Raw genomic sequence first — 57,671 nt, 5'->3', positions numbered from 1 at the left:
CTTAGGAGGGCCTGCAGCGTTATTCTGGATGCTCGTTACGGCCGGTATCGGTATGTGTACCAAGTTTGTTGAAGTTACTCTTTCTCATAAGTACAGGGAGAAGGCTTCCGATGGCACCATGGCTGGAGGACCGATGTATTACATGAAAAACGCTGATTTCAAACTCAGCGGTAAGAAGGTTAATATGAAATGGCTAGCCATAATATTTGCGATAGCCACAGTATTATCTGCTTTTGGAACAGGTAGTCTTCCTCAAATCAATAGTATTTCTACATCTATTCAAGCCACTTTCGGTATTGAACTGTGGATTACTGGAGCAGTCTTAGCAGTGCTACTAGGAATCGTAATTATTGGTGGTATTAAGCGAATTGCAGCAATTACGGAGAAGTTAGTGCCTACCATGGCCTTGATTTACTTCATCGGCTGTTTTGCAGTTATATTGGCTAATCTGGACAATCTTTTGCCATCACTAGCAGCCATTGTAGGCGATATATTCACTGGTTCGGCAGCTGCTGGTGGTTTCCTTGGCGGAACCATTTGGTATGCCTTCGATCGTGGTGTGAACAGAGGTCTGTTTTCAAACGAAGCTGGACAGGGTAGTGCACCAATTGCCCATGCATCTGCCAAGGCCCATGAGCCTGTATCAGAAGGTATGGTGGCAATTCTTGAGCCTTTTATCGATACGATTATTATCTGTACCATTACTGGTTTGACACTACTTTCGTCAGGTGTATGGAATGAAAAACATCAAAATATTTTCCAGTCAGCTGACATGGAAATTCTTGCTGGAACAAATTATACTGACGATACCGAAGACGGAGTAAAGCAACTAGCAGAACACATTGGTGGAGTAAATCAATTGGAGTTGTTTGACGGCCCGCTAGATGTATTGGAAGGCAAAATTATTACAGCGGCTACTATCATTCATGCCCGATCATTGGCAGAGAACGTTGTCATAAAAAATGATATCGATGAACCATTCACGGGGATCATTTTGGTAAGGGATGGTAGACCAGTAGATTCTGATGAAACCTTCGAAGGTGAATCGTTGGTACACAGTGCGCCTCTGACTACCATTGCATTTACAAAAGGCTTTTTCGGTGATTATGGACAGTATATTGTATCTATTGGCCTATTGCTATTTGCCTTTAGTACAGCCATTTCTTGGTCTTACTATGGTGATAGAGCCATGACTTTCCTCTGGGGCTCAGGCTCAGTAAAGTATTTTAGGATCGTCTATGTAATTGCTTTCTTCCTAGCGTCCTTCCAAGACACTACTATCATTTGGACCCTCTCAGGTATTACCATTGCATTGATGACCTTGCCAAACTTGGTTGGACTCTTCTGGCTGAGAAAAGAAATGAAATCAACCATTGCCGAATATTGGGCAGGATTCAAGAAAGAGTTTCCGGATGTAAAGACACCAGAATAAAAAAAGCCCCGACCCCCGAAGTTTCGGGGCGGGGCTTTTTTTAGACTGATGTTCTATTTCTGTTTGTAACGAAATACTCTGGTGGTAGCAAAGCTGTCGTAAACAGGGAAGTACTTGTTAAGAATACCCTTATACTTTTCATAGTGCTCGCCTAGAGTTCTTTCTCCTTGCAGTACATCTGAGTACTGGAACATCAATGTGATTTTGGTTTTGCTCTCATTGAGAATACCATCTTTGATAAGCTCACGCTGAACCTCTTCCATCATTTTTTTTGACTTCTCCATTGACTTGTTCTTATCAAAGACCATTGGAATATGCTTCCCGTTCAGCATGATGACCGTCTTTCTTAAGGAGGTAGAGTCCTTGTCTTTGAGATAGCTTTTAACCTCATCCCAAGATTTCACACGAACAGTATCTTGTTTGGTATCCTGATCAAGCACTTCAATTGAGGTTGGTTCCGGGTCGGCTTTTCCGACAAATGCACTGCTAACTAAAACGGTAGCGAGTAATAAGACCATAATGCCCGCCTTGGGGCTAAACTTTGTTTTGTTTGGATAAATCATGCGTTCTATTCTGTTTTTAAATTCTGAGTTATTGCCTTTGGCTGCAAGCGCAACCTGATTTGAAAGTGTAGTTTCTTGCAGTTTCATAAGTGCTCTGCTATAAGCAAATTCACTATGCACCTGAATGACAGCATCATCACATACATACTCCATTTCCCTTCTTAGATCGCGAATCATAATGAGCACGAATGGGTTGAAGAAGAACAGCGTTTCAATCATCACAAGGAGTGTATTGATCAGGTAGTCGTGATGTTTTATATGAGTCAATTCATGTCGGAGAATAGCATCTAATTCTTCATCTGTGAATCCGTTGATAAGACCTACAGGGAAGTAAATAATAGGTTTTAGAATGCCAATGGTCATAGGCGAATCGATTAATGCACTCACCCGGACTTGTACTGCTCTGCCAATGCTCTTTGCTCTAGAGATTTCTCCAATTTTGGAGAGCACATTTTTATCATTGCAAGCAATTGCGGTTGACTTATACCTCGATAGTGTTCTGCGATTATTGAAGAATCGCAATGCTCCGATCGAAGCCCCAACTATCCATAGGATACTTATCAGAAGACTATTTTCCCCGATCCAAAGCTTACATCGATCAGCCCAATCAGGGGGTGAACTGGAATAGACGGGTTGTGCCTCCATAAACCAGATTCCTTCAGGTATTGGTGCTGAAGGAGACTGCACGAACATTGTCGAAATAGTAAACAAGAAGAAGACTGAAATGGCTACTATCTTAACTAGCCTTTTACTATGAGATTTACTGAGTACCAGGGTTAAGAACTTGGTTAAAATGAGTGTTCCTAATCCTATCCATAATGAGTGGATCAATGCCCAGGTCAATATGACTTCGATACCCTTCATTTCTTCTTGTTCTCAAGCTCATCAAGCATGGCGCGGATCTCATCCAACTCATCCTTGTTTGGCTTTTGGTTACCTAGTGCCTGAAGGATTAGGTTCTGTGATGATCCACTGAATACTTTATTGACAAACCCACCAAGCATTTGCTTTTGAATAACTTGTTGTTCTACAGCCGAGTAATAGATATGAGTTTGCCCCTTGGGCTCACGAGTTAGAAAGCCTTTATCGAACATGTTCTGAATTATTTTCAGTGTGGTAGTATAGCCGGTACTCTTGGTCTTAGCTAACTCTTCATGAACTTCACGGGCAGTACCACTGCCCAGTTCCCATAGAACGGTTAATACTTCTAATTCGCTATTAGTAGGTTGAACGTCCATTGTTTATTCTTTTTGGTTACTCTACGATTTCTGTCGTATCAAATGAAAGCGGTTTAAAAATCAGAAGCAAGAAAAACCTACGATTTATATCGTAGGTTATTGTAAGACATGCTTAGAATACTGATAATGCTCGATTTTGTCCCTCTGATTTAGAGACCGAGAATGTTCTTTGATGCAGAGATACCTGCTTTTAGGAAGTCCATTACCATCTTCGATTGCTGTGCAGCAGACTTTGACTTTACTATTTCAGAGACTTTAAGCACAGCACCATTGAAGGGTTCTTGTATCCATTTTCCATGTGGAAGTGCTTCCAAATCTTTATAGTGGTTGTCTCCTGCCTGTGACCAAGTGGTAATGTAATAATAGGGCTCTTCGCTGGCCGGATCGGGAATGCCCATACCAATGCTGAAAGATTTAGTTGCATTGCCTGCATCGTCAAATGTCATAGGTATGTAAACACCATGATCGAAGTGATGGGGCCAGGTTCTTGTAGTAGAGGCAGTTTTATGAGCTTTGGCAAAGTATTCTAGTGCCAAGTTGCTGTTTGCTCTATGCTTGGCCATTTCCTCGAAGAGAGACGGTATTTCAAACTTGTATGGTGCCCCTTTGTCGGTTTTATGAGGAGGTATATCATAATGAATATCCATCTTCATAAGAGAAGCATCTTTTCCATAAGTAGCGAGCTGACTTTTTACCCAGGCGAGTGCATCGTCATTGGTTTTGTCATGTAAAGGAAACTCAGAAGTAGGTTTCATATCGGCATTGTATACAATCAACGTGAGCTCTTTTGATCGCATTGCAAAACGAAAATTGCCCTTGCGTTCCCTTATCCAATTCCCTGCAAGTACTTCTTCCTGTGGAAGCCACCTTAAGTTGGTATGACTGTCGTCAGGAACATTTTTTACATAGTGTTTGCCTGCCATAGCAATAAACTGAACACCTCTATGAATTTGCTCAATAGCCGGAGCAAGAGACTTTGGGTCGTTACCACTTAATAATGACCAATTGGATTTGATTGAAGCAAGGCTCATACTATCTGCTGATCTCTTTTAAGTCTTTGGCATACTCTTTTTGACAAGTAGGGCAGACATAGCCCTGAGCATGTTTTTTTAATTGGATACCATTCACATGGCTTACCACAAAATCTTGAATAAAAGCATGTCGCGTTGTGCTGTTGTTCACATCAATCTGCTTATCCTCCATAAGGTCAATGGCCTTACCGCCATACTCTTGAAGTCCCCAACAGTTTGGACAAACTCCTTCAGGCGTAGGTATTGGATTCTTTTTCCAGTGAAACAGTCCCATTAGTCTTCTATTTTAACACCTTTCCAAAAGGCAACATAGTTCTTTATTCCCTTTGCTAATTCAGAAGTTTCAGGGTAATACCATGCGGCATCTGGGTTCTCAGATCCGTTTACTTCGATAGTGTAATAGCTCGCCATGCCCTTCCATGGGCAGTTGGAATGTGTGCTGCTGTCTTTGTAATATTCTTTTTTGATGGAGTCATGTGGGAAGTAGTGATTTCCCTCTACTACCACTGTTTCGTTGCTTTCAGCAATTACTTCATCGTTCCAAATAGCTTTCATAATTGATATTTTTCCGTCAACACAATATACAGGATATTAAGTTGCTTTCGATCAGATTCCTGACTCAAGAATGTCGGCTAGCTGATACTGACTTTAAGAGGCTGGCCGTAATGAAAAAAGGCCAGATGCTACAAAAGCATCTGGCCTCAAGGTCAAATCAAAACAGAATTACTTTTTTCTTATATCCTTCGATGTGTCCACCACGGCATTTGCGGGCTTTTGCATTCGAGATTCGTCAAATTCAAAATTAAATTTGAAATCGTATGCTGCATGATCGCCATATTGCTGTTTTTGCTCTGTATCGCTAGTGGTCATTAATGCTGGAAATTTCAGGCCGTCAATCTCGGCTGTGTAGGTATTCACCCTTAAAACAGGACCAAAGACTTTTTGGTCTTTTGGGACATTGAGTGTGTCAAGCAATGGGCCGTAACCAACGGTATATTCATACCCAACCAATAAAAATGTACGTGCATCAATGTATAGGGTATAGGTGTCATTTTTTGATTTACCCAGTATGGGAGATTTCTTATAACTCATCTCTACCTTGTAAACCTCGTTTTCAAATGCATCATGACTGATTTTCTCAGCTTTGCCGAGCTTTACATGATCTTCTTGAGTAAGCCAAGGTAAATTCAAATAGTAAAACCATACGTAGTGCTGGTGGTTTGGAGGATTACCATTACGCCAATTAACCGTCCAAGCCTCTTTACCATCGTAAGTCAATTGGGAACCAATCAAAGGCCAATCATGAAATGACCTTCTTGTTGCCATGTCAAAGGATTGTTCGGTAATCCAAAATCTAAGAAAACCGAGTGCATCGCTGTGCATGACAGTTTTGAATGACATGGTTTTCAAACCTTTCCATTTGTCATAGCTCCCATGAGCTTCGATCATTTGCTCTATAACCTCTTTGGTTTTCTTATCTGCATAAGTGGGCCCACTATAGGCTGAGGAAGGGCTTGTAAATAGCCCATTAAGAACCGATATGATTAGAATATTAAGTATTGTTTTCATCTCTTTTTGCAACATCAACGATGCGCGAAAAGAGATGAATTACTTAATGAAGTGAGTGACAAAAAGTGTCATGACCTACAATGTTAGGTTCAGTCAAAACATTGGATTAGATCAGCCCCACGTCAGCTATTACCTCAAGTAAAGCAGGGCCATTATGGGCAAATACTTTTTCCATCTGAGCCTCCAGATCTTCTCTTTTCTCTACCCTGATACCCATTGCTCCACAGCTGTTAGCGTACTCTGAGAAGTTAGGATTATGTAGGTCTGTGGCCCAAACATCAAATTCTCCTGCACGTTGTTCCTTAGAGATCTTTCCAAGCTCAGAGTTGTTGAGCAAAATCAATTTGATTGGCATGTTATACTTAACAGCAGTAGTTAGTTCGGCAAGGTACTGGCAAAATCCACCATCTCCAGCAACTGCTACAACAGGACGTGTATCGCCAACTGCAGCCCATGCTCCCATAGCAGCAGGGAAGGCAAAGCCTATTGACCCTAAATAGCCCGACATAAGGAAGTCATGTGATTTACTTTCGAAGTAGCGTCCAAAGGAGTAGGCATTATTTCCAACGTCTACACACATTACTGCATTTTCTGGGGCAACCTTGTTCATTGCATCAAAAACTGCGATAGAGCTGATGCCATTTCCACGGTCGTCAATGAGTCGCTTGGCTTTCTCAGACTTCCATATTGCCCACCTTTTAGCAACTTCAGGGCGTTGATCAATGGTATCTACCTTTCCTGACAATTCATCACTAAAGATTTTCACAGTAGCTGAGATTTCTCCCCAAACTGGGGCATCAATCTTATGAAACTTGCTCAGTGCCAATGGATCGAAATCAACCTGTATGGTTGGTTTATGATCTGTAATACCTGTGTGATTCGAGAAAGAAGCACCAAATACACAAAGCAAATCGGCCTCATTCATAAACCAAGAGGCAATTGGAGTTCCGCTTCTACCGAGCACCCCACAACCCAGTGGATGACTATCAGAGATAAGCCCTTTTGCTTTGAAAGTAGTGAGAATCGGAGCATTGATGCTTTCGGCAAAAGCGGTAATAGCATTCATGTGGAACCTGGCGCCATGCCCTACAATAATGACTGGTCGCTTGGCTCCTTTGAACATAGACAAAGCCTTATCAATACTTTCCTGTGCAGGAGTAATCTGAGGGGCAGGCATTCTGCCTTCAGCGTTTTGTGCTTCCGCATTACTAGGTGCAGGAAGCTCCTGTACTTCATCTGGGAAGGTTAAATGCGAAACATCTCTTCTAAGAATAGAATGTTTGACAGCTAAAGACATCAACTCAGAATGCTTTGAATTATTCTGTACCCTGTGATTGAATTCAGCCACAGTACTAAATGCTTTTACAAGATCAACTTCTTGAAAATTTCCAGTACCTACCACTTGCGTAGCGACCTGACCTGTAAGTGCTAGGATTGGCGCTCGGTCCACTTTAGCATCCCAAAGACCAGTGAATAGATTTGTAGCTCCCGGTCCTGCAATAGAGAAGCAGGCTGCAGGCTTACCCGTCAGTTTTCCATAAGCCGATGCTGCAAAGGCGGCAGCTCCTTCATGGCGAATACCATAGAAGTTGAGATTTCCTTTTTCTTCCTGTCTGCGCATGGCATCAGCAAAACCTAGGTTGGAGTGTCCAACCATACCGAATACCTTGTTCACTCCCCAGTTGACCATAGTCTCTACCATTACGTCCGATATGGTAGTTTCATGAGGTGCTTCTTCTTCTATCCCTACATAGACGGAATCACCTTCGACTTTGGTGAGGAAAGTTTCTACACCATCATCAAAGCCCGGAGCAATTCCTGTGCAAGGGTGATAATCCCAACCATGCCACGGGCACCTGAGTAGACCATTTTCAATACTTCCTTCTCCCAGTGGACCTCCTTGGTGAGGACATCTATTGTCGAGCGCAGAGAACTTACCTTCAAAATGAGTAAGGCAAATACCTTGATGTTCTGCCGTAACAGACATCACTCGTCCTTCGGGCAATTCTTCGGTATTGTCGAGCACTTTGTGCCATTTCATCTTTGTAGCCATGGGTCTATGGTTTAATGCGGTTTAAAAATTGATCTCGTTTGATCTTTACTTTCCGAGTAGAGAAAACAATCAGAATCAGAGTAGCCAATACAAGGGTCGACACTCCGATAATTAATAATATTGGTCTAATGACACTGTCGTGCATTGACGATTGTAATGTGAAAATGGCCTCAATTAGCCCTGCAATAGAAAATACGGCTACACTGATGTAAAGACAGACTTTTGCCAAGTTCAATAAGTAGAGCTGAGAAATCTTCTTTTTGATGAGCGAGGTATCACACAGGTCATCCCTGAGTAATTGATTGATTTCGTCACTCGTAGCGGTGCTGAGGTGCGAAGTTGACATGATGATCATACCAATGCCGGGAAGAAGTGTTAGCGGTATGACCCAGTTATCCATTATTCTAGTCGTCTAATTTTTTCAGGGTCCATATAGAGGACTTTCCATTCACCGAATTCAGTAACCATACCCTCAATACGCGTTGGGTCGGCTACAAAATCTAAGATCTCATCATTTAAATCTTCGCCTTCAAGGCCTTTAAGAATATAGTACTCTGCCGTCTTTTCAGGTGTTTGCACTACGTAGACAGGAGGTATTCCTCCAGAAATGCAAAGTGAAGCGCATGAGCGATGAGGCTTGCTCTGCGCTGGTTTCATGGAACCGAAGTAACATTTGGGATCTACTATCTCACCTATTAGAGACTTTGTAACCATTGCGGTTGGGAAAAGCTGATACCGAGAGGCTTGTTCAAGTTTTTCGTACCGCTGCAGGGCTTTTTCCTTTTCAGTAAGCTCAAGAAGGGTAAAGCCATCTTGGTAAATGAGTGTTCCTCGTATGGTAACTTCGAACTCACTGATGTTAGAACCAATTTGCTCCTGCATCTTTTCTACAGAGGTTTTGGCTCCAAACTTTCCAAAGTCGATCAGCATGATGTTCTTCCCTATTTTCCCATCAGCATCAGCAACGATTCTAATGTGAGGAACGGGTCCCATTCTAATTACTCCTGTCAGCTCTGTTAGCTCACCGAACTCGTATGTGCCATTTGTAATGTGGTCATGTGAAGTGGAAAGGAAATAAGAAACACCTCCCATAATGACGAAGAGAATTAGCACAAAGGCCAATACAAATCGCACGATTCCTTTAGGAGCCTTGGGCATATAACCAATATAGAAGTCGTTTTTCATCGTCTAACTTTCAAAGGTTACAGGTTCAATTGTGGTGCCTTCCGGCTTTGGTGCTGGGTTTACGAAAACTCTGACGCCCTCTAGCTTAATTTCATAGGTAGATACCTTCTCCGTAAATGGTGGTGGCGAAGTGCCATTATGCGGTTCATATTGATAGCCATGCCACGGGCATGTTACACAACCGTCTATGACTTTGCCTTCACCAAGAGGACCGTTTTGATGCTTGCATACATTATTAATAGCCGAAAGCTTGCCGTCATATTTAAAGATGGCAATGTTCTCACCATTTAGAGTGAGCACTTTAGCGCAATCATCCTGAATATCATCCAGATCACAGGCATAATAATAGCCATCAGACTTGAGATCTAAACCTCGCCCAGATAGCACAGAAGAGGCAAAGTGCAGTCCAATGATCAACATCATACCTAGCATAAGCCCGCCATATAGAAAAGGGGATGATTCTAATTGTACTACACCCAGCATGACATGCATAATGATCATGCCGTATGCCACATATACTAGCATATGGAGTGTTTTCCAGACTTTCGGGCTTAAGTTTTTCAACCAGAAGTCATGACTTGTTGCAGCCATCAGGAAGAAGATGATCAGTGCGAAAAAGCCTAAAACCTGGAAAGGAAATCGTACCAAACTATCATAGCTACCATTTGAAGTCAAGAGCGAAATCAATGGGTTCTTGTTTCCCAAAGAATGGAACTGAAGTATGCTGAAAATTCCATGCACTAGTGCTACCAGAAACATGGTGACACCCAGGTGCCTTCTGTTGTAGAGCAGAGGCAGGAATCGTTTGTTTAATCTAGACAGTGGACCGATACTAAGGATAATATGAAGTAGGAGCAATGCCAGTGTAGCAGTTGCTCGAATAATCATGGTCTCAGCTGTCAGTTCGGGATTATAAATGGATGTAAAACCAATATAAAGCCCTATATAAGCGACCACAAAAACCAAGAGGATGATGTCATAAATCCTCTTCTGCCTATTCCACAGTATGCCCGCGTAGTTTACACTCATTCTGTGGAATTTTCGATTAGTTGATGATAAAGAGTTTTGTTATTCAGTTTGTCAACAAGTAACAGATAGCGTTGACTACTTTCCTGTGATTCAAGACCAAAACTATAATCACCCATGGTGTGAATTGCTCCAAGCAGACTTGCATTCTCATTTAACTCTTGAGTGTCTGACAAGTAAGCGAGTGTGAAGGCGGACTTTAAAGGAGCCTTGATTTTTAGACTCAGAACATTGGCACTTTTACTCTGCTCGATAATAATCGGGTACTCTGCATTGTCAATACCACAAATACCAATATCCAATGAGCATGAATGTCTCGGAATATCTGCGATCGTATTTTCAGGAATGGCCTCGATGGCTTCAAGGCAGAGTAGAGGTAAGGCTACCCCTAAAACCATCCACATGTACCGATGTCTTTTGCGCAGCTTTACATTCATGATAGCTCTCCCTTCTTTACTTTCTTGAGTAAGATTGGCCATAAGGCTACTGTTCCAGGAAAGATTAGCACCTTCATAAACTTTGGTGCGTCTTTTACGCCTTCGTCTATTTTGTGAACTCCCTTCTTGATAAATGGAAAGTAGAAGACAATTCCGATAAGAACGTAGAGTGCCAAGAGGAGTAGCAATATGGTCGCGATGATTTCTAACATAGAGTTACTGCTTAGGTAGTTGCCATTTTCTTTTCCATTTCTCTTTCGTGATAAACCGCTTGTTCTACGGCCTTAGCAACTATTTCTGCCAATGAAGTATCGAGTGCCGAAGGAATTACCATTTCTCGAGTAGGGTTCTCGACTGAGCTGGCAATGGCATATGCTGCAGCAAGCTTCATTTCTGTACTTATTGTTTCAGCTCTTGCCAACAAGGCCCCCTTAAAAATGCCGGGGAAAGCCAGAACATTATTAATCTGGTTAGGATAGTCGCTTCTGCCCGTGCCGACAATCGAAGCGCCTGCTTCGAAGGCATCTTCAGGCAAAATTTCAGGTGTAGGGTTGGCCATGGCAAAAATCACAGGACTTGGAGCCATGTTTTTAATGTCATCCTTGGTCAAAAGATTGCCTTTACTCACACCAACAAATACATCGGCATCTTTAATAACATCATGAATATCTCCTTTTACATCTTGGAAGTTAGAATACTTCAAGAGCTCCGTTTTTGCTTTATTCAGGTCGTGACGGAAACGGTGGATGGCACCTTTGCTATCACAGACAATAAGTTGCTTAACAGGTTTGCAGAGGTCTGAGTCTATGTTAAAGCACCTCAATAACTTGGCTATGGCAATACCGGCCGCTCCAGCGCCATTAACAACCACTTTCATTTCGCTCAATTCTTTGCCTAGTACTTTGCATGCATTTACAAGAGCAGCCAAAGTAACAATAGCAGTACCATGCTGATCGTCATGAAAAACGGGAATGCCCAAGTCCTGAAGTTTCTCTTCAATTTCGAAGCTCTCTGGAGCTTTAATGTCCTCTAGGTTAATACCGCCAAATGCTGGCGCTATCCTAGTAATCGTTTCAATGATGTGCCTAGTATTATTACTGTCAATACAGATGGGCACCGCATTGATGCCCGCAAACTTTTTGAAGAGCATGGCTTTGCCTTCCATCACGGGTAGCGAGGCTAATGGTCCAATATCTCCCAGTCCCAAAACAGCAGTTCCGTTGGTTACTACGGCTATGGTATTCCCTTTCATGGTCATATCATAAGCACGCTCTGGATCCTTTTCAATTTCTAGGCAAGGCTGTGCTACACCTGGTGAATAGACCAATGATAAGGTATCAGTATTATCAACCGCAATCTTGTTCGTCATTTCGATTTTGCCCTGCATTTTTTCATGCAGCTCAATCGACCTCTTATATACTTCTTCCATTGTTTGTTCTTCCTTAAGGATTTATCCCGGCATAGGGGATTCCAGCCAATTTATGGATATCCCAATTGAATGTGCTCAAGTCTGAGTGATTAAATTTGGTGAAATCATCATGCCCACAAGACCGGGCTACTACTTTCATTAAATCAGTCGTAGCGCTAAAGAAGTTATGTAATTGTTTGGCCGAAGACTGTATGATTAGTCTTTGTCTTAAATTCTCTTTTTGAGTGGCGATCCCTACTGGACAATTGTTGGTGTTGCAGGCCCGCATACCCAAGCATCCAATGGCTTGCAGCGCTGAGTTTGATACAGCAACTGCATCTGCACCCATCATCATGGCCTTGGCAAAATCTTCGGCAACTCTCAATCCACCTGTAATAACAAGGGATACGCCCTCGGCCTTTCGATCATCCAAATGCTTTTTTGCCCTAGCCAAGGCTGGAATAGTCGGCACATTGATGTTATCTCTCAATATTGTTGGGGCAGCACCAGTTCCACCACCGCGTCCATCAAGAATGATATAGTCAACACCGACCTCTAAGGCAAAGTCAATGTCTTCTTCTAATCGAGCCGCAGAGATTTTAAAGCCTACGGGAATACCACCAGTCACCTCTCTCACTTTTGCAGTAAAATCCTTAAAGTCTTGAACGCCATGAAAGTTTGGAAAGGTAGCAGGTGAGATAGCCGATTCGCCTTCATTCAAGCCTCTTACCTCGGCAATTTCTTTCGATACTTTATGCCCAGGTAAATGGCCGCCAGTTCCGGTCTTTGCACCTTGACCACCTTTGAAGTGGAAGGCCTGTACATTCTTCAGCTTGTCCCAAGAAAAACCAAACTGCGCGGAAGCTAATTCATAAAAGTATCTCGCATTGCTTTCTTGTTCTTCTGGAAGCATTCCCCCTTCACCTGAGCAGATGCCCGTTCCGGCCATCTCGGCTCCTTTTGACAGAGCAATTTTTGCTTCTCTTGATAGAGCACCAAATGACATGTCAGAAACAAACAGCGGTATATCTAATTCGAGCGGTTTTTTAGCATTCGGACCAATAATGGTTTTCGTTCCAACACTTTCGTGATCCAATAGCGGCCTTCTGGAAAGCTGAGCAGGTAAGAATTGAATGTCTTCCCATTTTGGAAGCGTATTCCTCTCTACACCCATGGCTTCTGTTGGGCCATGATGCCCCCAGTTTTTCAAACCATTTTGAGCAAGCTCTTTAATATAGCGGGTATAAGGTTCCGTGGATTCTGGATGCGTGTCCGCATATTCCCCTAAGTACTCATCACGATTGAAAGGAGCGGGACTTGAGACCTCAAAATCAATAACCTCTTGCTCATCTATGACTACCTCATCATTCTCAATTTTGGAGGCGAACTTATTCAAAAACTCACTGTTGTTGTATTCGCTCACACCAGTGTCTATTCGATAGTCCCAATTGTGCAACCCACAGATCAAATTATGGCCATCTACATGCCCGTCAGAGAGTAAAGCACCTCTGTGAAGGCAACGACCATAAAGTACCGATACTTCGTCACCATATCGGATGACGACAAGGTCTGTTGAAGAGACTAAGGCATGAGTAGGTTCTTTTTCGCCTAAGGATGAAAATTTGGCAACCGCTACAGGTTTTTGCATACTAAAAAGTGTTAGTTGTTTTAACTAAAGCTAAGTAATTCAATTTCAAAAAGAAAAGCTGTTAGCAAACCGACAGTGCGTACCAATCTTAGGAACTAGCTGGTCTTAAGTTTGCCTTTGCTTCCAACTCTCTATTTCGAATGAAATAAAGATAGTCAGCCAATAAGAAGGCACCAATACCAGAGAAGATGTGCCATAGGAAGTGTGTACCAAATGCGACAATTTCTGTGAATTCTTTATCGACTTGTCTAAAATAGATGGCAAGAACAAAGCAAATAGCACCAATTATAATGTTGATACTTTTTTTGAACTGATACTTTCTTAGGATTAAGAAGACTGGTAGTAGAAACGCTATACCACTAATCATATAAGAAGTATTAATGCCTCCTTGTCCGGGAATTAGGTCAATTACCCCAAATCGCATCAAGAATATTGGTGTGATTACTACAAAACTCATCCACCATTTGGGTAATACGCGAGACCAGAAATAAACGGTAATCATCAGCGTGAGTATTAGCGCGGGCATAAAGTCCATTAAGAGGAAAACCCTAGATGTTCTTAAGCCATGAAAAAGGGTGCTGCCTAGCCCGTTTAGGAACAAAAAGGGAATTGCTGCTAGAAGAAAACCGTATTGCTTAGGGTTCTTTCGGATTTTCCAGAGAAAATAGATCGCAGGAGCAGCTATGGCTAAAGAAGAGAAGGCATTCCATGGTTCAACAATTAAGTTGTCCGTGATATGTGTTTCAGCATACCAAGGGCCTCCGTCTGTAATTTGTTCTGGTACTATAAACATTTGAATGTATCAACACGGGATACATACATAAAGTTGTGTGTTTAACAATTTTTTAGTCAAGGAATAGACAGTTCATCAAAAACTGATTAAAGCTGAGATTTAATTCTTCTTCTTAATCTCGCTTTCAAGTTTTTCAATTCGTTTGTTTTGTTGTATCAAATGTAACGTGAGCTCCTCTATTTTTTGAAGTAATAGCTTGTTCATTTCTCCAAGGTTGATGCCTTGGGAAAGCACCTCGCTTGTTTTAGGGACATCAGGTAGGTGGCCATACTTTTCAATGAACACCTGAAGTTCTTTAATAGACATTAAATCGTACTCATTTTTGAAAACAAAGTCAGCCCAGCCGTCTAAAGTAACCTTCACTCCTTGTGCGGCAATTTTGCCCTTTACGCTTAGTAGGTGACCTTCTATTGGGATATCGGTTCCAATAGTTACAGAGTCAAGATGGTAAAGAGTGTTGCCGAGTTTACCCCATTGACCATTGTTTGTGTCATTATCGTTATTGAAGAATGAAGAAGATGTAGACAAACTCATTAATGAAGCACCGTAATCTCTGAAGCTTAAATCTGCCAAAAGCGGTGATGTTGAAGTTTGCGTAGAAGTGTAGATAATACTTCCGTTTTTTTTGTACAAAATGTTGCTCCCAAGGCGTTCAATACGTAGGGTGTCACCGGAACTGTAGGGGGTGTTTTGACTGATGATAGTGTTATTCTCTCTTACTTGCAGGTATCCGTTTGATAGTAGCAATAACATGAAGTCAATGGTGTTTAAGCCGGCATCTAAGTTGAACTCACTCAAGCCAAATGCTCTTTGAGTATAGGTTTCGTTAACAATAGTCTCCAGCCAACCATCTTCAAGATATTCCAATCTCTCTACTGATGCTGCCCCTGTCGTCCAGTCAGTATTGGAAGCCGATTTGATAATTTTATCACCAATAAACGTTACATCAACTGTGTCTGTCCAATTAATTGATTGCTCCACAGGGAGAGGTTGAGTATTGTTGTGATTGATGAATGAGGAGGAGGTAGAAATGCTCATTAGGGATGATCCCCTATCTCTCATGCTTAAATCTACTATAAGTGGAGATGTTGAAATTTGAGTTGATGTGTAGAGTATAATTCCGTTTTTCTTGTACAGTATGTTACCTCCAAGTCGTTCAATCCGCAGCGTATCACCCGTCTGATATAATATGTTTTGGCTTATTACGCTATTATTCTCTCTAATTTGTAGGTTACCAATGGCCAAAGGCAAAAACATAAAGTCAATAGTATTTAAACCGGCATCTATGTTTTGTTCACTAAGACCAATTGCACGTTGGGTATAGTTTTCATGGATAACAGTTTCCACCCAGCCGTCAGTAAGGTAGTCCAATTTCTCTACCGATGCCGCTCCGGCTGTCCACTCCGTGCCTGCAGCAGTTCGGATTATTTTGTTATCCATAAAGGTCACACCCACAGTGTCCTTCCAGCTAATCGACTGTTGGATTGGGGGAGGCTGACTGGTGGGGTCAAGAAAAGAAAGCGATGATGATATTTTGATAAGAGAGGCTCCCTGATCTCTCAAGCTTAGATCTACAATAAGTGGCAATACGGAAGTTTGTGTTGAGGTATAAATTGTTGTGCCATTTTTCTTGTACAATATGTCACCTCCCAAGCGCTCTATGCGTAACGTATCACCAGTTTGATAAGGCGTGTTTTGGCTTATTACGGTATTGTTTTCTCTAATTTGTATGTTGCCATTTGCTAAAAGCAAAAACATGAAATCTATGGTATTCAAACCGGCATCTATATTTTGTTCGCTAAGCCCAATAGCTCTATGCAAGTTGGTTTCATTGACAATTGTTTCTATCCATCCATCAGTAAGGTAGTCTAATCGCTCTTCTGATGCTGCACCAGCAGTCCAATCTGTTCCTGAGCTTGATTTGGTTATGGTGTCCCCTGATATTGAGACTTGTACAAGGTCCATCCAAGTCAATGTCTGTTGAGCTGATGAATGGTGAGCTAAGAAGACTAAAGAAAATGTGAAAAATAGTGTATAAGTCAGTCTTTTGGTCATTTTTGAGATGTTAATTATTTGAATCATTTAAATATACTATTCTAATTAATTGATTATTATGATCAATATAGAATAATAGTAGTGTAGTTAATTTTTTTAGTATTGAGTGATTATTTAAGAAGCAATACCTCCAACCTCTATTCCTTCAAGGGAAGATATTTTGATATACTCTTGTAATAGCTCAATCAGTTTGCCTATTGCATCAGTTTTGACAGGGTTGTGTTAGTACTTACCGTAGTGATTAATAAGGTGCTGGTTTTCTTTCTTCTTATATCAATCCCTTGAAACTGCTCAATCCAACCTGGCTGAGGTTTTGCGCAATGAATGAAATATACGAGGGTGTTTCATTCCTTAAAAAATGTTAAACCTAAGAAATTAGTTATTATTATGTAATCACTTACTTATATTCGAAAAATAACATTCCAATTATGAAATTACTCTCGACTGTTCTCATCGGATTACTCTGCCTTACTTCCACAGATGATATCGTAATGCGCCACGATGTGGACGAAGCTAAATATCTAGCTTTAGCTGATCAGTATGCCGGTTCTGTCATTCGGCTCAATGCAGGCTGCGGTACTTTCATTCGATCCAACTGGATCATTACTGCTGCCCACGTTGCCGTTGTCCCTCAAATAGGCGAAGATGTAACGGTCGATGGAGTGAAGTATAAGATCAAACAAAAAGTGATCCATCCCGAGTTTAGAGAGGGGCAGAGTATCATGCATGATGTCGCCTTATTAGAACTTGAAAAAGATGTTCCTGATGTAGAGTTGGCAAAGATATACACCAAGGATGATGAGCTAGGTAAGGAGATAATTTTTGCCGGTACTGGCTGGGCAGGAACTGGCGACAAGGGAATGGCTGATGGTGCTATTAACAAGGACAGGAAGATGCGAGCAGCTCAGAATAAAATCGATGGTTTTCGACCTAGCGGAGGCTTTATCCGATTTACATTTGATGCACCCGATTCGAAAGATGCATTGCCCTTAGAAGGTATCAGTGGTCCAGGCGATAGTGGAGGTCCGGCTTTATGGTTCGATGGAGATCAGGCCTATATCTTAGGAGTTAGTTCTCATCAGGATGGGAGAGGTATGGGAAGGCCAGAAGGCCGATATGGTGTTTATGAATATTATACGCGTGTCAGCGATTATGCCGACTGGATAGGGCAAACTATAAAATAGAAAAGCCAGCAGGACGCTGGCTTTTCAGTACTTCTACTAAGTCCAATATTCAACTTTAGTTGACTAAAGCAGCATGTACAATTCCGTTGCTACCTGCTAATACATCCGTCTCAAAAATAAGGTATGGATTATCATTGGGTGAGCCATTCTCTAGCACAAACCCAAAACCTGAAGTAGCATTCTCCGAGGCAATCATTCGCCAGCGAATCCCTTTCTCACTTTGCAGCGCTAGATCTGTTTCAAAGTTTGAACGTGCGAAACGCTCCTGACTTTTAAAAATATGCCCTAGCACGAAGTCTCTAGTTTTAGCAGGCTGTCCACTGTGCGTAAATTCGTCAATCACATCGGCCACAGTTGCTTGAAAGTTTGGGGTACTCCATTGCTCAGCAAGCAATTCGAAAACCTCATTGGAAGGGGCAAAGACCGTTATCTCTGTGTTGTCACTTGTTTCATTTAACATTTGAAGGATACCCATTTCTCCCTGAGGGATTTCGCGATCGGCAATTGAAATAAGGCTAGCAAACTCACTGAATGCCTCAGATTGCATGATCAGCGTTCCAATACTTTCTTGAGGGTTATCATCGGGTGAGGAATCTTCGGTTTCACCGCAACTCTGGAGTAGTAAACTGGCTGAAATAATGAACAATAGGCATAACTGCCTGATAGGTTGGTCAATTTTCATAATTCTAATATTAGGTGAAAGGATCAAAATGACCCTATATAAAACTATGAATTCTATTGGTTATCAGGTAATTACGATTTACAAAGCAGATGTTTGGATGGGAATGACAAAAATTAATCTGGATGAATGTATTTACACTAGAGAACTTGGTTTTATCAATGTACCAACAACCCTAAGGGGCAATCAATCTATACTCCATATATTCCGCTGTAGCCCGAACTACTTCCTTACCGTGTAGCTCCCCTACGATATGAAACGATAGGTCAATGCCAGCAGAAATTCCACCTGAGGTATAAACCTTAAAAGCATTGACAAAGCGCTTGTCTTGCTGGGGCAAACCCGTTGGTACCAACTCTTTTAAGTGATCATACACCTGATGGTGTGTACAATAGGGCTTGCCATCAAGAAGGCCCAATTTCGCCAACAACCTTGCGCCAGAACATATGCTTATGGTGATTTCGGAGGACTGATTTATGTTCTCTACCCAGTCAAGTGTGTTTTGATCATCTAGCAGTGACCTAGTGCCTGAGCCGCCTGCAATAATGAGAATGTCAATGGGAGGATGATTTTCAAAAGTATAGTCTGGATTTACTGAAAGACCATTTACGGCTGATATCGGTGCTTTGGACTTGGCAATAGTAAATACATCAAACAGTTCGAAATTATGTACTTCGGAAGCTACGGAGAAGACCTCAAATGGGCCTGCAAAATCCAGTACCTCTGCTTCGTTAAAAATTAGGATGCCTACGTTTCTTTTCATCTTATAAATACCTGTCTATGATAACTTCTTGGTGCCATATTTCATGGCCTGTCGTGTGAAATGCACAAGCCCTTGCCGACAGTGGATGTAGACTCGCTATACCAATTCGGCATAGATCAGCATCTCTTAGACTGTCTAAAAGCGATAGACTGAATAACCTTGTCACCTCGTATTCTTCAATCAGCTGAGGCATTGACTTTTTACTGGCGAGTGAAGGCTCTATATATGCGATATGATCGAATGACGCTAGGGGAGTCATGTCATTTCGAGCTATTCGGAATGCCCTGTGCATAACAATTCTTTCAGTATCAATTAAGTGCTGCAATACCTCTTTGATTGACCATTTTTCTGGAGCATAACGATGGTCTACCTTGTCTTTTGGAATGCTATTGAAGAAAGCGGTAATGTTTTCCTTTCCTTGCTCAAAACTCTCACGAAGTGATACATTCTTGGAAAGCTGGTTGATGTACTTCTCGTAGAGAGGGTCATATTCATTTGGGTTTAAATCTGTGATTTTCATTGCTTGTCTTAGTTATTGTGTTCAATCCAGCTATTGATCTTCTCTTCCAAAGTCTTAAGAGGAAGCCCACCTGATTCTATAATGGTGGTATGGAATCCTTTAATATCGAATCGATTTCCTAGTTCTTTCTCAGCCTTGGCTCTCAGTTCTTGGATTTTCAATTGACCTACTTTATATGAAAGCGCTTGAGCAGGCCATGCCATATATCTTTCTACTTCTGATACAATGGTTGCCTCGGCAACGGCTTCGTTTTCTAAGGAGTACTTGATTGCTCTTTCTCTTGTCCATCCTTTGGTATGAATACCGGTATCAACCACGAGTCGAATCGCTCGGTGCATTTCCATACTCAGCATGCCGAAATATTGGTAGGGGTCAGAAAAGAGTCCAAGCTCTTTTCCCAATGATTCACAATAGAGACCCCAACCTTCTCCATGTGCCCCATACCAAACATACTTTCTAAAGGTGGGTACTCCTGTATTTTCTAATGCCACAGATGCTTGGAAGTGATGCCCTGGAATAGCCTCATGCAAGAATAAAGATTCGTCTGAAAAGGTATTGTACTTGGTAGCATCTGGGATAGGCACATAGAAGATGCCAGGCCTACTCGCATCTGCGGCTCCCGCTACATAATGTACTGATGCACTTGCTTCGCGAAATGCTTCGACACGCTTAATCTCAAAAGGAATGTTAATCTCTAAGTCGAATAGCTCCGCCACCCTTGGCTTAATCTTCTGATAAATCAAGTTGAAGTTATTGAGGACTTCTTCTGGGTTCTTGAATGGCATCAAATCAGAGTTGTTTCTAACATGGTCAAAAAACTCGATGAGACTTCCTTTGAAACCCACTTGGTCTTTCACCTTCATCATTTCTCCTCGAATTCGCGCTACCTCTGATAGACCAATTGTATGAATCTCATCGGCCTTGAGGGTAGTGGTAGTCTGCACCTTGATCAAGTAGTTGTAATAGTCTAGTCCGTTCGGTGTTGCAGATATGCCATGCGATGTTCTGGAATTTGGTAGATATTCGTCTTGCAGAAAGCGATGCAGTCTCTTAAAGGCTGGAATCAAATCATTCTCGATTTTAGCACTATAGGCCTTTTCTATCCTCTTTGCTTCACTTTCATCAATCTCTTCAGGTATGTTTTTAACTGGGCTGTAGTACAAGTGATCAGTGGGTTTGCCCGCTGCTAGTGAAGCATATTGTGGGATGACTTTTTCCGTTAGAGGTTTTGGAAGAGTATGTCCTGATTGAATTCCCTCTTTCATCCTTTCAATGGCTAATTCGATCCATGAGACAAAGCCATCTAGCCTTTTTAGCCAGTTGTCATAATCTTTTGCCGTCTTAAAAGGCACAGCTCCTTGACCAGAGGCCTGTTGACCAACAATGATGGGTAAGCACCACAATTGATTGAGTGGCATCAGATGAGTTGGATACTTACCTCCCTCTATATTAATAGCACATTCCCAGGAAAGTATATCATAACTGACCTGCTGATCAGCAGACAATTCTGATCGTTTAATGCCTTCTAAGGCAGTCTTGTACTTCTGATAGTAATTGATGAAATCACCTCGATACTCGTCTGAAATATCCAGCTCAAACTTATCGTTGTTTCGGCTATCACCTGTGTTGAGCGTAGCCACGAAGGGGCTTAACTGAAGACCCTCTTCATGGAAGTCTTCTAGGAGTTGATCGAACTTATTGGTTTGAGATAGGCCATTGAAACATAGGACTATAAAAAATACTGAATATAGAATGGTCTTGATTTTCATAACACTGAGTTTAGAATACTAAAGAATGGCTTTGTCCTTTCTATTGTGTAATCCGGTTTGGAACCAGCGATTCATCCGGTTGATCTATTGAGTCAACTGGTTTTCAGGACAGTATGAGAAAGCGGCTTTTTTTCTTGGTGCAGGGGCCTAATATGCCCAGAGCCTTAAGCCTATAAATCCATTTTGTATGAAGAAAATGGTCATAAGGAGCATTGCAGAGGAGGTTGCGATATAGTAAAAGCGAAACCCTTTGCCCGTAAATGGTTTAAACCACAGTACAATAGTTGCTATCACACTTGGTATAAAAAGCAGAGAGCTAATGAAAAGTAAAACACTTTGGAATGTGACCATTCCGGCAGTAGAAACATCGCTCATTGCCATTCCAAATGAAACAAACAAGAGTGTATAACAAAGTGAAGCGCCCGTGAGAACCAAATGATGTCTTGAGGGTTTTTTGATCTTGGAAAAGGCCCTGATTACAAACCATATGATACCATAACCAAGAAATATAAATGGCATAATCATGGAAATGGTGATACTAATACTCGAGAGAAGCCTAAGGGAATGAGATTCCATTTCGGTATAACTTTCGTTGATCCAGAATACCGGCTTTCCAGTCGTTGAAGTCAATAGCATTGTAGCAGGCACAGCTTCGTCATTTTTGTAAAACATGTTTGAGCCAGCATAGTATAATGTGTCGCGGTGCTTGCCTAATATGCTCTTCACTATGATGATGTCATCTTCAAAATCTAGGGAAATGCCTGCTAACATCCGCTCTGAGAATTTGAACAGTTCTTGTCTTGGGTTCGCAAAGCCATAAAAGCCTTCGTGACTTTCTTTTAATGTTTCGGGAATAGGAAAAGTTACCCTCTTGGCCTCTTCAGAAGGTTCGCCCAGAAAGAAGTCCAGTATTTTACCAGCAATTTCGGTTGCATTTCCCTCTCTGTTGATTACAACAGAAATTGCAATATCAGCATCTCTAGAGTATAAATAGCGCGAAGAGAAACCATCAATTCCTCCATCATGACCGTGAAATACGAATCCATTTCTCCATACTGTATAATTGCCGTATCCATACCCTCCTGGGAGTCCAGATTCTCCGGCAAGCGTGGAATTCGAATTTTCGATTCTATCGAAGATTTCTTTACTAAAAACCGTAGAGTCGATGTTTTCGGCTGATCTATTCAATAAGAACTGGAGAAAGTGACCCATTTCGATTGCATTTGAAGAGAACCCGCCTGCTGGACCGCCTTGAATAGAAGGAAAGCCAACAGAAACATGATTGCCAGCCTTGTATCGATAACCCTGAGCGAATAACATACCCTCTGGCTTCTTGAAATAGAAGTCTGAGGAATTCATGCCTAGAGGAGATAGAACTCGACTTTTTAAGTATTCATTGTAAGGCTCGTTGGCCAACAATTCCATGACATAGCCAGCCATGATATAACCTGGGTTTGAGTAAGCTTTTCTTACTCCAGGTTCCCATCTTGATGTTAGAGAATTACGGTGTGACATCACCATGTCTCGAACCGGTGGGCGCACAGAATCTGATCTGTTATAGATGGCATGAGTATGAAAGTCATCGAAACCCGTAGTGTGTTCGAGTAGGTGTTCAATCGTAATAGGGGTGTTACTGCTCCATGAATTTGAAAATGCATCATTAGGTACTATATCCCTAATAGGAGTGTCCAATGTGTAGCCTGTTTCTGAAAGCAACTTGATTAAGCCCAGAGAGGTAATTGACTTGGAGATTGACCCGAGTCGAAATAGATGGCCGGCTGAAACTGCTTCCCTTTTTTCCAAGTCAGCAAAACCAAAACCACCAGCAAAGATTACAGTGTCACTCGTTACAATGGAAACCATTGCCCCAGGGATATGCCTCTCTTTAAGGAACGAATTGAGGTCCTTTTTAAGGTCAATGAGGTTTTCTATCCCTTGTTTCTTCCGCAGCGTTGTAGACTGTTCCTTTTGGGCAAAAATGGGCTGACTGAGCAACGTTATAAAAACAATGTAAATGATGTGCTTTTTCATGCTGAGATTAGAAGTGAAAGGTTTTACTATACTTAAGAAAAATGGTGCTGCCATTGCTTACGGGAAGCGTGAGTTCGTTTCGAAACCTATCTTCGTTTATGTCTCCATTGAAGACGAAGTAGAAATCATCTCCTTCTCGTGGGTTATATCTAAGCCTGATGCTACCCAAGTACGTTTTCGAAACGCTATTATGCTGAATGAAAGCATTTACAGTCAGTTTCGTGCTAAATGTATATAGCATCTTCAACTGGGTGAGCACTACATTGACCTTCTTCGATTGGTTACCAAAATTCAGCTGATTGTGAGAGTAGCTGGCTTCCACTATAAAGTCAGGAGTAACATTCAGGAAGGGTGCCACCCATAGTGTGTTCTTCTGTCCATCATAAAAATTGCCGGTTCCTGCTCCTAAGAAATAGGAGAGACGGTTGGCAGAGTTCGTTGTGACAGAGGCAAAAACACTTGTAAATGGATATTTACCTGGTGCAACTTCGATACTTCCTGGTAAGGTCAATGGAGAGAACAACTGCTCTTCATCAGATTGTACTCGAATATCATATGTCCAGCCCAGTTTAGTGAGCACATTATATCCCAAATGTGTATTTCTGGTTTCGAGCTTTCCATGTGAATTACCCCAAGTTAGGCCTCCCATTAAGTATGGCCCATGTTGAGAGATTTTGGACTTCTCCTCTGGGAACATATTGTAGGAAAATACATGATTGAGTTGGCTGAAGTCAGGTCTATGTTCGAAACCGATACCCGGCTCGTAAGCATTACCCGCTCGACCATAATTTATGGTATATGTGAATCCCTCTTGCGATCTTTTTGATAACTCTATAAAGTACTTGGTTTGATCTAATGAGCTAAAGGGATCATTGTTTTCGTCCGTTACGGACTGAGCCAATCTCATAGATAGATAGTTCTGCTTATGTACCCTTAAGGTTGCATCAAAGCCGTAAACTGTATTATACCTTCCTTTAAAATCAGTCCTGTTTGTGAGGATCACCCCAATAGTCGAGTTTTCATTCAGTACTCTTTTCCTAACTCTGAAAACACTGAAGTTTTCCGAATCGATATTGCCTTGTGGTCCGGTCTGCATATTCAAAACACCCGTTTCCCAAGTACCAAAACGACCATAAGCTCTAGCACCTCCATAAATTCGAGTTTGTTGGCCATTGACAATGCCAATTCTTCGGCTATGAAATATCCGATCTGAATTACCAAAGTTGAATTCGAAGAGACTTGCTCGCTCTTGAAAAAAGAGTCGCTTCTCTGGAAAGAAAAGGTTGAGACGAGTCAGGTTTACTTGCTGATCATCCACTTCAACCTGTGCAAAATCTGTGTTTACCGTCAGGTCCAGTGTAGCATTACTTCCGAGTGCGACTTTTGCATCGATCCCAATCTCTTTCTTGAGCTGTTGTTCATTGTGATAACTGGCATCTCCTTGAGTATGGACTTGTGTGTTGGCCATGCCGCCTAAGACATAGGGAGTAATGTGTATCGGCTTACGCTGATCGATGTCCGTGAATGTAAAGCGTTGGGTGAGTGATGGTCTGAACGAACTACCAGTTGACAAGTCTCTAGGAGGAAAGATATCCGTCTCATCATTACGGGCATAATATCTCCAAGTGGTAATGCCCATGGTTACTTTCCCATCGATTACTTCAAATGGCAGTGTGGTGAAGGGGATTCTGATCTCTGCAAACCAACCTCTATCATCGCGAGTTGCTGCTGCATCCCAATAGCTATTCCAACTCAAATTGAAAGCCGTTGGGCCTTGCGCATCATTGGCAATTGCCATATCGAGTCGCGAACCATGGGGTGTGACAAAGAACCCGAGCGAATTCTCTCGATCATTATAGGAATCGATTAAAAAACCCATCCATTCTGTATTTTCAGAAAAGTCATCTCGCTTCTTTGAATTGAGCACCATTTTCTCGGGGTCGGTGTCAAACATGCGTCCGGATAGATAGAGATACTCGTTGTCATAAGCCAACCTAAGTTCTGTGAGCTGAGTTGGTGGTGCACCGGCATTCGGTACTTTCTGTGAGACGCCAAGGAGTGGCACTTTGTTCCAAACGGCCTCATCCACCTTGCCATCAATGACAATAGGTTCTGAGATTTTGGTCATTACCATGCTCTTCTGGGCAGTTAAATTTAAGCTGCTCAATATGAGGAGTGATAGAACTTTTAGGTTTTGTTGGGGTTTCATAATCTTAAAGTTTATTGTTCACTATTGTGTAATTCATGACCAAAACTATATCTTAACCGGTGCATATAATTAATCCAGTTTATAATCAACATGTGATCCGGTTATGTTACCTTATAAAACCATTATTAAGATTGACAGGGATAGTACCGTACCGCTATACCTTCAGGTATGCAATGAATTCATTAAGAAGATTTCTTGTGGAGAAATTGCCTCGAGTCTAAAACTGCCAGGCTCACGAAGTTTATCGGACTTACTAGGAGTGAATAGGAGGACGATTATTTCTGCCTATGAAGAGCTTGAGGCGCAAGGCTGGCTAGAGGTAAAACCAAACCAGGGGTGCTTCGTTAGCTCGAAGCTTCCAATAAGTCATGCGCGTGCCCTGGATTCTGGTATTGAAAGAGACCACAAGGCTCAGAGCATCTTCGAGCTCAATAGCAACCTTGACTTTTTAGAGCATTATAAGTCTCCCAAAATAGCCGGAAACGAACTGGTTATCGATGCAGGTTATCCGGATGTTAGACTGGCGCCTATGCGTTCGTTGACTAAGAACATCAATGGGATAATGAACGGGAATAGAAGTGTGAAGCTTCTGAATTACTCGGATAGTTTCAATGGTGACCTTCTCTTAAGAAAGCAAGTAGTGAAGTACTTGGCCGAAACCAGGAGTATTAATGTGAGCACAGATAACCTGATGATTACACGAGGTAGCCTTATGGCCTTTTCGAATATTTTCCGTGTACTGCTTGGGCCTGGTGACAAGGTAATTGTTGGGGATGTGAGCTTCAAAGTGGCGAATGACATTATTAGAATTGCCGGAGGAGACTTGGTTAAAGTACCACTTGACAATGAGGGGATTGATGTCCATGCCATTGAGAAGGTTTGTCAAAAAGAGAAGATAAGAGCGGTATTTATCATGCCGCATCATCATAACCCTACTACCGTATCGTTGAGTGCAGAGCGAAGAATGAAGCTATTGATGTTAGCTGAGAAATATCAGTTCGCCATAATTGAAGACGACTATGACTATGACTTTCATTATAACAGTAGTCCAATCTTGCCCATGTCTAGTTCAGATCGGGCGGGTTCTGTGATTTATGTCGGTTCCTTGAGTAAAACGGTTGCCCCGGGCTTAAGGACTGGTTTTATTGTGGCTCCGGCCAATTTTATCAGAGAACTATCACGACTGAGTCGATTTATCGACTGTCACGGAAATATGGCCCTAGAGCGAGCTATCGCTGTGCTTTTTGAAGAGGGGGAAATAAGGAGGCATATGAAAAAGGCCCTTAAGGCCTATCATATAAGACGAGATCTTTTTTGTGATTTGCTAAAGCAAAAATTAGGGAATTTGGTAAGCTTTCAGGTACCAGAAGGTGGTTTGGCGGTCTGGGTAACTTTTGACGATACTATTGATTTACCGAAGCTACGAGAGGTAGCAATTAAGAACGGACTTCTGATTTCAAAATCGGTTTTCTCTGATGCGGAGGGAAACAAGCTCAATGCGATTCGCATGGGCTTTGCATCACTCAATGAGCCAGAAATTGAAGAGGCAATGAACCTGCTCGAAGCATCTGTTAAAGCTATTAGAGCTTAGTCAGGTTACTTCTGGAAAAAGGGCGGTGCATTTTCGACAACCTTTCCTTTCACAAACCAAGTCATTACATGGTTCTGAGGTCTTCTTTGAAGTACTTTGTGATTGGCCCTGTCGTACCAAACCGCGTCAAATTCTCCCTTGGTGGTAATCACTACTCTCCATTCTTCCGAAAGCTTGGTTGAATCAGCGTAGTCTGCAGAGAGGGTGTCCCAGTTGACACTAGACAGAACTTGAGGGTCTAAATGGGCAATCACCTCAGTTTCATCTAATATGGCAATCCATATTGGATCGCTTATATGCTCAATGCGGTGAGTTTTTCCTTCTGATCCCCAAGCTATTCGTACAGGATTACCGTTTCTAATGGCATTGATCAATTGTGCTTTACTGCCCGTGATTGTTTCTCCTTCCTTGTCGTTTTTATAAACTGCTACCCAAGTGTCGTTGGATGACTTGCAAGCCACCAAAAAAGCTGTGAGACAAATGAAAAATAGGAACTTGAAGTGTCTCATAGTTTTAAATTTCTGACTGAAAACAGTCTTGAACACGGCTCCGATAACTTCGACCTATCGGGATCTTTGTGCCTGGAATTTCGAGTGAGTCATATCGAATAGCGTTCACACATTTGGTATTTACAATGAAGGACTTATGTGTTCGCAAAAAGCCTTTATCCCCTAACTGATCTTCTAGGTTAGCTAAGGAGTGGAGGGTGATGAGTTTTTTATCCTTAGTATGCCAGCTCACATATTCCTTCATTCCTTGGACAAAGAGGATGTCTTCTATGGGTAATCTATGAATAACTTTTCCCTCTTTAAGCATTAAAGTATTTTCTCCCTCATCTTCAGTCTTTTCCAGTTCTTCACTGGCAAGTGTTTGATTTGCGTGGCTATTGTTCTCTCTTATAAGTCCAAATACTGTACTACCTAACAAGGCTATCGAGTAGGGTGCTGATCCAGATAAGACAGACCAGAAAGAGGTGACCCACCTGAATTTATAGGGGGTAAGATTTTTTATACTTGGGTAGGCTACTGAGAGGGTAGTATCAATTAGGGTATAAGCAATAGAGTAGACGAGATATACCAAGCTTATAGATATGAGCGAAAAAAGAATATACCTCTTAGTAGTAATAAGCCGAAACAAGAGATGCCAGTTGACATAAACAATGATGACTTGTAAACCGACTATGACTATGTTTTTCGCTAGGTAAAAGCCCAGGTGCTTTCCCCCACTGAAGAGCAGCGATTGAACAAACCAAAAGACTAACCAGAAGCCGAGGTGTTGATAAAACTTTTTATGTCTAGAGTTCATAGCAGATGCGAGATACCTAAAATACGATTTTGAAGCATATAAGGCTCGTGTCGTTTGTAGATGTTAACCGGTTGTTTGTTGAATTAATTTCTGAATAGCACTTGAAGAGCCCAGATTTCAACAAAAAAGAACATGAAACTCAGAAATTTATTAATCACAGGTTTGCTAATTTTTTGCGTAAACAGTTTACTAACGGCTCAAGAAGGTGGCCTGTACAAGGTCGTTTACGAAGCAGACAGACAGGGAAATAGAATCAGCGGAAGTCTGGAAGAACTTAATAAGTACGTCAGAAACGGTAATCCAATCAGGGTTGGATGGGAACTGGGTGTAAAGTCTGACTCTACTTTTTATTTGGAACATTGGGCCGATGCCGGTTTTATCACCCTCCATAAGAACCATGTGTTTGCCCAAATCAATTCCATTTATGGTCAGGGTACGACACATCCTATGATGGAAACTCCTGCCGTATTTCTAACCAATGGGAAACCTCATGGCTGGGTAGCAGTTTTTGGCACCACAGGTGAAGTAAAGCAGAAGTTTGAAAGGGATGAGTCGATGGTGAAATACTTCAAGGAACAAGGCTTAAGCGATAAGGAAATTGAAGATCAGTTTAAAAAACAGGAGAAGGCTCGCTATGCAACGAAGTGGGCGGTAATGGTCAAAGAATAATCAGAGATATGAGACAGCTATTAAAAATTTTATTACTACTTCTATCCATGCCGCTGTTAGGGCAGGAGGTGTACAATGAAGCCCTGGCAAAGGAGTTGGAGGCCATGCTCGAAAAAGATTCTAAGCATAGGCGTGAAGTAATTGCCTTGATTGACGAACTAGGAAATGATGATCCAAAAGTCAGGGCCAAATGGGATGAAATTAACGAAATTGACTCTTTACATACCATACGAGTAAACGAGATACTGGATGAGCATGGCTGGCTGGGAGTGGACGTAGTTGGCTCAAAAGGCAATGTGGCACTTTTTCTCATTATTCAACATGCAAAACTCGATGTCCAGGTCAGGCGATTGCCAATGATCAGGCAGGCAGTGAAGGACGGGAAGGCACGTTCAGAGAATCTTGCCTTGCTGGAAGACCGAGTGGCTACTAAAACTGGGAAGAAACAGATCTATGGGAGCCAACTATGGAATGACAAGGAAACGGGTGAGCTGTACGTGCTGCCTATGATAGAGCCCGAAAAAGTCAATGAAAGAAGGGCTTCGGTAGGCCTGGGAACCATTGAAGAATACATCGCATACTGGAACCTGAAATGGGATGTGGAAGCTCACAAGAAACGCGTAGCCGCCTGGGAAGCTTCGAAAGAGAATTAACCAAAAATGGCCCTCATTAGTCTGAACTAGAGGGCCATTTGCAAAGCTTTCACCAGAAGTTAGGCACAATTATCATCAATCTTAATACACTCTAAACCACTAACTAGCCGGTTTGCAAGAATAAGCTTATGTCATGATGTAAATCAGAGTGTTGATGTAAATTGTTCAAACTTGTTGTGCTTTTTTTCTTAACTCATCATAACACTGAATTAAGTAGCACTATTATGCCGCAAGTACTGCAAAATTGGTTTTGACTCTTACAGGTAGTGCCATTTTCAAGGTCTGCAAAACGATGCAACTCTTTTCGGTGGCGGCTAGCATGGTATGTAGCAGTTGCTCGGCTGTCTGCTCGCAGGAGACATTCACCGTTAATGTCATTTTCTGAAAAGCCACAGGTACAGATTTATCTACCATCAAAGTGCCTCTTACATCTACTTCGGCAGTTGCTTTAACCTCTGTTTCGACCAAGGTTATTCCCAAGCGATTTGCTACTAATCTCAATGTACTTTCAAAACACGCAGCCAATGCGGTGCAGAGCATATCACCAGGGTTGGGTGCATCATGCAAACCACCAACAGCTCTATGCACACCTATTTGTATGGGTGTCTCTAACTCGTCATTGGCGATTACTTCGGTGTGAAATGGGTCATTTAAATTTTGTCCTTTCACAATGGCCACATCTGTTACCCAAGCCTTTTCAGGTTCCATTAAGTAAGTGGTGATTAATGGCTTCTGTCTTTCTAATACTTCTGATTGATGTCTCATACTATTTAGATTTTAGTGAATGGAACAAGCATTGGAGTACTGGCTTTATAGCCTAGATAATCATCTCCAAAGTCATTGATGAGGTCCTTCTCTTCAATTTTGGCACCTATGACAAAGTATGCCGTTATGCCAACGGCAAAGACTAAGTGTGTTACTGTCATATAAGGCGTTGCCCAAACCCCGAGGATTCCTCCCGCATACAGCGGATGACGGATGTACTTGTAGAAACTATAGACCCTGAAATTTAGCTCAGTATAAGGCTTGTTTCTTAGTTCAAGATAAGTCTGTCTTAGACCAAATAAGTCGAAATGATTGATTAGAAATGAGCTGATAAATAGAATAGCCCAACCAGCGAAAAATAGGACATAGGAAATGTAGTAGGCTACAGAACCTTCCTGAATACTCCAAATTTGACCACCTAGTGGTTCCCATTCTAGGACTAGAAATGTTAGCAAGATTCCCGAGGCTAATACAAAGGTACTGCGCTCAATGTGTCTCGGGAAGAAGCGCTCGAAAAAACGTTTCACTGGCCTTCTAGCCATAATGCTGTGCTGAAGACCAAAAAGTAGAACCAACCCAAAATTCTTTAGGACGGCTAGATAAACCGGAAGTTGTGGCGTGCCATCAATAGAGACTTCCGGTACCAGGTTGCTAACAGAAGCAATCCACAATAGAATCGATGCAAAGCCAATGAGATAGGCAATGATCGAATACAAAAACATTAGTATTTTTTTCATGCCTCAAAATTATTTTAGGCAGGCATGATGGGATTTTCTCAGAAGTTCAAATGATTTGCTGAGAGGGCCAATGACTATTAAAGCTCACTTTTACTGAATTGAAAGCTCTGACTTGCGGAACTGATTCGGAGGTAAACTGAACTTTTCTTTGAAGGCCTTATTGAAATGGGATGAGTTGGCAAAGCCTGCTTCAAAGCCAACCTCGTTGGCATTCAGATCTGAAGTAAGTAGGAGAGTACGAGCATAGTCCAAACGCTTGTCTGTAAGCCAGCGTTGTGGTGTATCGTTGTAGACTTTTTTGAAATCTCGTTTAAATGTTGAAAGTGAACGGCCACTGAGTCTTGCAAAGTCTTCCATGCTTAAGTCGCAATGGAAGTTTTTCCGCATTATCTCATCTAGGCTGGTTTTTTCCACAGACTGGATTGATCTAAAGAAATCCGCAATCTCTGGATTGTCTTTGTCCATTAATAGGTTGAACAAGAGTTCCTTTAGTTTGATCATTACCAGTTCCTTAGGAATCCCACCCTCTTGCGTCATGTAGTTAAATACGGACATGAGCATTGATTCAAGTCCAGAATTGATATTAACCTCGAAGATCTGGCGGTCAGGAACATTGACACTTGCACCGGAAAGCTGATCTGTCTCCTTCATAAAGTTTCGAATGAAATTGTCATTCATAAAGAAGAGCATGGTGCAATAGTCCTCCTCCAAGTATTGCTTGGTATTATAAACACCCTTTCTAATAAAGAGTGCATCCCCTGCTTTGGTTTGATAAGTTTTCTCGATAGAGGTCCAATCTTTCCTTCCCTTAATAACGAAGGATAAAAAGTGAGACTCCGTCCATAACTTGAATTTTTCAACATCAATTGGGCACTTGTATTCTATCAAGCAGAAATCATCTCCTATAAGCTTGTTATAGCCGGGTGTTTCTCTAAAGTGTTGATATACATCGAGTATCATAGACTAAACGAATATAATACAAATGAGAAAACTCTCTGTAGATATTAGGAGGGTGATAAAGGGTTAAAGCTCCTTTAAAACCACTAGTGTTTCGTTTGATTCGTCAATCAGCCTTTTGATTCTATTGTTATAACTAAAAAGGAAGAGCTGTTGAATGGATAAAATATTATTCAATGCCTCAGTGCCATACAAGCGGCTTAGGTTTGGGACTTCACTATTAAATTGAAACATGGTGTTAATCAAACCGGTGCCGGCACCGGCTTCCAGTAAAAAAGGTACGGTTTGGTTATTGAATAGTTCATTCAAATAGTTGAGTTGGAAGTCTAATGCGAGATGCGCAGCATTCAAATCTTTGAATGAGGAGTTCAAGTCTGCGGCATTCTTGATTATGCGACTTGGGCCTAACTCTTGTTCTAGTGTTGGGTATTCGAGTATTCCCCAATTATAATTCAGGACATAACTAATGAATTGAGCTTTTGCATATGCATCAGTCTTGATTAATTCTCCCTTAAGGTAAAGTGTTAAACTATCCAGAATCAGATTATTATTTAAGAAGTCTTCGCTCATGGCACCCATGTTCTTAGAGATCTCATCTGACAGAATCTCAATGGTTAATTTTTCCTTTTTGTTTTCTTTGAGTCGTTCGCTCCAACTATTGAGACTTAAGGCGATAAGGATGCCGACTACCACGAGAAAAATCTCACCAATGGCATATTTGAGATAGGTACTACCTTTCATTTCTTTTTGTCTAAGTTTTCGGAAGAAGTTTGGCATATGTTTATTCCCCTTCCTGGAGGGGTTAGGGGTGGGTTGTTAAGTCTGTTATAGTCAATTGCAATTCTTCAATAACCCAACTGATGTCTTTCTTTATATCAATATCGTCAAATCTTATGAATCTAACACCAAGCGACTCCAGCCGTTGTTGTCTCTTTCTATCCTTCTCAGGCTGGCCATTGTGGTGATGACTTTCACCATCAATTTCAATGGCTAACATGAGATCTTTGCAGTAAAAGTCTACAATAAACTCATCAATTGGTATTTGTCTGCTGAATCGATACCCAAGCCTTTTGCCTTTTATTTCTTGCCATAAGAGCACCTCACTCAAAGTCATATTGGCTCTGAGCTTTTTGGCAAGGGGAACGAGCCTTGAATTATAGGGTATTATTTTTCTCATAGCGCACCCACCTCTAAATCTCCTCCTAGGAGGAGACTTTTAATGTTCGTTTTTTCTGTGGGTTGAACATTACTCTCAGGTTAAGACTAATGATCTTTGATAATCACCTCAGAAGTGGGCTGTAGAATATCCTCAAAGTTCTTTAGCCATTTACCATCCACAAGTCGTTGACCAAATTCATTGAATTCACCGTTTTCAGTTTTCTGGAAGGTCAATCGATAGTTGCCATTGATTTCACAAATAAATTGATCATCCTTTAGCTGACATTGAAAAGGACGTGCACCACTTCCGCGATAAGCATTGTAGTAGTAAAAACCATCTTCCTTGTTGTAGTACATGATCGTATGTAAAGCGAGTAGGGTGGTATCGTTCCTGGTTGACCTATGTTTTAACACCAAGAGCTCACCATCAAGGTCGTATCGCACCTTGCTCAATACGTTGTAAGGCTTGTTATCTTCCATGGGATAGCTGGTGCCTTGACCCTTCCAATCGCCAATAAGAAAGGAGAGTTTGGCCATGGCTTTTTGCTCCTCAGTTTGAGCACTCATTCCTAAAGCTTGAAAAGAAAACAAACTGATAAGTATGATTCTGAAAGTGGTGGTAGTGAGTTTCATTGATTCAACTTTAATTGAGTTGGGCATCCCACGCATTATCCCACTCTCCCTGTTCCTTGAGGTAGTTAATTACTACAGCTCTCTTTTTATGAACATCTTCCATGATTCGTCTCTTAAAAGCCTCATATTTGGGGTTACCATCATGAATCTTATAAACAGCTGCGCCATTTAGGCTTTGCCATGCACTGGAGAAGGCCTTACGCTCAAAGTACAGTTCTTCCAATGTTTCAATCATGCCATCAACGTCTCCAGTAAGTGACTGATAAGAGACATTACTGAACAGGCGTGGTGTAGATACTTTGGGTGCTTGTGTCAAGAGCTCATCTAGAATGTTCTTAGAACTCTGTGTTCGAAGGTCTGAAATAGAATCAAAATGGGCATAATATTTAGCCAGTTTGTTCACATACATCAAGCTTGAATCCTTTTTATCCTCCTCTTTCAATATAATCGAGTAACTTAAAAAAGCGTAACTAACATCATTTTGAATCTGTTCATCTAAAATTTGAAGCAAGTCGAAATCAAGATCTAGTACTTCAGGAAAACCCTTAAGAATGTACGATTTGGCCAGATCATAATCCCCTCTTCTCAGTGCAACTGATGCTCTTGATCTGGCAAATGGTTTCTCTAAGGCTCCACTCTGACCCCGGAACCTTTGTTCCATCATATCTGTGAAATTCAAAACAAACTCGTAATCCTTGAAGAACATTTTGGTATCGTACAACTCCATCATCATTCCGAAATTCTCGGGATAGAGGAGTTGATATTGATTCATGTACTTTTCTATCATGGGAGTCAAATCGAGGAATCTACTGAGCTCCACCAGGGTTTCTAAAAGTCGTATATCATTAGGGAATTCCTTAAGGGCTTTATGGGCCAACTTAAACGATTCGTCTGTCCTGCCGTAAGGCTCCAGTCTTATGAGGTCTATCAACTGCGCTCGCATAGGTGCAAAATCAGGATGGTCCTTAATCGCCTTTTCTAAGAGTTCAACGGCTTCTTTTTTGTTGCCCGCATTAGAATAAAGCCCCGCCACATTATGCGTGATGGCTGCATTCAATGGGTCTAATTCCCATGCCAGCAGTAATACCGAATCTGCCTCAATGTCCCGGTTTTGAGTTCTTAAATTGATCTGTAAATCATTAAAAGCTAAGGCGTTGTTAGGAGCCATACTAATGGTTTTGAGAAGATCCTCTTCAGCTTTAGCAAATCTTTCAGGTCCATCTGAAAACCTTGCCTCTATTAACCAGGATCTTGCTCTGAATGCCATAGGTTCATTAGCATCTAGCTCAAAAGCTTTTTTCACATGATACTCCATATTGGCAATCTTTTCTTCATGGGCGAGATTTGCCCTTTGGCTCAACCGGTCATAGGCAATAGCTAGGGTCGCATGAGCCTTAGCAAAAGTCGAATCTAGCTCAATCGCTTTTTTGAGGAGTTCTATTTCTAGTCGAATTTCATCTCCAGTCAGTCCCATGGTTTGTCTGGTTTGAATGTAAAGCTCATAGGCCAGTGGATTGTCTGTGGGCCTTTTGTTGAGTAGTGCTTCTTCAGACGGGAGTAGGTCTACACGGAGTTTTTCGGTAACTGCTTTGATAATGGTGGATTGGATGTCGAAGAGATTTTCAACCGTCCGTTCAATTTTGTCTGACCATAGCACCGATCCTTCCTCAGTATCCAGGAGTTTGGCTTCAACCACAATCGCAGTACCACGTCTACTCACTCGGCCAGTCAATAAATGCCTCACACCTAATTCATTGGCTATATCGGCATTGCTATTAGAAACCTTTGTAAAGCGGAAAGAAGAGGTTTGGGCAATTATCTTAAGCCCCTCAATACGTCCCATTTCACTGATTACTTCTGCCGAAAGCCCTTCAGCAAGTGAAACGTCCAAATCATCAGTGCTCTGGCTCCCAAATGGCAGGACGGCAATTGAAGGCTTTTTAACATCGAATAAATCACTCGCAAAGAAGATACGCTCAACCAATAAGAGTATGACAACCAAAGAGAGAGAGGATATGATAATTCTATTGAGCTTTTTGCCGGTAGTGGAAGTGATAGATTCCTCTCTGTCTACATCTTCCGTTTTTTGAAGCCCTTTGTTCGTCCATTCGTAGATCCATGCAATGATCAGCGCTAGTGGAAACCCGATGATGAGCGCCCAGATGACCACCGTGTCGATACCCTCTGGAATACCTAAGGGTTTTTCAATGGCCACAAGAACCTGAATAATCAGCCAGGCCGTCACGCCATAGGCAGTGGCCACTTTAAAGACATTGCGTCTTTTGAGTTCTTGAAAGAACTTATTCAGGTTCATTGTGTTAAGGTCGAGTTGATGGCCAAAAGATAGCTATTTCTGTTTAATTGATTCACCGACTTTTCAAATCCTCATCAATGGTGTGGATGATCTGATCTGCACTTTTGATAAGGCCAGCACTTCTGTCTTTACAGGCAATGTAGAGGAGTTCCAGTCGGGTGATTAGATTTTCGAGTCTGCGGTCGTTGAAAAGGCCTTTGTAATCTTTAGCAACCCTGGAATCTCTGGTTTTTGCCGGTACTCCGGGGAAGTCATAATGTTTGAACCAGTCATTCACCGAGGTATAACTTTGTGCAAAGGGCACCCATTCTCCATTGGTAATGGATAATATGTCTAACTCTCTCTCTATCAGGTTTTCTAACTTGGAAGGCCATGCTAGCAATAGGGCGGTCAACGAGTCATTGCGGAGCAAGTTGATCTTACCTGAGTTAACCAGTATGGATAGCGAGCTTGTGTTGCCGTTATAAGTGGGTGTGAAATTGGTTTTGGCTAGGAGCGAATCTATCAATATGGTATTCGAAAAATCACCCGAATTGCCAATGGCAACCAACTTATCATAGGCATAAAGCCCATCTTCTCTTAGCCCATCTAGTTGCTGAAGTGTTGCCTTGGAGCGTTCAAAGTCAACCTTGATGCTCCGTAACAATTTCGTTTCCTCTATTCGCTGCTTTCTGGCTTCATTAGCATTGTTGATTTGCAAGGCAATGAGAATTCCAATGACTACCAATAGTATTTCACCTAGTGCGTATTGAAGGTATTTGGTTCCCTTCATTTCGTTTCGTCTCAGTTTTCTAAGGAAGTTGAGCATTAGTCTTTAAGCTTTTGATCCAGTGCCTCTATAAGGTTGTGATTGACCACTAGCATGGAGTCGACCTGATTTCTACTGTTGCGCACTGCATATCTTACTTGGGCCACTATTCCAGGAAATTTTTTGGTCTTAAGGAGTTTCTTGGCATCTTCCATATTTTTGTTTTCTGTAAGAGGATAGTACTCAATTTGGAATGGATGCCAAAACGTTTCAATATTGTCTCTTAAGAGTCCGATTGACGTTGCTACGAATTCATAGGTGCCAAAGTAGTTCCGAAGCACTTCAGCGATATGTTCATCAGAGACTTTTTCAAATGCATCAGGATTGTTCTGCACTAATTTGGACTGATAGGCGTAAAACATGAAAAGATAGTCAGGTCGAAATTTAGTGGTATCTACTTTCTCATTATTTGACATGGCCAGGAGTATACTGTAATTAACTTCTGACTGATTCATACCGAAAATACGAGACTCATAGAAGACAGAATCGGTTCGGGCATCCTCTAGAAGCCGATGCATAAATTTTTCTTCTGCAATTCGGGCTTTACGTTGCTCATTCCAATTGTTAATTCCCAAGGCGATCAGAATGCCTATTACGACTAGCAGGATTTCTCCTATGGCGTATTTCAGATATTTTGTCTTCATTTCATTTTGTCCAAATTTTCGAAATAACCTAAACATCTTATTTGGCCAATCTTTCTATTTCTTGGTTGATTGCCTTCAAGGTCTGCTCGTTGATATCCATAAACGCATTTAGATTTAGCACCGTGCCTGTGATGTTCGGTAAAAGTCCTCTAGCATAGGTCTTAAGGGCTGACTCAAAACGTCTACTTTGTTGATTAGTGATTTGTACTTCACGATTGTCAATTCTTACGACATAGCCACTTTCTATAATTGAGCTAAACTCAGTTAGAAAGGCTCTCTCAATATCAAAAATACTGGCAGTAACACGTGTGAGCTCATTTTCATAGTACCTACCTAAAGCAGTTCTTAGGGGAGCATTGGAAACTTGAAAGCCTCTGCTTTTAAGTGCTTCGTAGCCATTCCTGATCGGGAAAAACCGCTCGAACCCCCAAATATTATCAATATCAGCTGCCATCTTCGCTGAATCATATGATGAAAAAGGTTGTGAAGAAAGATCTTCAATAGATGCTTTAGCGGTAGCATATTTTGATACAATACGACTGATTTGTTTGCGATCTTCCTGAAGGTTGTTTTCCACTTCCTTAAGTGTGAACAACTCGAATTCCCTATCCTTTTTGAATTGATTCCAGTCGCTGATTTGTAAGGCTAAAAGAATACCAATCACTACGAGAAATATTTCTCCAATTGCATATTTGAAATAACCGGTTTTATTACTGCGCTTTCTAAGTTTTCGTAGGAAGTTGAGCATGGGGTATTTTTTAAAATTCTCCTGAAATTAACTGCATTAGCTCTATGGTCTCTCCATCTGGTCCGGTGAAAAAAGCGGTCTTTGCCGATACGCCAACTGCTTCTACCAGGCCAATGGGGCGAACCGCTGTGCCTCCCGCGGCAAGTAATCTAGCACTTGCCTTATCAATATCCATCACATCAACTCCTAAATGGTTATAGCTAGAACTGGTATTGTTGGAAACAAAGGCTTCTCGCTCACCAATTTCCAGGACAAAGTTTTGACCAGGAAATTTCAGGAATGCCATATTGACTTCTACTGGAGTTCTGGCGCCATCTTCGTCTATTCTAATGAGCTGTGTAAGTTTTTTTGTCACTTCAAGGTCAAAGGCACTGGTGTAAAAATCGATTGAACGATCAAGATCAGAAACGGCTAGAAATACATGATTGAAACGAGGCGAGAGGAGTTCTTGCTTCGGTTCTTGACATCCAAGTGTGGAGACTAAAATGAGCATCAGAATCAAATATTTCATCTTCATTTGGGTCGATTAAGTTTTCTAAGGAAGTTGAGCATATGAATCAGTGAGTAATCTCTTCATGAATTTCATTCCTAACGGACTTCATTCTATCGACCGTAGCTTTCATCCTGTTTCTGCTAGAGTTGACAATGTTGCTTGTGCGTCTGATCATATCATGAAATTTAGGATTTTTTAAAAAGGACAGATCTGCTATGACCAGCTCTTCTTTCATGCGAGATCCATCAATACTAATTTTTGTGTTAAAAAGTTCGTCCATTTCCTGGTGCTTAATGAAGATGTGCTGGCGCTGTATCTCATTGACCCATATATCAAGACTAGGTAGATCACGACTGTAAAGCCTGGCAATGTCATTACGAAGCCGATCATTCGAAATTCTGTCCATTCCACTTGATTTCAGCGCTTCGTAGGGCCCATCGTTGTAAATGGAGAAAATACCGATCTGGTCGATGGTTTCTAGGTGATAATGAATTGAATCCCAGTGGCCAGAGGGTTGATTGGCCTGATTTACCTCTTTGGTCAGGTAAATAATGGATTTATTCCAGATGTTCAGAATTGAGTCAAATCGCTCTATGCTGGGAATGTCCTGATTCAGTGCATCTTCAATTTCATCCAGCATTTTAAGTTCATAAGTTCTGGCCTTTTTTCCTTCGTTCCAGTTGTTGATGCTGAGGGCTATGAGTATACCAATAACGACCAAGAGAATCTCACCGAGGGCATATTTTAGATACCGGGTACTACTCATCTCTTTGCTTCTCAGTTTTCTAAGGAAGTTGAGCATTAGGTTAAGTTGATAATTAGAATTTGATTGAGTTTAAAGTTAAGTTTGCGGATCATTTTGCAAGTTTTTTATCAATGAGTTTCCTGAGTTTCCTGCCCTTGTCAAGTAGCTCCTTGTAGCCGCTCTCAATAAATCCTGCCCTGAGACTAATACTGATAATGCTTGGGTGAGCAAAATTCTGCGCTATGATTTTTTGTTCCTTTGGATTGAGGTCGGCCGTTCTCTTCTTTAGATAAATATCAGTCACCATGATCATAAGCTCTGTTGAAGCTGCATTTTTTACAAATTCCAACTCCTGCGCTTCTACATACTGATTGTAACTCACTTCTGACTCGTGGATTTCGTCAAAATAGCTATAGTAGTCAAACAAGGCAACTTCAATGGGGGTGCCTTGAATATTGCTGAGGTAACCTGAGGACTTAAGACTCTCGAAACCATTGTCATTGATATTAAGATATTCTTCTTCAAACTGAAAGAGTCCTCCCATGAGAGCTTGAAACTCTGGTTTATTTTGTCTTACTGCAGCTATGTATTTTTCCCCTTGGCGTTTTTTTTCCTGACTTGTACTAATAAATCTTACAATCTCGAGGGAATCAGATTTTACATTATTGGCAATGGTGGCTAGATAGCCCTTTATCTTGTTGTTATCCTTCCTGGTTTCATTCCAGTTTTGGAAGGTGATGGCCAGACTGATGCCTATAAAGATAAGAAAGACCTCTCCTAAGGCATATTTCCAATTGAGCTTGAAGTTGGGTTTACGGATCATTGTTCCAAATATTCGTCTATTGCGGCCACCACCGCATCAATTTTCTCGAGCCCTTCTCTGTAGTGCCGTTTTAATTCGCGTGATGCGATGGTATGCGAAAACAAGTGACGGGCTAACTCTACATCATTTAATAGTGCATCAATATTTTTTAGATCCATCTGTGGATTGGTAGTCTTGTTATTTTTCATTTGCTGAACCTGTATCTCGGTGATCATAAACTTGCTGATGCGTGTTCGAATTTTATTAGTTACCAGATCTTTGAAAAAGTCTAAGTCTTCTTCCCAGGATTCGTACATGACGTAGAGAGATTGAATTTTAAGACCCAAATCTTCATCCAACCATTCAAGTCGACCAGATGATTTATATAGGTCAAATGCGGTGGTGTTTAGTTCCGGATTGGCGGTGCCATTAATGATCGGGATTCCACGGATAGCCATAGATATAGGTGCTCCTGTTATGACTCTCGCAACAGCCGTATCCATTTGGATATGAGCCTTAATGACCTCGTTTAAACTTGTGCTGTCTTGAATGAGATCAGCCCTGATCTGCTTAAGAATAAGGACCTTCTGCTTACTGATTTTTCTGCCCTCATTCCAATTTTGAAAACCAATGGCTAGACTGATACCGATAAAGATGAGGAAGACCTCTCCTAAGGCATATTTCCAATTGAGCTTGAAGTTGGGTTTACGGATCATTTGGATTGTTTTAGTACTCGCTCAACTTTGGCCTTGAACTCGTTGATATAATTGATCATGTAGGGATAAGTCAAGTGCTGCTCGTAGCCGGTGGCCATTTGTGAGCGAATACTAGCCTGAAAAGTTGGGCTCTTGTCTATTAAGTCAATGAGATATGACTCTGGTCGCATGTCTTGCTGTGCGATGCCTGCATTCTCCATACTTGCCGTGTACCTTTCCATAGCTCCTCTGAAAAATGTATTGGATTCCGCCCAATCTTCCATTTGCTCATAGACAGTCACAATTTCAGACCGCAGCTCATTGTCTTGTATAGCCTGTAGCTTTCCTGAAGAGGTGATTTCCTCAAAACCTGCTGTACGGGTATCAATCACCTGAACGGCCTTGAGGCTTAACAAATGCTTGGATATGGGTGATAAATGTGCCCCCCATACCTTGAATCGTACAGTACTGGCAGAATCGATAGTCATATCCTCCAATAAGAAAATATCCTGATGATTTGGGTCTAATCTATGAAGTATGTCATTGCCCGCGACAATTCTCATTTTTGCAGATTGTAGGGCCTCAGTGATGTCATCTGATGTTGCTTGCATATCTGAAATCACAAGCCCATAAAAGTGCTTTTCCAACTTGCGATCTTTTTTTTGCTCATTCCAGTTTTGGAACCAGATTGCTATGGTAATACCAATGAAGATCAATGTGATTTCACCAAGGGCATACTTCCAGTTCAATTTAAAGTTGGGTTTTCGAATCATGTTTTGGTTGAAACAACCAAAATACGATTTTTTCAAGATAGCTTTTGAAAATAGTCAAGCTGGTGGGTTTAAGAGGTGCTTTATTTCAAAGATATGATCGAGCTTTAACCTCTAGTCTGACTTAATTCGGTGGTTTGGTGCTCAGTATAATTACCAATGATAAAAAAAGATAAGTCTTTAACTTCATCCCCCTTAAATTAGAGTGACCGAAATCATAAACTTATGAAAACCAATATCCTAACCGTCCTTTGTCTGCTTATCTCCGTAACGGCTTTTGGACAAAAGAAAATCCTTGACCATCCCGACTTTGATATCTGGAATACCATAGAAAATCAGCGGATCTCCCGAAATGGAGAGTTTATTATGTATTCATTGGAAAAGGGAGAGGAGGATAACTTTCTGAAAATACAAGACGCGAATGGTAATGTGGTTTTTGAATATGATCGCGGATATAATGGCCAGTTTACTTTTGATAGTGGCTTTGCCGTGTTCACCATTAAGCCATGGCAGTCTGAGGTAAGGGAACTGAAAAGGCAAAAAACCAAAAATGACGATATGCCAAAAGACACTTTGGGCATCCTAAACCTAAAGACAAAAGCTTTGGCAAAGATTCCTATGGTAAGGAATTTTAGAATGCCACAAATGTGGAGTGGCTTTTTGGCATATCAACTGGATGTCAATGCAGTGGCTTCTGATAAAGGGGAAAAGCCCAGTGGCAAGAACGGTTATCATACCATCATTAGAAATCTAAATAGCGGTCAACAAGACACACTGAAGTATGTGAAGAAATATGCCTTTGCTAAAGAAGGCCATTTTATGTCCTATGCTTTGAGTCCTTTGGCTACTCAAACGCCTGGCGTTTATGTACAGGAATTGAATGCTGGAGAATCAAAGCAGATCTTTTCAGCCGAGAAGGCAGAATACCCACAAATGAGCATCAGTGCCTCTGGAGAGCATGTTTCCTTTGTAGCTGATTTGGATACTACTAAGGCTTTGGTCAAACCCAATGCATTGTATTCATGGTCAAAGGGTATGGGTATGGCCCAAAAACTCGTAGATTCAGAGAGCGCTCCTGATGGTTATCGCGTGTCAGCCGATCGAGGGATTAGCTATGCTGAAGATGAATCGAAGCTTTATTTCGGCTTGGCAACACCTCCGATTTTGCAAGACACATCTTTGCTGGATGAAGAAATTGTGAATGTGGAAGTCTGGACGTATGATGAACCGAGACTCTATACAGTTCAGGAATTGCAAGTGGAAAATGACCGGAGAAAGTCTTATCTCACGGCTATTCATTTAAATAAGGGTAACCAATTGGTTCAGTTGGCCAATCCTGAACTACCCAATGTGACGTTGGGCAATGAAGGCAATGCAAAACTAGCTTTAGCCAGTACATCCGCACCTTATGAGCTGCAAAGGCAATGGGAAGGTGGTTCTTACAGTGATTATAGCCTTGTAGATGTTGAAACGGGAGCAGTTACATCTGCTTTTTCCAAAGTACGAGGTCAAGTGCGTTTGAGTCCTGGGGGAAATTATGCCTATGGTTATAGTGCTGCGGATAGCGCTTGGTTTGCCTACAATGTCAATACCGCAAATTATCGCTCGCTCACGAAAGGCGAAGTTTTCTACAACGAATTAAATGATTCACCGAACTTTCCAAATGCCTATGGATCGGCCGGATGGACTGAAGACGATAAGAGCATATTGATCTATGATCGCTATGACATCTGGGAGTATAATCCAGAGACGGGCGAGGGGGAAAGAATTACAAAAGGTCGTGAACAAAGCATGACGTATCGCTATGTGGCTTTAGATAACGAAGCGCGATTTATTGACAAGAAAGAGAAATGGTTGCTGACCACTTTCAACAACGAGAATAAGCACAGTGGCTATTATGAGTTGAATCCAAGGAATGGTAGAGGAAAGCAACTGGTAGAAGGACCCTTCAGATACGGTCGACCAATAAAAGCTCAAGATGATGAGCAAGTGATGTTTACCAAAGAGTCGTTTGTAGACTTTCCGAATATTCACGTTTCGGACCTCTCTTTTGGCAAAACAACCCAGGTTTCAGATGCAAATCCGCAACAGTCAGAATACAATTGGGGTACTTCCGAACTCGTCCACTGGACTTCTTTGGATGGGAAGCAACTGACGGGTATGTTGATTAAGCCAGAAAACTTCGACCCAAATAAGAAGTACCCGATGATTGTAAACTTCTATGAGAAAAGTTCGGATGGTGTCTTTGGACATAGGCCTCCGGCAGCCGGGCGTTCTACGATTAGCTATAGCTGGTATACAAGTAGGGGCTATGTCATTTTCAATCCGGATGTACACTATCGTATAGGCTATCCAGGAGAAAGTGCCTTGAATAGTGTAGTGCCGGGCGTTACCTCTTTGGTAGAGAAAGGCTTTATTGATAAAGACAATATTGGTGTGCAAGGACATAGCTGGGGAGGCTATCAAATTGCTTACCTCGTTACCAAGACGGATATCTTCAAGGCCGCAGAATCAGGCGCTCCGGTTCCGAATATGATCAGTGCTTATGGTGGTATTCGCTGGTGGACAGGCCTCAGTCGTCAGTTCCAATATGAGCATACGCAAAGTAGAATAGGGGGCACGCCTTGGGAGTACCCAGCGCGATACATAGAGAACTCTCCAATTTTCAATATCGACAAGATCAATACCCCACTATTGATTATGCATAACGATGCCGATGGGCACGTGCCATGGTACCAAGGCATTGAGTTTTTTGTTTCCTTAAGAAGGCTGGGTAAGCCCTCTTGGTTCTTGAATTATAATGGAGAACCTCACTGGCCATTGAAGCGGCAAAACAGAAAGGACTTTAATGTAAGAATGGCTCAGTTCTTTGATTACTATCTAAAAGGTACTCCAAAACCTGTTTGGATGGAAAGAGGAGTTCCAGCACTTGAGAAAGGTATTAACCAAGGCTTAGAACTTACGAATCACAGGTAGATTGACTGAATAATAGACTCTCTAAGGCTAATGATAAAAAGTGAGTCTTAGGTACTTTTTTTACTAAAATGTGGGGTGGTCAAGTGATTATTCCCACCTTTTTAATTCTTCAGTTAGGAGGTCTTTGAGACGCTTTGCTTCAATTCTGCGCGTCTCCCATGCCCTAATTTGAACTCCCCCTCCAGCGATCTTAGCTACGAGCATTGATATATATTGACGGTTTCTTGCAATGTCTTTTAAGACAAGTTTGGGGGCACTCTTTAAATCACGACCGATAAGTTCGAGGGTCATTTCTCTGGTACTACCTACCATGTCTTTCCACACAGGAGTAGTTATTTCAGAACTTGTTTTAAAGACGACATCGTCATTGGTTGTGGTGCCCGCAAGTCTGTAGTATTGGAAGATGTGCTCTCTGATGCTTACATTTTCTAGAAGTTCGATTTTCCCTGTAGAGGATGCTTCCGAATAGGCTCCATCATTGGTGATGAAATATTCGTTGAAGAGCAATGAGAGCTGCAGGTCTATGAACTTAGGTAAACTTCCTTCGCTGGGATCATTAAGTATGTCAATAATGGCATGAGCATTTAAAATTGACGCCTCAGTGAGTTTGGTTATTGAATCAATCTGAGCAATATCGGCTTCGAGGTTTCCTTGAAAATTGTTCAGTAATCTAAGTTCCTCTTTTCTCTCCTTAAAAGCCTCGGCCCAGTTGTTAACTTGAAGAGCAAGTAGAATACCTATCATAACCATTGCGATTTCTCGAATGACCTTAACCGATTGTTGCTTGAATGTTGGTTTAGACAAAGTGTATTGATGTGTATGTTTGAAGCTAGTCATTTCCGTTCAACTTGTGATTGACTGTTTCAATAAAAATTGCTAGGTGGGTTTAATAAAAGATCTGTTGGCAAACCAAAAGGCTCTTTCTAACTTCCAGTCATGCAAATCGAATCGAAGCTACCTAACGTTGGTGTTACCATTTTCACTAAAATGTCGAAAATGGCCCATGAATATAATGCCATTAATCTGGCTCAAGGATTTCCTGATTTCCCCGTTTCTCCAGAATTGATAGATAGGGTACATCACTATATGCAGGAGGGTATGAATCAGTATGCGCCCATGCCGGGTGTGCCAATTTTAAGGGAAGCCATCTCGTCAAAAACCGAGCATTGCTATGGTTGGAAACCCAATGTTGATTCGGAAATCACAGTGACTTGTGGTGCGATTGAGGCGATCAATAGTGCCGTTTCGGCTCTGATCCATCCGGGGGACGAAGTGATCATCATGGATCCTGCTTATGATGCTTATGAGCCGATTATTAATCTGCAAGGAGCAAAAGCAATTGGTGTTCCGCTAAGGCAACCAGATTACAGTATTGATTGGGAAGGAGTAAGGAGTCAAATTACTTCGAAGACCAAGATGATTATGATCAATACACCACATAACCCTAGTGGTGCAACTATCAGTGTCAAAGACTTATCAGAATTAGAGCAGATCACTGAGGGAACCGGAATCATGGTGCTGTCGGATGAGGTGTATGAGCATATTGTTTTTGACGGTCAAGCGCATCAATCTGTTTTGAGGTCAGAAGCGCTGAGAAAGAGAAGTGTGGTTACATCTTCCTTCGGAAAGACATTTCACGCTACGGGGTGGCGAATGGGTTATCTTATAGCACCTTCGGAATTGATGATTGAGATAAGGAAGGTGCATCAGTACAATACCTTCACCATTCATACGGCTACACAATATGCGATTGCAGACTATTTGAAAGATACAGCACACTACGAAGATGTGGCACCAATGTATCAGACCAAAAGAGATTTTTTCTTGAAAGTGATGAAGGGCTCAAGGTTCAAGCCAGTGCCTGCTAAAGGAACCTACTTTCAACTGATGGATTATAGTGCAATTAGTGAGAAGGGTGATGTTGAGTTCTCTGAATGGATGACCAAAGAGATTGGGGTAGCGACTATTCCAATGTCTGTTTTCTATCAAGATAAGCAGGATAACAGAGTGCTTCGTTTTTGTTTTGCGAAAAATGAGAATACGCTGGCTGCCGCGGCTGAGAAGCTTTGTGCACTCTAGCTCTTACTATTGCGCCTTACTTTTCTTTGCTCGTCCAAAGAAAAGTAACAAAAGAAAAGACCGCCACCCTGCCTTTATCGGAACGGGTTCGTGCAGGCAGGCGTCAAAACCATCGAAGCAGCTTTTTTGTAATCAGGAATAGTTTTCGGTCGATGGTCACGCTGACCGTGGACGCCCTCCCGCCTGAGTGGATAACGGTGTGAATATTAAAATTAATTGTCATTCTTATGGAGAGTGGTGATCGAAGGAATCTTTTAATCAGGGGATTCTTTCGACTTCGTACCTCAGTCTCAGAATGACGTATTACCTTTGAACTGAATGCAAGACTTAAAACTCTCACTGATACAATCAGATATTTACTGGCATCAGATTGATGCGAACCTGGCTATGTTCGAGGAGAAGATCTGGCAGATCACTGAGCCTACGGACATCATTGTGCTCCCCGAAATGTTCCAGACGGGTTTTACCATGGAACATAAAGGCCATAGTGAACCGATGAACCTGACCACTTTTAAGTGGATGAAGCAGATGGCCGCTCAAAAGAAGGCTGTAGTTACTGGTTCCTATATCGTCAAAGAGGGAGGAGAGACTTTCAATCGACTGATATGGATGCAGCCTGATGGTGAGTTTAAAACCTACGACAAGCGACACCTCTTTCGAATGGCCAATGAGCATGATCACTTTAGCGGTGGAGAGGATCGTTTGATAGTTGAATGGAAAGGGTGGAAAATTTGCCCATTGGTTTGCTATGACCTCCGGTTTCCGGTTTGGTCTAGAAATGTCAATTTGGAATATGACCTGCTGCTTTATGTGGCTAACTGGCCAGCGGTAAGAGTTAATGCATGGGATACATTACTCAAAGCGAGGGCCATGGAAAATGTGGCTTATTCAGTCGGATTGAATCGAGTAGGGAAGGACGGCAAGGAGATTGCCTATAATGGTCATACAGGCGCCTATTCACCGAAGGGCGAAACACTGGCTTTTTCTGAAGAGGAGGAGATTATAAGTCTGACTTTGAGCAAATCGAACTTGATCGATTTCCGGGAGAAGTTTCCAGCACACCTTGATGCCGATCAATTTAGGATTGAGTAGTCAGGAAATCAGTAACCAGTTCGATAGTTAACTCTTTTGAAGTCACATCATGAGGGATAATGCCACTCAGTTTCAGGATTTTATCAATATTGGGATGGTTACCTTCGATGATACAAATGAGAGGTCGCCTGCTTCGTCTCAATGTCTCGAATACCATACTAATGTTTCCAATAGATGGCTCATCGTCAGTTACATCTAGATGTAAGACCAGCTTTTCCACGATCGGAATAACTTCTATGGCTTTTGTAATTACAAAGGACTCGGAGTGAGAATCTAGGTCAATGGAAGTGATTTCAGAACTAAAGTTTCCAAGGGCTTTGGTTAGGTCAGAACCAAACTTAATGTTCTGAAGTGGTTTGATTTGTAGGTAGAGGTAGAGAATCATCTATACACCAAAATTTTTCGAGTAGCAGATTCATTCTGATTATTGACTACCCTAAGAATGTAAAGGCCTACAGGTAGGCTGCCTAAGCGAAGGACTTTGCTCACGCCACTTTGAATATTAATGTTGAAGTGCTTTTTGCGACCAGTGATGTCATAGATTTCGGCAAAGCCATCAGTATTGGTCAACACGGTGATTTCATCGTTTGTAGGGTTAGGCGATAGTTCTATTTGAATTTCATTACCAGAACCACCACCTCCCTGACTTATGTTTTCAAGTAGGTAAAGACCGCCTTTGCCACTGCCGATAATCAGAGCTGGTCTACCTGTATTGAAAATATCGGCACTAGTAATACTATTCTGTCTTCCAAAACGAGTTGCAAAGGCAATATTATTAATGCTCAGCACTTCTGTACTCGGGTTAGTTGCCACGAAGTTTTGATTAATTGGCCCCGGGTAGATATTCATGAGGCCAGAGGCATCCAAGGTTACTAGTTCATCTTCTCCATCTCCATCGAGGTCGGCTACATGTGGCCACAGGTTTAATGCTTGAAAATTATTTGAGATACCTCCGAAATTTGTGATTTCGGCACCGAAGTTAAAGTTTCCTTCATTGACGAAGAGGGAAAGGCTGCCGAGTGATTTGCCAACTAATAAATCAAGATCGTCATCATTGTCGATGTCATAGAAGAAAGGATTGTCATCAAAACTGGTGTTTATAGGAACTTCGATTGTAGCACCTAATGTGCCTGAATTCATTTCTTGAAGAAAGATTCGAGTTTCATTGTTGCTTTGAGTTGCCTGATAAAAGAGGTCTAAGTCACCATCATTATCGGCATCTACAAATTGTGGTTTGACATTTTGATAGTTGAGCCCTTCTAAATTTTGAAAGTCCATATCCGTCAGGTCGAAGGAAGGAGTGAAACGATTGCCTACATTGTCTATGAAGGACAGGGAGCCCGCTACTTCAGTTCCGATCAGAAAGCCTTTGTTACCAACGACAAAGTCAAGATCTCCATCTCCATCTAGATCGTTGAATGCTGGGAAGGCATTCTCTCCCAAATCAATCATTTCGTTTTGTAAGAATGGTGAGGAGGCTTGGTCAAATACGGGTACCGTTGCTGATCCATTGTTGGTGTATACTTTTACATTATCTCGGAGGTCTATTTGGTTGCCAATGTTCTCGTCAGCATTGGTAGAAATGATTAGATCCATTAGCCCATCAAAGTTGATGTCTTCTAGGAATGCTCCAGGAAAAATTTTGAAGCCTGCCGGATTATTGAATGGGAAACTAGAAAGGGTCGTCATTTGGGCGTTGAGATTGTCTCCAACATTCTCCAGAAAATAGAGCGATTCACAAAATTCATCAGAGCTGATAAGGTCAATGTCCCCATCATTATCAGCATCAAATGGGAGTAGTGTTTTGCCTCCCGCATGAAGGATAGCTTCTCCACCATTAGTTCCAGAACTTGAAGATGGTGTAGGACATAAGGCCCCACCGAAGACGAAACTATCGCAGTCGCACTCTGTAAAACCACCCCACTGTCTTTCGACACGAGTAAACTCTAATGATCCGCATGCCCCTGTATTTTGGAAATAGTCCACCGTGGTGGAGGTTCCAAAACGATAGGTGAGAATGTCTAAGGCTCCGTCACCGTTTATGTCTGCAATTCCCGGTATGTCATTCGGACTTACCTGGATGTTGGTGCCAGCATCAAATCTTAAAAAAGGCTGGGCAACTTCCCAAGTAAGGGAGGCCCCTGCACTGGTGTTTCTATAAACTTTTATGCCTAGAGCGGTGCTGGTGAATAGGTCTTTTAGGCCATCGCAGTCGTAATCCTTTAGAATCAACCAGTGAACCACATCGTCCGGAAAGAGATAAGCAAAGTCAGGGCTCCAGATGTACTGGTCATTAACATTCAGGTAGGTGCTAATATCACGCGAAATCCTATTGTATAAAATGAGGTCTTCAGTCCCATCATTATTCAAGTCCATGGTTTGAAACTGGGCAGCATTCAGCCCTCCTTCCCAGGCCCTCTCGAGAGGTGTACCTTGGTTTGAAAAAGGGACATCCGTCTTGTAGCGAAACTGAAATTGCCCCATCAGGGTCAGCGGAAAGCTTAGGATGATAAGAAAAAGGGCTGATCTCATTAAGCAGGCAAGGTAATCTGAAAAAACTATCGTTTCAATTCTAATCAACGCAGTTTTTCTTCATACCTGTATTAACTTGTAACAACTTTATTGCAGACTTCAATGATTGAGCGATTATATCAACTTTACTTAAAAAGTACCGGGGTTTCAACCGATACCAGATCGATTAAGGCTGGAAATATTTGGTTTGCCCTTAAAGGGCCAAATTTCGATGCCAATCGTTTTGCCGATCAGGCGATTGAAAAAGGAGCGAGTATAGTAATAATCGATGATTCCGCTTACGCCAAGGATGATCGTTATTTTGTGGTGGAGGATGGCCTATTGGCTTTGCAGGAGCTGGGCAATCATCATAGAAATCAGTTTGCAATACCCTTTATTGGAATCACCGGCTCAAATGGTAAAACCACTACCAAAGAGCTTATGAGAGATGTGCTAGCTCAAAAGTACAAAGTGCATGCCACCGAGGGCAATTTCAATAATCATATCGGGGTGCCTTTGACGCTGCTTCAAATTGATGATTCTATCGAAATTGCCATCATCGAAATGGGCGCTAATAAGGTGGGTGATATTGCTGAGTTATGTGGTATCGCAGACCCTACCCACGGATTGATTACCAATATAGGGAAGGCCCATCTAGAAGGTTTTGGTGGTGTAGAAGGCGTTATAAGAGGTAAGTCAGAATTGTATCACCATTTGATTCAGAAGGAGGGTGTCATCTTTGTTAATTCTCAGAGTGAGATATTATCGAATATTGCCAAGAGGAGAATGAAGTCGCCTTTCTATTATCCTGCAAAAGGTGACTATTTGTATGCCGAACTGCTGGAAAGTCAACCGACTCTGAAACTTAGAACCGAAGATGGCAATGAAGCACAAACTCATCTTACTGGTGCTTATAATTTCGAGAATATTGGGGCGGCTCTGTGCGTTGGAAAATACTTTGAGGTAAATGCAGCGTCAGCGTTAAAGGCTGTAGCAGATTACGATCCAGATAACAATCGTTCACAAGTCATAGCGAAGGGAAGCAATACCATCTTACTGGATGCCTATAACGCTAATCCTTCTTCAATGTCAGCATCTTTAAGGCATTTCGCTGAGAAGGCGTCTGACTATAAAGTGGCTATTCTTGGAGATATGTTCGAGCTTGGGGATGATGCTCCCAAAGAGCATGAGATTATCGGAAAACTGACTGCTGAGCTTGGGTTGAATGAAGTACACCTTTGTGGCAAGCTGATGGAGTTTGGTAAACTGGGTAACCCCAAAGCACATTATTGGGAAGAGAAAGAGGCATTAGCATCCTTTTTGAAAAGCAATCCTATTACCAATGCCTCCGTCTTAATCAAAGGTTCTAGGGGGATGAGCCTTGAGACACTTCTGGAAAATTTGGGATAAAAAAAGAGGGACGGCACCACCCATCCCTCAACCTCAACCTAAGAATGGTGGCTCAAACTGCTTAATTACATTTAGCGCCACCTTATTATTAATTTCTTTATTTCTGTTTGATAATCACTTTGTCTCCGTCAATCTCAAAATTGAATCCCATAGTCTGGGATATTGATTGAATAGACTCTGTCAGATTATTTTTATCAAAGTCCCAAGTACCTACTCTGCCGAGTTCTGATGCTGAGAGCTCCTGTACAATCTGAATATTGAAAATTCTCTCTAATTCTTCGAAGCCTTCTTCTATGGAAGTGCTTTCTAAGAAGTATTCCCCCGATCTCCAGAGGTCAACATTTGAGACATTTAACTCTAATGGCTCTATGAGCTCACCGCTTTTGACTTTAGTCTTCAAGCCTGGAGTTAATATTTGTTGGGTCTCAGATAAAAACTCTGTCACTCTGACCCTACCTGTCTTGCAGGCCACTTCAAAATCTTGGGATCTAGAACGAACGTTAAAGCTTGTTCCCAATACTTCAACTTTGCCGTTAGCGGTATTGACCGTGAAATTGCTTCCACGTTTCACTTCGAAAAAGGCTTCTCCACTCAACATTAACACGCGATTAGTTTCCCAGCCCTTTTTCGAATATGAAATCTCTGTCTCAGCATTTAAATAGACAATCGAGCTGTCAGGTAAGTAGATGGTCTGTACCTCAGCGAGTTCGGTACTTACATTTACTTTTCCTTCAAAGGCTCCATCGAACAAGAAAAATGCGCTGACAATTAAGATGAAAGAGGCCGCTACTCCTGTCAACCAATATCGTCTATTGATTGATATTACTTTCGCTTTAGGTGATGCTGATATATTGGCCTCAATGCTGTTCCAGACATCTTCTTTTGATTTGCCTTCAGGCACTTTCAATGTTGATGCTGTCTCAATGTATTTGCTGAGTGCCTCAAAGGACGCTGGATCTTCGGCAAAAGATTTTGCCTCGGCACTAGAGATTTTACCCTCCAGCCAATCCTGCTCCCAATGGTTATGGCGCTCTTTTTCTTGCATTTCAGTGTTAATACACCGAATATCAAGCAAACCCTACTCGATTTGGAAAAATTTAAAAATAAAGATTCAAGAAAATTGAGGGGGTTAAATCTAGGAGAGCAATGTTCCTGTAAATGTTGGTTGGCAGGGTACCTCCAGGATCTTGATCAATGAAGCTTTCAAGTGCTTCGCGGTTGAGCCTTCGGCTTTGAACATTGAGTCTGTTATAGACATTCAAAATAGATAGCCCTAGCTCGCCTTTCATATATTCATTTTCGAACTTTCTAGCAACTGAAATGTCCAGTCTGTGATAGGCTGGTAGTCGAGTGATGGTTTTGTTGGTATTGATCACCTCAAAATTCACTACCTCGTTCAAGTTGTTTCGAATGAAGTTAATCTGGGGCTCCAAAAATGGTTTCCCGCTCCCATATGTCCATGTTGCAGCGATGTTCCATTCTGGGAGCTCAACAATGTTGACAAGTTTCAATTCATTTCGCTGATCTTCTCTGGAAGGGATTTCAGTACCGGCATTGATCACATCAAACTGGTTGGTCGCTTTACTTCTGGTGTATGAAATCCAGCCCTGATAAGGGCCTATTTCCTTCTGAACTAAAAAGTCAATACCAACAATATCGCTAGTGCCGAGTGCATCCACGATTTGAGCTCTTCTTACATTGGTATTAGGGTTGACAACATAGGAGACTATGTTTTCTGAAAGACCAGTGACAGTCTTCTTGTAGAATTCAACATCAAACGTGAGGTTGTTTTTTTCATATTGAAACCCTGCAATCCAATGGTCTGATTCGAGCACTGAAAATTGGCTTCCTGACCTGCTAGGGTCTTGATCTGCCAATATCCAACCATCTTGCGCATTTGTAAATGGGTCGTCAAAATTCTGCTCTCTGATAATTTGATAGTAGTTTCCTGTGGAGGCTTTAAGTTCGAATTCTGGTGTGACTTGATAAATAAGACCAAAGCGGTGGGAGAGAAAACTTTCGTCTGAAAGACTAGAGATATTATATCTCAGGCCTGGATTCAAAAGTAGCTTAGGAGTGATGTAGAATTTATCTGAAGCATATATCGAGAAAATGGAACCTGAACCATTAAATAACCTGCCGGTTAGCCTGTTGCGTTCATTGATCATTAATTGACTGTTGACATTGAGGTCAGAATAGTTAGTACCAAAGTCAATGCGATGCCTCTTTCCGACAAATATTTCATTGCGTAGGTTGACTTGATAATCTTCAACATCATTTCGCCTGTCAAGGTCATTGAACCTTCTGGCTAAACCGTTCCCGTCTTTGGTAGTATCTGAGTAATTGTACTGATAAAAGTGGTCGGAATACGCAAACTGAAGGCTGGAATTGAAGTTGCGATTCCATTTTCGAGACCAGACTAAACCAACACCCGTGTTGCCCCAGTTGGCCATTTCCTGCACTTCCTGAATGCTTCTTATATTGTTGTTAGGGCCTCTTTCAATCGCTTCAAAATTAGCATCGAGATTGTCCTGGCCATTATATAATGTTAGACTCAATAGGTCGCGATAGGAGACATTATAAGAGGCCTTAGCATTAATGTCATAAAAGTGAAAGTCAGGTCTTAAAACATCATTGGCATTGATCCCTTCAATGTCATTAGACTCTTCTCGGAAGTTCCTATATAGATTCTCAAAGAGCTTACTGCGGATAATGTCCGTATAAGCGCGTCTGGCACTTATATGAAGTGCGCCTCTGCCCTCGTTCAGTGGCGTATTGACACTAAAACGAGCACTTAAAAGGTTAACTCCAAGAGAATAGCTTGGCTCTTTAAAACTTCCCGTATTACCTGTCATATCAACAACGCCAGCAATTCTACCTCCGTACTTTGCACCAAAACCACCCTTGTAGATTTGAATGTCGCGGATTGCATCAGAATTAATCGCACTGTAGACTCCAAAGAAATGATCGAGTCTGTAAATATTAAAGCCATCAAAAAGTACCAGATTGTGGGCCGAAGGACTGTTCCGTATCGTGAGGGCTGAAGAAGTCTCATTAGTGCCTCCTATACCTGGTAACAGCTGCAACGATCGAAATACGTCAAACTCTCCAAGACTGGGCAAAGCTGCCAGGTTGCGAGGGTCTATTGTCATTTGAGAAATCTCATCTCCATAGCGAACTGTTTTCCTTTGATTTTCAACTACCACAAAATCAGACAATTCCACTATGCTCTCCTCCATCAGTATCTGAAGTGTTTTTCTGGTATTACCAGGAATAAGCTTGATTTCGGCCTTCTTATAACCCAAGTAGGAGATTTCAATAGTACTCGTGTCGTTCGGTACTTGGGGGAGAACGAAGTAGCCATCCTTGTTAGTAACCGTACCTCTCGACTCACCTCTCACCCTTACCAAGGCATTGGGTAGGTTTTCGCCTGTATTGGCATCTTGAACAGAACCAAAGACGGTAAGGTCGAAGAGGCTAGGGGTGGTGATGTCCAGATTGACCTGCTTGGGGATAAGAATGATTTTTCCATTCAGAATCTGATAGTCAATACCCTTGTCCTTTAAAATATTATCCAGAAAGTTGGGTAGTGTGAGCTGTGTGTAGGCTCCATCGATGATTATGCCCGTGATTAAGGCATCGTCATAGGCGATTTTGATGTCATACTTATTACGGAGGGTTCTAATTACCTTAGCTAAGGAAACATCGTCAAATCGCTCGGTGATACGCAGCGTATTGATATCCTGTGCGACAAGCCACGTTGTGATAAGCCCCAAAAAAAGACAGTAAATAAACCGCACTATTGCACATTTACTTGGTTTCCTTCTACTTCAATAGTCAATCCCATAGGGACAAAAACGAGTTGCAGGGCTTCAGTCAAATCAGTTTTGCTAAAGTACCCAGAATAGAAACGGTCTCTGAGGTCAATGGATACGTTGATTTTGATGTCGAATTGTCTTTCGAGTTCGTCAATGACTTTTTGTAATGGCGTGGTATCAAAGTAAAAGGCTCCTGTTCTCCAGGTTGCAGTTTCATTAAGGTTGAAATTGTCAATCCTCCAGAGTTCCTCCGTAGGTCTATAAGTCAATTGGTCACCTTTCTCCAGAATAACCAGTCTGTCTTTGTCTTTCACTTCGACTTTGCCGGTAAAAGTGGAGACGATCAATTCATCATCTCTAGAGAAGATATTAAATGAAGTGCCAAGCACACTTATTTCGCCAAGGTTTGTAGTTACTGTAAATTTGCTGCCAGGTTCAACCTCGAAAAATGCCTCGCCATTCAATCTCAATGATCTTGACTTGCCCCAATTTTCTTCAATTAAGGAAATAGAGCTTTGGGCATTGATGGTAACCATCGAGTTGTCCGGAAGTGTGTGCGTGATATTGTCGGCAAGATCAGTGCTATATATCGATGGCTCAGGTGTGCCTTGCATTCCAAAATACCCGATAAGGAAAAGTGCAGCTATGCTAGCCACCCATACCATCCATTTCCGGTTGGTTTTATTCTCTGGAACAAGGATTACTTCATTGTCGGTCGAGGCCTCATTGATTTTACCAAGTACATCTGTCCAAGCTTCTGATTTAGGTTTCTTTTCAGGAATTGATAGCTTTTCCGTGAAGGCAAGGATATGTTCCATTTCGGCTATTTCCTTTGCCGAAACTTCATTTGTGAGCCAGTCTTGAATGAGTTTATCCTCTTTCACGATTTCAAATTAGTCAAATTTTGTATTTAATATGCTCACGCAGGTGGGCTAATGCACCATGCATACGCTTTTCTACTGCTTTTACGCTCAGTTCTAGTCTTTCGGCTATCTCTTTGTAAGTCATTTCTTCAATTCGATTCATAAGAAATACCTCACGTTGTTTCTCTGGAATACTACCGATTACAGCTTCGAGTTCTTGTTTGAACTCCTTTTCTTGAAGCTGGAATTCGGGTGAATATTCTTCTTGCTGGTTTTTGTTGCGCTCGGCAAAATTGACCACCACCTTGTCATGTCTAATCTTATTGAGCAGCATGTTGTTTGCGATGGTATAGAGATAGCTTTTGACTGTATCCAGCTGAACCTCTTCGCGCTTGTCCCAAAGCTTGACAAAGACATCTTGTGCCAAGTCTTCACTTTGATCAATGTCTCCAGACTTATAGTATAGGAAGTTTTTGATCGGGGTATAGTATTGATCGAAAATATCCTTGAATTCCGCGAGGGTCATTTAGCAGCCGAATGTTTTGGTTAGGGAAAGATAAGTAAAAATCGGATTTCAGTCTATTAAGAAGGGTTTTTGAGTGTGCTTTCTTTTTTTTATAAATAATTTGAAGGAAGCATTTGCAATAATGAAAACGCTAATTACCTTTGCAAACCCAATTACAAGGGCGCTTAGCTCAGTTGGTTCAGAGCACCTCGTTTACACCGAGGGGGTCGGGGGTTCGAATCCCTCAGCGCCCACATTAAAGGCTGTCATATGACAGCCTTTTTTTGTTGGTATGCACTACGTTTATATTCTTCACTCTACATCGCTCGGCCGTTTT

General features: G+C 41.7%; 55 protein-coding genes and 1 tRNA gene (1 of these 56 running past the window's edge). 10 read left to right on the top strand and 46 right to left on the bottom strand.

Features of this window, described 5'->3' with window-relative positions:
* On the top strand, positions 1-1,432 hold the 3' portion of the coding sequence (locus J4E76_RS17625) for a sodium:alanine symporter family protein (RefSeq protein WP_208506112.1). The gene continues 272 nt to the left of window position 1, outside the view; the window shows 1,432 of its 1,704 coding nt (coding positions 273-1,704); its start codon lies beyond the left edge, outside the window; its stop codon occupies positions 1,430-1,432.
* Between the two features lie 53 nt (positions 1,433-1,485).
* On the opposite strand, the gene J4E76_RS17620 is transcribed toward J4E76_RS17625, so the two are convergent.
* The 16 genes from J4E76_RS17620 to J4E76_RS17545 all read right to left on the bottom strand — a co-directional run bounded on the left by J4E76_RS17620 (position 1,486) and on the right by J4E76_RS17545 (position 16,438).
* Positions 1,486-2,859 (bottom strand): M56 family metallopeptidase, encoded by a 1,374-nt coding sequence (locus tag J4E76_RS17620; RefSeq protein ID WP_208506111.1) that lies wholly within the window; start codon positions 2,857-2,859, stop codon positions 1,486-1,488.
* Positions 2,856-3,233, bottom strand: coding sequence for a BlaI/MecI/CopY family transcriptional regulator (locus J4E76_RS17615; protein WP_208506110.1), 378 nt, complete (start codon positions 3,231-3,233; stop codon positions 2,856-2,858). The genes J4E76_RS17620 and J4E76_RS17615 overlap by 4 nt, the downstream gene beginning before the upstream one ends.
* A 149-nt stretch (positions 3,234-3,382) precedes the next feature.
* The gene (locus tag J4E76_RS17610) at positions 3,383-4,264 is read right to left on the bottom strand and encodes a hypothetical protein (RefSeq protein ID WP_208506109.1); all 882 of its coding nucleotides are present in this window, start codon (positions 4,262-4,264) and stop codon (positions 3,383-3,385) included.
* 1 nt (position 4,265) lies between these two features.
* Positions 4,266-4,538: a hypothetical protein gene (locus tag J4E76_RS17605; RefSeq protein ID WP_208506108.1), complete on the bottom strand. Its 273-nt coding sequence runs from the start codon at positions 4,536-4,538 to the stop codon at positions 4,266-4,268.
* Complete coding sequence (locus tag J4E76_RS17600; RefSeq protein ID WP_208506107.1) at positions 4,538-4,819, bottom strand: DUF427 domain-containing protein; 282 nt, start codon at positions 4,817-4,819, stop codon at positions 4,538-4,540. The genes J4E76_RS17605 and J4E76_RS17600 overlap by 1 nt, the downstream gene beginning before the upstream one ends.
* A gap of 168 nt (positions 4,820-4,987) precedes the next feature.
* On the bottom strand, positions 4,988-5,833 hold the full coding sequence (locus tag J4E76_RS17595) for a hypothetical protein (protein WP_208506106.1): 846 nt from the start codon (positions 5,831-5,833) through the stop codon (positions 4,988-4,990).
* Between the two features lie 106 nt (positions 5,834-5,939).
* Positions 5,940-7,886: a thiamine pyrophosphate-dependent enzyme gene (locus tag J4E76_RS17590; RefSeq protein WP_208506105.1), complete on the bottom strand. Its 1,947-nt coding sequence runs from the start codon at positions 7,884-7,886 to the stop codon at positions 5,940-5,942.
* A 4-nt stretch (positions 7,887-7,890) separates the two neighbouring features.
* Positions 7,891-8,286, bottom strand: coding sequence for a hypothetical protein (locus tag J4E76_RS17585; protein WP_208506104.1), 396 nt, complete (start codon positions 8,284-8,286; stop codon positions 7,891-7,893).
* Positions 8,286-9,071, bottom strand: a complete 786-nt coding sequence (locus J4E76_RS17580; RefSeq protein WP_208506103.1) for a hypothetical protein — start codon at positions 9,069-9,071, stop codon at positions 8,286-8,288. The genes J4E76_RS17585 and J4E76_RS17580 overlap by 1 nt, the downstream gene beginning before the upstream one ends.
* 3 nt (positions 9,072-9,074) lie before the next feature.
* The gene (locus tag J4E76_RS17575) at positions 9,075-10,100 is read right to left on the bottom strand and encodes a Rieske 2Fe-2S domain-containing protein (RefSeq protein ID WP_208506102.1); all 1,026 of its coding nucleotides are present in this window, start codon (positions 10,098-10,100) and stop codon (positions 9,075-9,077) included.
* Positions 10,097-10,576 (bottom strand): hypothetical protein, encoded by a 480-nt coding sequence (locus tag J4E76_RS17570; protein WP_208506101.1) that lies wholly within the window; start codon positions 10,574-10,576, stop codon positions 10,097-10,099. The genes J4E76_RS17575 and J4E76_RS17570 overlap by 4 nt, the downstream gene beginning before the upstream one ends.
* On the bottom strand, positions 10,531-10,746 hold the full coding sequence (locus tag J4E76_RS17565) for a hypothetical protein (RefSeq protein WP_208506100.1): 216 nt from the start codon (positions 10,744-10,746) through the stop codon (positions 10,531-10,533). The genes J4E76_RS17570 and J4E76_RS17565 overlap by 46 nt, the downstream gene beginning before the upstream one ends.
* A gap of 11 nt (positions 10,747-10,757) precedes the next feature.
* The gene (locus tag J4E76_RS17560; RefSeq protein WP_208506099.1) at positions 10,758-11,963 is read right to left on the bottom strand and encodes an NADP-dependent malic enzyme; all 1,206 of its coding nucleotides are present in this window, start codon (positions 11,961-11,963) and stop codon (positions 10,758-10,760) included.
* Positions 11,964-11,976: 13 nt separating this feature from the next.
* Positions 11,977-13,590 carry a glutamate synthase-related protein gene (locus J4E76_RS17555; RefSeq protein ID WP_208506098.1) on the bottom strand — a complete coding sequence of 538 codons (1,614 nt, stop codon included), beginning with the start codon at positions 13,588-13,590 and terminating at the stop codon, positions 11,977-11,979.
* Positions 13,591-13,678: 88 nt separating this feature from the next.
* Positions 13,679-14,383 (bottom strand): ceramidase domain-containing protein, encoded by a 705-nt coding sequence (locus J4E76_RS17550; protein ID WP_208506097.1) that lies wholly within the window; start codon positions 14,381-14,383, stop codon positions 13,679-13,681.
* A gap of 99 nt (positions 14,384-14,482) precedes the next feature.
* On the bottom strand, positions 14,483-16,438 hold the full coding sequence (locus J4E76_RS17545) for a hypothetical protein (protein ID WP_208506096.1): 1,956 nt from the start codon (positions 16,436-16,438) through the stop codon (positions 14,483-14,485).
* Positions 16,439-16,866: 428 nt separating this feature from the next.
* On the opposite strand from J4E76_RS17545, the gene J4E76_RS17540 reads away from it, so the two are divergent.
* Positions 16,867-17,622: a trypsin-like serine protease gene (locus J4E76_RS17540; RefSeq protein ID WP_208506095.1), complete on the top strand. Its 756-nt coding sequence runs from the start codon at positions 16,867-16,869 to the stop codon at positions 17,620-17,622.
* Between the two features lie 55 nt (positions 17,623-17,677).
* Here the strand turns inward: J4E76_RS17540 and J4E76_RS17535 are convergent, their stop codons facing one another.
* The 6 genes from J4E76_RS17535 to J4E76_RS17510 form a co-directional block, all read right to left on the bottom strand.
* Complete coding sequence (locus tag J4E76_RS17535) at positions 17,678-18,304, bottom strand: hypothetical protein (RefSeq protein ID WP_208506094.1); 627 nt, start codon at positions 18,302-18,304, stop codon at positions 17,678-17,680.
* A 172-nt stretch (positions 18,305-18,476) separates the two neighbouring features.
* A complete protein-coding gene (locus J4E76_RS17530) occupies positions 18,477-19,064 on the bottom strand; it encodes a DJ-1/PfpI family protein (RefSeq protein WP_208506093.1) in 588 nt (195 codons plus the stop codon).
* 1 nt (position 19,065) lies between these two features.
* Complete coding sequence (locus J4E76_RS17525) at positions 19,066-19,584, bottom strand: DinB family protein (protein ID WP_208506092.1); 519 nt, start codon at positions 19,582-19,584, stop codon at positions 19,066-19,068.
* A gap of 8 nt (positions 19,585-19,592) precedes the next feature.
* Positions 19,593-21,353 (bottom strand): DUF885 family protein, encoded by a 1,761-nt coding sequence (locus tag J4E76_RS17520; protein ID WP_208506091.1) that lies wholly within the window; start codon positions 21,351-21,353, stop codon positions 19,593-19,595.
* A 147-nt stretch (positions 21,354-21,500) separates the two neighbouring features.
* A complete protein-coding gene (locus J4E76_RS17515) occupies positions 21,501-23,384 on the bottom strand; it encodes a serine hydrolase (RefSeq protein ID WP_208506090.1) in 1,884 nt (627 codons plus the stop codon).
* Between the two features lie 7 nt (positions 23,385-23,391).
* On the bottom strand, positions 23,392-25,593 hold the full coding sequence (locus tag J4E76_RS17510; RefSeq protein ID WP_208506089.1) for a DUF5916 domain-containing protein: 2,202 nt from the start codon (positions 25,591-25,593) through the stop codon (positions 23,392-23,394).
* A gap of 103 nt (positions 25,594-25,696) precedes the next feature.
* Here J4E76_RS17510 and J4E76_RS17505 point away from each other — a divergent pair, with 103 nt between their 5' ends.
* Complete coding sequence (locus tag J4E76_RS17505; RefSeq protein WP_208506088.1) at positions 25,697-27,184, top strand: PLP-dependent aminotransferase family protein; 1,488 nt, start codon at positions 25,697-25,699, stop codon at positions 27,182-27,184.
* Between the two features lie 5 nt (positions 27,185-27,189).
* On the opposite strand, the gene J4E76_RS17500 is transcribed toward J4E76_RS17505, so the two are convergent.
* Together J4E76_RS17500 and J4E76_RS17495 are read right to left on the bottom strand one after the other, a co-directional pair.
* Positions 27,190-27,693 (bottom strand): hypothetical protein, encoded by a 504-nt coding sequence (locus J4E76_RS17500; protein ID WP_208506087.1) that lies wholly within the window; start codon positions 27,691-27,693, stop codon positions 27,190-27,192.
* A gap of 4 nt (positions 27,694-27,697) precedes the next feature.
* Positions 27,698-28,489 carry a LytTR family DNA-binding domain-containing protein gene (locus J4E76_RS17495; protein ID WP_208506086.1) on the bottom strand — a complete coding sequence of 264 codons (792 nt, stop codon included), beginning with the start codon at positions 28,487-28,489 and terminating at the stop codon, positions 27,698-27,700.
* A 132-nt stretch (positions 28,490-28,621) separates the two neighbouring features.
* On the opposite strand from J4E76_RS17495, the gene J4E76_RS17490 reads away from it, so the two are divergent.
* Both J4E76_RS17490 and J4E76_RS17485 read left to right on the top strand, forming a co-directional pair.
* On the top strand, positions 28,622-29,158 hold the full coding sequence (locus tag J4E76_RS17490) for a hypothetical protein (RefSeq protein ID WP_208506085.1): 537 nt from the start codon (positions 28,622-28,624) through the stop codon (positions 29,156-29,158).
* A gap of 8 nt (positions 29,159-29,166) precedes the next feature.
* On the top strand, positions 29,167-29,811 hold the full coding sequence (locus J4E76_RS17485) for a DUF6624 domain-containing protein (protein ID WP_208506084.1): 645 nt from the start codon (positions 29,167-29,169) through the stop codon (positions 29,809-29,811).
* A 222-nt stretch (positions 29,812-30,033) separates the two neighbouring features.
* On the opposite strand, the gene J4E76_RS17480 is transcribed toward J4E76_RS17485, so the two are convergent.
* The 15 genes from J4E76_RS17480 to J4E76_RS17410 form a co-directional block, all read right to left on the bottom strand.
* Positions 30,034-30,576 carry an OsmC family protein gene (locus J4E76_RS17480; RefSeq protein WP_208506083.1) on the bottom strand — a complete coding sequence of 181 codons (543 nt, stop codon included), beginning with the start codon at positions 30,574-30,576 and terminating at the stop codon, positions 30,034-30,036.
* A 5-nt stretch (positions 30,577-30,581) separates the two neighbouring features.
* Positions 30,582-31,313 (bottom strand): isoprenylcysteine carboxylmethyltransferase family protein, encoded by a 732-nt coding sequence (locus tag J4E76_RS17475; RefSeq protein ID WP_208506082.1) that lies wholly within the window; start codon positions 31,311-31,313, stop codon positions 30,582-30,584.
* Between the two features lie 90 nt (positions 31,314-31,403).
* On the bottom strand, positions 31,404-32,273 hold the full coding sequence (locus J4E76_RS17470; protein ID WP_208506081.1) for an AraC family transcriptional regulator: 870 nt from the start codon (positions 32,271-32,273) through the stop codon (positions 31,404-31,406).
* A 63-nt stretch (positions 32,274-32,336) separates the two neighbouring features.
* Positions 32,337-33,011: a hypothetical protein gene (locus J4E76_RS17465; RefSeq protein ID WP_208506080.1), complete on the bottom strand. Its 675-nt coding sequence runs from the start codon at positions 33,009-33,011 to the stop codon at positions 32,337-32,339.
* A gap of 61 nt (positions 33,012-33,072) precedes the next feature.
* Entirely contained in the window at positions 33,073-33,447 is a 375-nt protein-coding gene (locus tag J4E76_RS17460) for an endonuclease domain-containing protein (RefSeq protein ID WP_208506079.1), read from the bottom strand.
* An 86-nt stretch (positions 33,448-33,533) separates the two neighbouring features.
* Positions 33,534-34,061, bottom strand: a complete 528-nt coding sequence (locus J4E76_RS17455; protein ID WP_208506078.1) for a hypothetical protein — start codon at positions 34,059-34,061, stop codon at positions 33,534-33,536.
* A gap of 10 nt (positions 34,062-34,071) precedes the next feature.
* Entirely contained in the window at positions 34,072-36,375 is a 2,304-nt protein-coding gene (locus tag J4E76_RS17450; RefSeq protein WP_208506077.1) for a hypothetical protein, read from the bottom strand.
* 52 nt (positions 36,376-36,427) lie between these two features.
* Positions 36,428-37,183 carry a DUF6090 family protein gene (locus tag J4E76_RS17445; protein WP_208506076.1) on the bottom strand — a complete coding sequence of 252 codons (756 nt, stop codon included), beginning with the start codon at positions 37,181-37,183 and terminating at the stop codon, positions 36,428-36,430.
* Positions 37,183-37,827: a DUF6090 family protein gene (locus J4E76_RS17440; RefSeq protein WP_208506259.1), complete on the bottom strand. Its 645-nt coding sequence runs from the start codon at positions 37,825-37,827 to the stop codon at positions 37,183-37,185. The genes J4E76_RS17445 and J4E76_RS17440 overlap by 1 nt, the downstream gene beginning before the upstream one ends.
* A gap of 37 nt (positions 37,828-37,864) precedes the next feature.
* On the bottom strand, positions 37,865-38,575 hold the full coding sequence (locus J4E76_RS17435; RefSeq protein WP_208506075.1) for a DUF6090 family protein: 711 nt from the start codon (positions 38,573-38,575) through the stop codon (positions 37,865-37,867).
* Positions 38,576-38,585: 10 nt separating this feature from the next.
* Complete coding sequence (locus J4E76_RS17430; RefSeq protein WP_208506074.1) at positions 38,586-39,092, bottom strand: VOC family protein; 507 nt, start codon at positions 39,090-39,092, stop codon at positions 38,586-38,588.
* Between the two features lie 40 nt (positions 39,093-39,132).
* Positions 39,133-39,870 (bottom strand): DUF6090 family protein, encoded by a 738-nt coding sequence (locus J4E76_RS17425; protein WP_208506073.1) that lies wholly within the window; start codon positions 39,868-39,870, stop codon positions 39,133-39,135.
* Between the two features lie 52 nt (positions 39,871-39,922).
* On the bottom strand, positions 39,923-40,636 hold the full coding sequence (locus J4E76_RS17420; protein ID WP_208506072.1) for a DUF6090 family protein: 714 nt from the start codon (positions 40,634-40,636) through the stop codon (positions 39,923-39,925).
* The gene (locus tag J4E76_RS17415; protein ID WP_208506071.1) at positions 40,633-41,331 is read right to left on the bottom strand and encodes a DUF6090 family protein; all 699 of its coding nucleotides are present in this window, start codon (positions 41,329-41,331) and stop codon (positions 40,633-40,635) included. The genes J4E76_RS17420 and J4E76_RS17415 overlap by 4 nt, the downstream gene beginning before the upstream one ends.
* Positions 41,328-42,083: a hypothetical protein gene (locus J4E76_RS17410; protein WP_208506070.1), complete on the bottom strand. Its 756-nt coding sequence runs from the start codon at positions 42,081-42,083 to the stop codon at positions 41,328-41,330. Before J4E76_RS17410 ends, J4E76_RS17415 begins: the two co-directional genes overlap by 4 nt.
* A gap of 222 nt (positions 42,084-42,305) precedes the next feature.
* Between J4E76_RS17410 and J4E76_RS17405 the strand changes: the two genes are divergently transcribed.
* Positions 42,306-45,056, top strand: coding sequence for a S9 family peptidase (locus J4E76_RS17405; RefSeq protein ID WP_208506069.1), 2,751 nt, complete (start codon positions 42,306-42,308; stop codon positions 45,054-45,056).
* Positions 45,057-45,143: 87 nt separating this feature from the next.
* Here the strand turns inward: J4E76_RS17405 and J4E76_RS17400 are convergent, their stop codons facing one another.
* A complete protein-coding gene (locus J4E76_RS17400) occupies positions 45,144-45,893 on the bottom strand; it encodes a DUF6090 family protein (protein WP_208506068.1) in 750 nt (249 codons plus the stop codon).
* A gap of 99 nt (positions 45,894-45,992) precedes the next feature.
* Between J4E76_RS17400 and J4E76_RS17395 the strand changes: the two genes are divergently transcribed.
* Both J4E76_RS17395 and J4E76_RS17390 read left to right on the top strand, forming a co-directional pair.
* On the top strand, positions 45,993-47,135 hold the full coding sequence (locus J4E76_RS17395; RefSeq protein WP_208506067.1) for a methionine aminotransferase: 1,143 nt from the start codon (positions 45,993-45,995) through the stop codon (positions 47,133-47,135).
* A 318-nt stretch (positions 47,136-47,453) separates the two neighbouring features.
* A complete protein-coding gene (locus tag J4E76_RS17390; protein WP_208506066.1) occupies positions 47,454-48,227 on the top strand; it encodes an amidohydrolase in 774 nt (257 codons plus the stop codon).
* Here the strand turns inward: J4E76_RS17390 and J4E76_RS17385 are convergent.
* Both J4E76_RS17385 and J4E76_RS17380 read right to left on the bottom strand, forming a co-directional pair.
* Entirely contained in the window at positions 48,214-48,612 is a 399-nt protein-coding gene (locus tag J4E76_RS17385) for a hypothetical protein (protein ID WP_208506065.1), read from the bottom strand. The two genes, J4E76_RS17390 and J4E76_RS17385, sit on opposite strands and share 14 nt — an antisense overlap.
* Positions 48,609-50,759 carry an FG-GAP-like repeat-containing protein gene (locus J4E76_RS17380; RefSeq protein ID WP_208506064.1) on the bottom strand — a complete coding sequence of 717 codons (2,151 nt, stop codon included), beginning with the start codon at positions 50,757-50,759 and terminating at the stop codon, positions 48,609-48,611. Before J4E76_RS17380 ends, J4E76_RS17385 begins: the two co-directional genes overlap by 4 nt.
* Before the next feature lie 102 nt (positions 50,760-50,861).
* Here J4E76_RS17380 and murF point away from each other — a divergent pair, with 102 nt between their 5' ends.
* A complete protein-coding gene (gene murF / locus J4E76_RS17375; RefSeq protein ID WP_208506063.1) occupies positions 50,862-52,148 on the top strand; it encodes a UDP-N-acetylmuramoyl-tripeptide--D-alanyl-D-alanine ligase in 1,287 nt (428 codons plus the stop codon).
* 97 nt (positions 52,149-52,245) lie between these two features.
* Here the strand turns inward: murF and J4E76_RS17370 are convergent, their stop codons facing one another.
* The 4 genes from J4E76_RS17370 to J4E76_RS17355 are packed head-to-tail and all read right to left on the bottom strand — an operon-like array spanning position 52,246 to position 57,355.
* Positions 52,246-53,193 carry a FecR family protein gene (locus J4E76_RS17370; protein ID WP_208506062.1) on the bottom strand — a complete coding sequence of 316 codons (948 nt, stop codon included), beginning with the start codon at positions 53,191-53,193 and terminating at the stop codon, positions 52,246-52,248.
* A 52-nt stretch (positions 53,194-53,245) separates the two neighbouring features.
* Entirely contained in the window at positions 53,246-55,948 is a 2,703-nt protein-coding gene (locus J4E76_RS17365) for a TonB-dependent receptor domain-containing protein (protein WP_208506061.1), read from the bottom strand.
* Positions 55,948-56,850: a FecR domain-containing protein gene (locus J4E76_RS20960; protein WP_208506060.1), complete on the bottom strand. Its 903-nt coding sequence runs from the start codon at positions 56,848-56,850 to the stop codon at positions 55,948-55,950. Before J4E76_RS20960 ends, J4E76_RS17365 begins: the two co-directional genes overlap by 1 nt.
* Positions 56,851-56,863: 13 nt before the next feature.
* Complete coding sequence (locus J4E76_RS17355) at positions 56,864-57,355, bottom strand: RNA polymerase sigma factor (RefSeq protein ID WP_208506059.1); 492 nt, start codon at positions 57,353-57,355, stop codon at positions 56,864-56,866.
* Positions 57,356-57,513: 158 nt separating this feature from the next.
* Here J4E76_RS17355 and J4E76_RS17350 point away from each other — a divergent pair.
* Positions 57,514-57,588: transfer RNA gene (locus J4E76_RS17350), tRNA-Val, on the top strand.
* The last annotated feature ends 83 nt before the right edge of the window (positions 57,589-57,671 follow it).

The sequence above is a fragment of the Roseivirga sp. E12 genome (genome assembly GCF_017592825.1).
In the GTDB taxonomy this organism is placed as follows: Bacteria; Bacteroidota; Bacteroidia; order Cytophagales; family Cyclobacteriaceae; genus Roseivirga.
Note: the sequence above shows the minus strand (reverse complement) of the source record. Positions and strands in the feature narration are given on the sequence as shown.

What these genes read in the sequence shown, in the direction of transcription:
- J4E76_RS17620 (WP_208506111.1), bottom strand. Translation starts at nt 2,859, where the DNA reads ATGAAGGGTATCGAAGTCATATTGACCTGGGCATTGATCCACTCATTA.
- J4E76_RS17615 (WP_208506110.1), bottom strand. Translation starts at nt 3,233, where the DNA reads ATGGACGTTCAACCTACTAATAGCGAATTAGAAGTATTAACCGTTCTA.
- J4E76_RS17610 (WP_208506109.1), bottom strand. Translation starts at nt 4,264, where the DNA reads ATGAGCCTTGCTTCAATCAAATCCAATTGGTCATTATTAAGTGGTAAC.
- J4E76_RS17605 (WP_208506108.1), bottom strand. Translation starts at nt 4,538, where the DNA reads ATGGGACTGTTTCACTGGAAAAAGAATCCAATACCTACGCCTGAAGGA.
- J4E76_RS17600 (WP_208506107.1), bottom strand. Translation starts at nt 4,819, where the DNA reads ATGAAAGCTATTTGGAACGATGAAGTAATTGCTGAAAGCAACGAAACA.
- J4E76_RS17595 (WP_208506106.1), bottom strand. Translation starts at nt 5,833, where the DNA reads ATGAAAACAATACTTAATATTCTAATCATATCGGTTCTTAATGGGCTA.
- J4E76_RS17590 (WP_208506105.1), bottom strand. Translation starts at nt 7,886, where the DNA reads ATGGCTACAAAGATGAAATGGCACAAAGTGCTCGACAATACCGAAGAA.
- J4E76_RS17585 (WP_208506104.1), bottom strand. Translation starts at nt 8,286, where the DNA reads ATGGATAACTGGGTCATACCGCTAACACTTCTTCCCGGCATTGGTATG.
- J4E76_RS17580 (WP_208506103.1), bottom strand. Translation starts at nt 9,071, where the DNA reads ATGAAAAACGACTTCTATATTGGTTATATGCCCAAGGCTCCTAAAGGA.
- J4E76_RS17575 (WP_208506102.1), bottom strand. Translation starts at nt 10,100, where the DNA reads ATGAGTGTAAACTACGCGGGCATACTGTGGAATAGGCAGAAGAGGATT.
- J4E76_RS17570 (WP_208506101.1), bottom strand. Translation starts at nt 10,576, where the DNA reads ATGGCCAATCTTACTCAAGAAAGTAAAGAAGGGAGAGCTATCATGAAT.
- J4E76_RS17565 (WP_208506100.1), bottom strand. Translation starts at nt 10,746, where the DNA reads ATGTTAGAAATCATCGCGACCATATTGCTACTCCTCTTGGCACTCTAC.
- J4E76_RS17560 (WP_208506099.1), bottom strand. Translation starts at nt 11,963, where the DNA reads ATGGAAGAAGTATATAAGAGGTCGATTGAGCTGCATGAAAAAATGCAG.
- J4E76_RS17555 (WP_208506098.1), bottom strand. Translation starts at nt 13,590, where the DNA reads ATGCAAAAACCTGTAGCGGTTGCCAAATTTTCATCCTTAGGCGAAAAA.
- J4E76_RS17550 (WP_208506097.1), bottom strand. Translation starts at nt 14,383, where the DNA reads ATGTTTATAGTACCAGAACAAATTACAGACGGAGGCCCTTGGTATGCT.
- J4E76_RS17545 (WP_208506096.1), bottom strand. Translation starts at nt 16,438, where the DNA reads ATGACCAAAAGACTGACTTATACACTATTTTTCACATTTTCTTTAGTC.
- J4E76_RS17540 (WP_208506095.1), top strand. Translation starts at nt 16,867, where the DNA reads ATGAAATTACTCTCGACTGTTCTCATCGGATTACTCTGCCTTACTTCC.
- J4E76_RS17535 (WP_208506094.1), bottom strand. Translation starts at nt 18,304, where the DNA reads ATGAAAATTGACCAACCTATCAGGCAGTTATGCCTATTGTTCATTATT.
- J4E76_RS17530 (WP_208506093.1), bottom strand. Translation starts at nt 19,064, where the DNA reads ATGAAAAGAAACGTAGGCATCCTAATTTTTAACGAAGCAGAGGTACTG.
- J4E76_RS17525 (WP_208506092.1), bottom strand. Translation starts at nt 19,584, where the DNA reads ATGAAAATCACAGATTTAAACCCAAATGAATATGACCCTCTCTACGAG.
- J4E76_RS17520 (WP_208506091.1), bottom strand. Translation starts at nt 21,353, where the DNA reads ATGAAAATCAAGACCATTCTATATTCAGTATTTTTTATAGTCCTATGT.
- J4E76_RS17515 (WP_208506090.1), bottom strand. Translation starts at nt 23,384, where the DNA reads ATGAAAAAGCACATCATTTACATTGTTTTTATAACGTTGCTCAGTCAG.
- J4E76_RS17510 (WP_208506089.1), bottom strand. Translation starts at nt 25,593, where the DNA reads ATGAAACCCCAACAAAACCTAAAAGTTCTATCACTCCTCATATTGAGC.
- J4E76_RS17505 (WP_208506088.1), top strand. Translation starts at nt 25,697, where the DNA reads ATGTTACCTTATAAAACCATTATTAAGATTGACAGGGATAGTACCGTA.
- J4E76_RS17500 (WP_208506087.1), bottom strand. Translation starts at nt 27,693, where the DNA reads ATGAGACACTTCAAGTTCCTATTTTTCATTTGTCTCACAGCTTTTTTG.
- J4E76_RS17495 (WP_208506086.1), bottom strand. Translation starts at nt 28,489, where the DNA reads ATGAACTCTAGACATAAAAAGTTTTATCAACACCTCGGCTTCTGGTTA.
- J4E76_RS17490 (WP_208506085.1), top strand. Translation starts at nt 28,622, where the DNA reads ATGAAACTCAGAAATTTATTAATCACAGGTTTGCTAATTTTTTGCGTA.
- J4E76_RS17485 (WP_208506084.1), top strand. Translation starts at nt 29,167, where the DNA reads ATGAGACAGCTATTAAAAATTTTATTACTACTTCTATCCATGCCGCTG.
- J4E76_RS17480 (WP_208506083.1), bottom strand. Translation starts at nt 30,576, where the DNA reads ATGAGACATCAATCAGAAGTATTAGAAAGACAGAAGCCATTAATCACC.
- J4E76_RS17475 (WP_208506082.1), bottom strand. Translation starts at nt 31,313, where the DNA reads ATGAAAAAAATACTAATGTTTTTGTATTCGATCATTGCCTATCTCATT.
- J4E76_RS17470 (WP_208506081.1), bottom strand. Translation starts at nt 32,273, where the DNA reads ATGATACTCGATGTATATCAACACTTTAGAGAAACACCCGGCTATAAC.
- J4E76_RS17465 (WP_208506080.1), bottom strand. Translation starts at nt 33,011, where the DNA reads ATGAAAGGTAGTACCTATCTCAAATATGCCATTGGTGAGATTTTTCTC.
- J4E76_RS17460 (WP_208506079.1), bottom strand. Translation starts at nt 33,447, where the DNA reads ATGAGAAAAATAATACCCTATAATTCAAGGCTCGTTCCCCTTGCCAAA.
- J4E76_RS17455 (WP_208506078.1), bottom strand. Translation starts at nt 34,061, where the DNA reads ATGAAACTCACTACCACCACTTTCAGAATCATACTTATCAGTTTGTTT.
- J4E76_RS17450 (WP_208506077.1), bottom strand. Translation starts at nt 36,375, where the DNA reads ATGAACCTGAATAAGTTCTTTCAAGAACTCAAAAGACGCAATGTCTTT.
- J4E76_RS17445 (WP_208506076.1), bottom strand. Translation starts at nt 37,183, where the DNA reads ATGCTCAACTTCCTTAGAAAACTGAGACGAAACGAAATGAAGGGAACC.
- J4E76_RS17440 (WP_208506259.1), bottom strand. Translation starts at nt 37,827, where the DNA reads ATGAAGACAAAATATCTGAAATACGCCATAGGAGAAATCCTGCTAGTC.
- J4E76_RS17435 (WP_208506075.1), bottom strand. Translation starts at nt 38,575, where the DNA reads ATGCTCAACTTCCTACGAAAACTTAGAAAGCGCAGTAATAAAACCGGT.
- J4E76_RS17430 (WP_208506074.1), bottom strand. Translation starts at nt 39,092, where the DNA reads ATGAAGATGAAATATTTGATTCTGATGCTCATTTTAGTCTCCACACTT.
- J4E76_RS17425 (WP_208506073.1), bottom strand. Translation starts at nt 39,870, where the DNA reads ATGCTCAACTTCCTTAGAAAACTGAGAAGCAAAGAGATGAGTAGTACC.
- J4E76_RS17420 (WP_208506072.1), bottom strand. Translation starts at nt 40,636, where the DNA reads ATGATCCGTAAACCCAACTTCAAGCTCAATTGGAAATATGCCTTAGGA.
- J4E76_RS17415 (WP_208506071.1), bottom strand. Translation starts at nt 41,331, where the DNA reads ATGATCCGTAAACCCAACTTCAAGCTCAATTGGAAATATGCCTTAGGA.
- J4E76_RS17410 (WP_208506070.1), bottom strand. Translation starts at nt 42,083, where the DNA reads ATGATTCGAAAACCCAACTTTAAATTGAACTGGAAGTATGCCCTTGGT.
- J4E76_RS17405 (WP_208506069.1), top strand. Translation starts at nt 42,306, where the DNA reads ATGAAAACCAATATCCTAACCGTCCTTTGTCTGCTTATCTCCGTAACG.
- J4E76_RS17400 (WP_208506068.1), bottom strand. Translation starts at nt 45,893, where the DNA reads ATGACTAGCTTCAAACATACACATCAATACACTTTGTCTAAACCAACA.
- J4E76_RS17395 (WP_208506067.1), top strand. Translation starts at nt 45,993, where the DNA reads ATGCAAATCGAATCGAAGCTACCTAACGTTGGTGTTACCATTTTCACT.
- J4E76_RS17390 (WP_208506066.1), top strand. Translation starts at nt 47,454, where the DNA reads ATGCAAGACTTAAAACTCTCACTGATACAATCAGATATTTACTGGCAT.
- J4E76_RS17385 (WP_208506065.1), bottom strand. Translation starts at nt 48,612, where the DNA reads ATGATTCTCTACCTCTACCTACAAATCAAACCACTTCAGAACATTAAG.
- J4E76_RS17380 (WP_208506064.1), bottom strand. Translation starts at nt 50,759, where the DNA reads ATGAGATCAGCCCTTTTTCTTATCATCCTAAGCTTTCCGCTGACCCTG.
- murF (WP_208506063.1), top strand. Translation starts at nt 50,862, where the DNA reads ATGATTGAGCGATTATATCAACTTTACTTAAAAAGTACCGGGGTTTCA.
- J4E76_RS17370 (WP_208506062.1), bottom strand. Translation starts at nt 53,193, where the DNA reads ATGCAAGAAAAAGAGCGCCATAACCATTGGGAGCAGGATTGGCTGGAG.
- J4E76_RS17355 (WP_208506059.1), bottom strand. Translation starts at nt 57,355, where the DNA reads ATGACCCTCGCGGAATTCAAGGATATTTTCGATCAATACTATACCCCG.